Origin of the sequence: Variovorax sp. UC122_21 (genome assembly GCF_044056785.1) — a bacterium.
GTDB lineage: Bacteria > Pseudomonadota > Gammaproteobacteria > Burkholderiales > Burkholderiaceae_C > Variovorax.
Map to the genome: position 1 here is coordinate 2,144,469 of NZ_CP172003.1, position 54,958 is coordinate 2,199,426.

Annotated in this window: 48 protein-coding genes and 7 pseudogenes (2 of these 55 only partly in view); 28 read left to right on the top strand and 27 right to left on the bottom strand. The window is 69.8% G+C overall.

The genetic code is table 11. The features are described from left to right. From ACHMXE_RS10910 to ACHMXE_RS10955, 10 genes and pseudogenes are all read right to left on the bottom strand, one after another. Nucleotides 1-39, bottom strand: the 5' portion of a protein-coding gene (locus ACHMXE_RS10910; protein WP_395345981.1) for an amino acid ABC transporter permease. 708 nt of this gene lie to the left of the window's left edge; 39 of the gene's 747 nt are visible here — the first part of the coding sequence; its start codon is at nt 37-39; its stop codon lies off the left edge, out of view. A gap of 135 nt (nt 40-174) precedes the next feature. Then, nucleotides 175-1,029: a transporter substrate-binding domain-containing protein gene (locus tag ACHMXE_RS10915; protein WP_203207492.1), complete on the bottom strand. Its 855-nt coding sequence runs from the start codon at nt 1,027-1,029 to the stop codon at nt 175-177. Nucleotides 1,030-1,099: 70 nt separating this feature from the next. After that, a pseudogene (locus ACHMXE_RS10920) lies at nt 1,100-2,801 on the bottom strand (rhodanese-like domain-containing protein). An 84-nt stretch (nt 2,802-2,885) separates the two neighbouring features. Then, the gene (locus tag ACHMXE_RS10925) at nt 2,886-3,794 is read right to left on the bottom strand and encodes an SDR family NAD(P)-dependent oxidoreductase (RefSeq protein ID WP_395345982.1); all 909 of its coding nucleotides are present in this window, start codon (nt 3,792-3,794) and stop codon (nt 2,886-2,888) included. Beyond that, a complete protein-coding gene (locus ACHMXE_RS10930) occupies nt 3,791-4,876 on the bottom strand; it encodes an ABC transporter substrate-binding protein (protein ID WP_395345983.1) in 1,086 nt (361 codons plus the stop codon). Before ACHMXE_RS10930 ends, ACHMXE_RS10925 begins: the two co-directional genes overlap by 4 nt. Nucleotides 4,877-4,900: 24 nt before the next feature. Continuing rightward, nucleotides 4,901-6,531: pseudogene (locus tag ACHMXE_RS10935) on the bottom strand (ABC transporter substrate-binding protein). A gap of 2 nt (nt 6,532-6,533) precedes the next feature. After that, nucleotides 6,534-8,168 (bottom strand): ABC transporter substrate-binding protein, encoded by a 1,635-nt coding sequence (locus tag ACHMXE_RS10940; RefSeq protein ID WP_395347348.1) that lies wholly within the window; start codon nt 8,166-8,168, stop codon nt 6,534-6,536. Continuing rightward, entirely contained in the window at nt 8,165-9,724 is a 1,560-nt protein-coding gene (locus tag ACHMXE_RS10945) for an amidase (protein WP_395347349.1), read from the bottom strand. The genes ACHMXE_RS10940 and ACHMXE_RS10945 overlap by 4 nt, the downstream gene beginning before the upstream one ends. 400 nt (nt 9,725-10,124) lie before the next feature. Then, nucleotides 10,125-10,907 (bottom strand): annotated as a pseudogene (locus ACHMXE_RS10950) (ABC transporter substrate-binding protein); the annotation flags it as partial. Nucleotides 10,908-10,912: 5 nt separating this feature from the next. Next, nucleotides 10,913-11,359, bottom strand: a complete 447-nt coding sequence (locus ACHMXE_RS10955) for an ABC transporter substrate-binding protein (protein WP_395345984.1) — start codon at nt 11,357-11,359, stop codon at nt 10,913-10,915. Nucleotides 11,360-11,578: 219 nt separating this feature from the next. Between ACHMXE_RS10955 and ACHMXE_RS10960 the strand changes: the two genes are divergently transcribed. Beyond that, complete coding sequence (locus tag ACHMXE_RS10960) at nt 11,579-12,814, top strand: acyl-CoA dehydrogenase family protein (protein WP_395345985.1); 1,236 nt, start codon at nt 11,579-11,581, stop codon at nt 12,812-12,814. Nucleotides 12,815-12,828: 14 nt separating this feature from the next. On the opposite strand, the gene arr is transcribed toward ACHMXE_RS10960, so the two are convergent. Beyond that, a complete protein-coding gene (gene arr, locus ACHMXE_RS10965) occupies nt 12,829-13,245 on the bottom strand; it encodes an NAD(+)--rifampin ADP-ribosyltransferase (protein WP_395345986.1) in 417 nt (138 codons plus the stop codon). A 210-nt stretch (nt 13,246-13,455) separates the two neighbouring features. Here arr and ACHMXE_RS10970 point away from each other — a divergent pair, with 210 nt between their 5' ends. The 10 genes and pseudogenes from ACHMXE_RS10970 to ACHMXE_RS11015 all read left to right on the top strand — a co-directional run bounded on the left by ACHMXE_RS10970 (nt 13,456) and on the right by ACHMXE_RS11015 (nt 25,053). Further along, nucleotides 13,456-13,938 carry a hypothetical protein gene (locus ACHMXE_RS10970; protein WP_395345987.1) on the top strand — a complete coding sequence of 161 codons (483 nt, stop codon included), beginning with the start codon at nt 13,456-13,458 and terminating at the stop codon, nt 13,936-13,938. Between the two features lie 91 nt (nt 13,939-14,029). Next, a pseudogene (locus tag ACHMXE_RS10975) lies at nt 14,030-14,688 on the top strand (SIMPL domain-containing protein). An 11-nt stretch (nt 14,689-14,699) separates the two neighbouring features. Further along, nucleotides 14,700-15,116 carry a hypothetical protein gene (locus ACHMXE_RS10980; protein WP_395345988.1) on the top strand — a complete coding sequence of 139 codons (417 nt, stop codon included), beginning with the start codon at nt 14,700-14,702 and terminating at the stop codon, nt 15,114-15,116. Between the two features lie 143 nt (nt 15,117-15,259). Continuing rightward, complete coding sequence (locus ACHMXE_RS10985) at nt 15,260-16,444, top strand: LLM class flavin-dependent oxidoreductase (RefSeq protein ID WP_395345989.1); 1,185 nt, start codon at nt 15,260-15,262, stop codon at nt 16,442-16,444. Between the two features lie 61 nt (nt 16,445-16,505). Beyond that, nucleotides 16,506-17,531, top strand: coding sequence for an aldo/keto reductase (locus tag ACHMXE_RS10990; protein WP_395347350.1), 1,026 nt, complete (start codon nt 16,506-16,508; stop codon nt 17,529-17,531). Beyond that, nucleotides 17,528-18,766: an SfnB family sulfur acquisition oxidoreductase gene (locus ACHMXE_RS10995; RefSeq protein ID WP_395345990.1), complete on the top strand. Its 1,239-nt coding sequence runs from the start codon at nt 17,528-17,530 to the stop codon at nt 18,764-18,766. Before ACHMXE_RS10990 ends, ACHMXE_RS10995 begins: the two co-directional genes overlap by 4 nt. A gap of 33 nt (nt 18,767-18,799) precedes the next feature. Continuing rightward, on the top strand, nt 18,800-19,765 hold the full coding sequence (locus tag ACHMXE_RS11000; protein ID WP_395345991.1) for an aliphatic sulfonate ABC transporter substrate-binding protein: 966 nt from the start codon (nt 18,800-18,802) through the stop codon (nt 19,763-19,765). Nucleotides 19,766-20,184: 419 nt separating this feature from the next. Continuing rightward, on the top strand, nt 20,185-22,434 hold the full coding sequence (locus ACHMXE_RS11005; RefSeq protein WP_395345992.1) for a hypothetical protein: 2,250 nt from the start codon (nt 20,185-20,187) through the stop codon (nt 22,432-22,434). A gap of 158 nt (nt 22,435-22,592) precedes the next feature. Beyond that, complete coding sequence (locus ACHMXE_RS11010) at nt 22,593-23,399, top strand: MetQ/NlpA family ABC transporter substrate-binding protein (RefSeq protein WP_395345993.1); 807 nt, start codon at nt 22,593-22,595, stop codon at nt 23,397-23,399. A gap of 34 nt (nt 23,400-23,433) precedes the next feature. Beyond that, the gene (locus ACHMXE_RS11015) at nt 23,434-25,053 is read left to right on the top strand and encodes an ABC transporter substrate-binding protein (RefSeq protein WP_395345994.1); all 1,620 of its coding nucleotides are present in this window, start codon (nt 23,434-23,436) and stop codon (nt 25,051-25,053) included. Between the two features lie 15 nt (nt 25,054-25,068). On the opposite strand, the gene ACHMXE_RS11020 is transcribed toward ACHMXE_RS11015, so the two are convergent. The 10 genes and pseudogenes from ACHMXE_RS11020 to ACHMXE_RS11065 form a co-directional block, all read right to left on the bottom strand. Next, complete coding sequence (locus tag ACHMXE_RS11020; protein WP_395345995.1) at nt 25,069-25,917, bottom strand: ABC transporter ATP-binding protein; 849 nt, start codon at nt 25,915-25,917, stop codon at nt 25,069-25,071. Nucleotides 25,918-25,921: 4 nt separating this feature from the next. Continuing rightward, complete coding sequence (locus ACHMXE_RS11025) at nt 25,922-26,761, bottom strand: NADPH-dependent oxidoreductase (RefSeq protein WP_395345996.1); 840 nt, start codon at nt 26,759-26,761, stop codon at nt 25,922-25,924. After that, nucleotides 26,758-27,801, bottom strand: coding sequence for an ABC transporter ATP-binding protein (locus tag ACHMXE_RS11030; protein WP_395345998.1), 1,044 nt, complete (start codon nt 27,799-27,801; stop codon nt 26,758-26,760). Before ACHMXE_RS11030 ends, ACHMXE_RS11025 begins: the two co-directional genes overlap by 4 nt. Then, a complete protein-coding gene (locus tag ACHMXE_RS11035; protein ID WP_395345999.1) occupies nt 27,798-28,670 on the bottom strand; it encodes an ABC transporter permease in 873 nt (290 codons plus the stop codon). The genes ACHMXE_RS11030 and ACHMXE_RS11035 overlap by 4 nt, the downstream gene beginning before the upstream one ends. After that, complete coding sequence (locus tag ACHMXE_RS11040) at nt 28,667-29,098, bottom strand: ABC transporter permease subunit (protein WP_395346000.1); 432 nt, start codon at nt 29,096-29,098, stop codon at nt 28,667-28,669. Before ACHMXE_RS11040 ends, ACHMXE_RS11035 begins: the two co-directional genes overlap by 4 nt. A 63-nt stretch (nt 29,099-29,161) precedes the next feature. Beyond that, entirely contained in the window at nt 29,162-29,686 is a 525-nt protein-coding gene (locus ACHMXE_RS11045) for an ABC transporter permease (protein WP_395346001.1), read from the bottom strand. A 61-nt stretch (nt 29,687-29,747) separates the two neighbouring features. Then, a complete protein-coding gene (locus ACHMXE_RS11050; RefSeq protein ID WP_395346002.1) occupies nt 29,748-31,358 on the bottom strand; it encodes an ABC transporter substrate-binding protein in 1,611 nt (536 codons plus the stop codon). Between the two features lie 30 nt (nt 31,359-31,388). Further along, nucleotides 31,389-32,598 (bottom strand): annotated as a pseudogene (locus ACHMXE_RS11055) (SfnB family sulfur acquisition oxidoreductase). Beyond that, complete coding sequence (locus ACHMXE_RS11060; RefSeq protein WP_395346003.1) at nt 32,595-33,977, bottom strand: LLM class flavin-dependent oxidoreductase; 1,383 nt, start codon at nt 33,975-33,977, stop codon at nt 32,595-32,597. The pseudogene ACHMXE_RS11055 and the gene ACHMXE_RS11060 overlap by 4 nt, the downstream one beginning before the upstream one ends. A gap of 77 nt (nt 33,978-34,054) precedes the next feature. After that, nucleotides 34,055-34,966, bottom strand: a complete 912-nt coding sequence (locus tag ACHMXE_RS11065; protein ID WP_395346005.1) for a TauD/TfdA dioxygenase family protein — start codon at nt 34,964-34,966, stop codon at nt 34,055-34,057. Between the two features lie 215 nt (nt 34,967-35,181). Between ACHMXE_RS11065 and ACHMXE_RS11070 the strand changes: the two genes are divergently transcribed. Both ACHMXE_RS11070 and ACHMXE_RS11075 read left to right on the top strand, forming a co-directional pair. After that, a complete protein-coding gene (locus tag ACHMXE_RS11070) occupies nt 35,182-35,514 on the top strand; it encodes a helix-turn-helix transcriptional regulator (RefSeq protein WP_261210538.1) in 333 nt (110 codons plus the stop codon). Then, complete coding sequence (locus ACHMXE_RS11075; RefSeq protein WP_395346006.1) at nt 35,504-36,766, top strand: type II toxin-antitoxin system HipA family toxin; 1,263 nt, start codon at nt 35,504-35,506, stop codon at nt 36,764-36,766. Before ACHMXE_RS11070 ends, ACHMXE_RS11075 begins: the two co-directional genes overlap by 11 nt. A gap of 4 nt (nt 36,767-36,770) precedes the next feature. On the opposite strand, the gene ACHMXE_RS11080 is transcribed toward ACHMXE_RS11075, so the two are convergent. Continuing rightward, nucleotides 36,771-37,790: an ABC transporter substrate-binding protein gene (locus ACHMXE_RS11080; protein WP_208509415.1), complete on the bottom strand. Its 1,020-nt coding sequence runs from the start codon at nt 37,788-37,790 to the stop codon at nt 36,771-36,773. Between the two features lie 225 nt (nt 37,791-38,015). On the opposite strand from ACHMXE_RS11080, the pseudogene ACHMXE_RS11085 reads away from it, so the two are divergent. The 6 genes and pseudogenes from ACHMXE_RS11085 to ACHMXE_RS11110 all read left to right on the top strand — a co-directional run bounded on the left by ACHMXE_RS11085 (nt 38,016) and on the right by ACHMXE_RS11110 (nt 44,277). Then, nucleotides 38,016-39,207 (top strand): annotated as a pseudogene (locus ACHMXE_RS11085) (ABC transporter substrate-binding protein). A gap of 49 nt (nt 39,208-39,256) precedes the next feature. Further along, nucleotides 39,257-41,085, top strand: a pseudogene (locus tag ACHMXE_RS11090) (ABC transporter permease). Between the two features lie 17 nt (nt 41,086-41,102). Next, nucleotides 41,103-41,681, top strand: a complete 579-nt coding sequence (locus ACHMXE_RS11095; protein ID WP_093345881.1) for an OsmC family protein — start codon at nt 41,103-41,105, stop codon at nt 41,679-41,681. Then, nucleotides 41,665-42,513 carry an ABC transporter ATP-binding protein gene (locus ACHMXE_RS11100; RefSeq protein WP_395346007.1) on the top strand — a complete coding sequence of 283 codons (849 nt, stop codon included), beginning with the start codon at nt 41,665-41,667 and terminating at the stop codon, nt 42,511-42,513. Before ACHMXE_RS11095 ends, ACHMXE_RS11100 begins: the two co-directional genes overlap by 17 nt. Next, nucleotides 42,510-43,355: an ABC transporter ATP-binding protein gene (locus ACHMXE_RS11105; RefSeq protein WP_395346008.1), complete on the top strand. Its 846-nt coding sequence runs from the start codon at nt 42,510-42,512 to the stop codon at nt 43,353-43,355. Before ACHMXE_RS11100 ends, ACHMXE_RS11105 begins: the two co-directional genes overlap by 4 nt. A 34-nt stretch (nt 43,356-43,389) precedes the next feature. Continuing rightward, complete coding sequence (locus ACHMXE_RS11110) at nt 43,390-44,277, top strand: VOC family protein (RefSeq protein ID WP_203207459.1); 888 nt, start codon at nt 43,390-43,392, stop codon at nt 44,275-44,277. Nucleotides 44,278-44,297: 20 nt separating this feature from the next. Here the strand turns inward: ACHMXE_RS11110 and ACHMXE_RS11115 are convergent, their stop codons facing one another. Beyond that, on the bottom strand, nt 44,298-44,582 hold the full coding sequence (locus tag ACHMXE_RS11115; RefSeq protein ID WP_395346009.1) for a hypothetical protein: 285 nt from the start codon (nt 44,580-44,582) through the stop codon (nt 44,298-44,300). A gap of 164 nt (nt 44,583-44,746) precedes the next feature. Between ACHMXE_RS11115 and ACHMXE_RS11120 the strand changes: the two genes are divergently transcribed. Continuing rightward, complete coding sequence (locus tag ACHMXE_RS11120) at nt 44,747-45,244, top strand: arsenate reductase ArsC (protein WP_395346010.1); 498 nt, start codon at nt 44,747-44,749, stop codon at nt 45,242-45,244. Nucleotides 45,245-45,259: 15 nt separating this feature from the next. On the opposite strand, the gene ACHMXE_RS11125 is transcribed toward ACHMXE_RS11120, so the two are convergent. After that, nucleotides 45,260-45,508, bottom strand: coding sequence for a hypothetical protein (locus ACHMXE_RS11125; RefSeq protein WP_395346011.1), 249 nt, complete (start codon nt 45,506-45,508; stop codon nt 45,260-45,262). Between the two features lie 338 nt (nt 45,509-45,846). Between ACHMXE_RS11125 and ACHMXE_RS11130 the strand changes: the two genes are divergently transcribed. The 6 genes from ACHMXE_RS11130 (at nt 45,847) to ACHMXE_RS11155 (ending at nt 50,259) form a co-directional block, all read left to right on the top strand. Continuing rightward, on the top strand, nt 45,847-45,999 hold the full coding sequence (locus ACHMXE_RS11130) for a hypothetical protein (protein WP_395346012.1): 153 nt from the start codon (nt 45,847-45,849) through the stop codon (nt 45,997-45,999). 150 nt (nt 46,000-46,149) lie between these two features. After that, on the top strand, nt 46,150-46,365 hold the full coding sequence (locus tag ACHMXE_RS11135) for a hypothetical protein (protein ID WP_395346013.1): 216 nt from the start codon (nt 46,150-46,152) through the stop codon (nt 46,363-46,365). A 20-nt stretch (nt 46,366-46,385) separates the two neighbouring features. After that, on the top strand, nt 46,386-46,796 hold the full coding sequence (locus ACHMXE_RS11140; RefSeq protein ID WP_395346014.1) for a hypothetical protein: 411 nt from the start codon (nt 46,386-46,388) through the stop codon (nt 46,794-46,796). Between the two features lie 90 nt (nt 46,797-46,886). Next, nucleotides 46,887-47,315 (top strand): SMI1/KNR4 family protein, encoded by a 429-nt coding sequence (locus ACHMXE_RS11145; protein ID WP_395347352.1) that lies wholly within the window; start codon nt 46,887-46,889, stop codon nt 47,313-47,315. Between the two features lie 347 nt (nt 47,316-47,662). Next, the gene (locus tag ACHMXE_RS11150) at nt 47,663-48,346 is read left to right on the top strand and encodes a DNA-binding response regulator (RefSeq protein WP_395346015.1); all 684 of its coding nucleotides are present in this window, start codon (nt 47,663-47,665) and stop codon (nt 48,344-48,346) included. A gap of 47 nt (nt 48,347-48,393) precedes the next feature. Next, a complete protein-coding gene (locus ACHMXE_RS11155; RefSeq protein ID WP_395346016.1) occupies nt 48,394-50,259 on the top strand; it encodes an ATP-binding protein in 1,866 nt (621 codons plus the stop codon). A gap of 290 nt (nt 50,260-50,549) precedes the next feature. On the opposite strand, the gene ACHMXE_RS11160 is transcribed toward ACHMXE_RS11155, so the two are convergent. Next, the gene (locus ACHMXE_RS11160; protein WP_395346017.1) at nt 50,550-50,741 is read right to left on the bottom strand and encodes a hypothetical protein; all 192 of its coding nucleotides are present in this window, start codon (nt 50,739-50,741) and stop codon (nt 50,550-50,552) included. Between the two features lie 311 nt (nt 50,742-51,052). Between ACHMXE_RS11160 and ACHMXE_RS11165 the strand changes: the two genes are divergently transcribed. After that, a complete protein-coding gene (locus ACHMXE_RS11165; protein ID WP_395346018.1) occupies nt 51,053-51,640 on the top strand; it encodes a hypothetical protein in 588 nt (195 codons plus the stop codon). Between the two features lie 53 nt (nt 51,641-51,693). Here ACHMXE_RS11165 and ACHMXE_RS11170 read toward each other — a convergent pair whose 3' ends face one another. Continuing rightward, entirely contained in the window at nt 51,694-52,683 is a 990-nt protein-coding gene (locus ACHMXE_RS11170) for a tripartite tricarboxylate transporter substrate-binding protein (RefSeq protein WP_395346019.1), read from the bottom strand. Nucleotides 52,684-52,758: 75 nt separating this feature from the next. Further along, entirely contained in the window at nt 52,759-54,252 is a 1,494-nt protein-coding gene (locus tag ACHMXE_RS11175) for an alpha/beta hydrolase (RefSeq protein WP_395346020.1), read from the bottom strand. 198 nt (nt 54,253-54,450) lie between these two features. On the opposite strand from ACHMXE_RS11175, the gene ACHMXE_RS11180 reads away from it, so the two are divergent. Further along, nucleotides 54,451-54,958, top strand: the 5' portion of a protein-coding gene (locus ACHMXE_RS11180; protein ID WP_395346021.1) for an IclR family transcriptional regulator. It continues 296 nt past the right edge of the window; the window shows 508 of its 804 coding nt (coding positions 1-508); it begins with the start codon at nt 54,451-54,453; the stop codon falls past the right edge of the window.

Below are 54,958 nucleotides of genomic sequence, written 5' to 3' on the forward strand. Positions count from 1 at the left end.
CGCGGCCACGGCCTGCGCGAGCAGTCCGGCGTCGTTCATGGCTGGCGCGCCGACGATGGCGTGTCGGTGGAGGAGCGTGGCTTCATGGCGCGAACGGAAAGGGCCGGGCGCGGCGCCGGTTCAAGGGCGCCGCTCACGGCGAACGGAAGGATGCGATGCGGCCGGGCCGTGGGTTCAGGGTGCGGCGCGCAGCTTGGCCTGCAGTTCGGGCAGCAGCGGCTGCGGCGGCTCGATGCCGTTGCGCTTCTCGGTCTCGATCAGCCAGCCGCTGCGGTGCCACTGCTTGACCACCTTGTCGACGGCGGCGATGGTGTCGGCCTCGCCCTTGCGGGCCCAGACCACCGAGGGCGCGGGCAGGATCTCGTCGCGGATCGGCGCGGCGTAGGCGGCCCATTCGGGATTGCTGCGCAGCAGCGGCTGGATCAGCGTGGCGTCGTGCACGGCGGCCACGCAGTTGCCGCCGCGCAGCGCCAGCAGCGATTCCTGCGCGGTCTTGAAGCCGCGCACCTGGGCGCCGTACTGTTCCTGCAGCGGCTTCACGAAGCTGCTGCCCTGCGAGGCGCACACGGTCTTGCCGCGCAGGTCCTCCCACTTGGCGATGCCGCTGGTCTTGAGCACGGCGGCCGTGCCGCCCACGCGGTAGAAGGGCGTCGGCGCATAGCCGAGGATCTCGCCGCGGTCGGCGTTGTATTCCATCGAGGCGATCAGCAGGTCGACCTTGCCCGACTGCAGGAACTGCACCCGGTTGGCCGGCTGCACCTGCACCAGCTCGACCTCGGCGCCGAGCTGCTTGGCGAGGTCGCGCGCGAGGTCGGGGTTCCAGCCCACGAGCTGCTGGGTGGCTGGGTCGATCGAGCCGAAGGGCCCGCCGTTGACCACCACGCCGATCGCGACCTTGCCGCGCTGCTTGATGCGGTCGAGCGTGGCGTCGGCATGGGCCGCGCCGGCGAGGCCGAGCAGGGTGGCGAGCGCCGCGGCGGCGAATCGGGAGGAAGAGGGGGAGAAACGCGAACGCGGACGGGAAGTCATCGAATGAAAGGGGCGAAGCAGGGCAGGCGGCGATCTTCCGAGGCCGCGCCTGCCGTCGCAACGAAGGCCTTCAACTATCGATATGCGCTTTTCCGTGCAAGCCTCGGGTCGCTTCGCCGTGCGGCCGGAACACGGCCAGCTCGTCGCTCGCGCATTGCGCGATCAGGCCCAGCTCCCAGTCGAGGTAGCGGCGCGCCGCCTCGAGGTTGCCGTCGTGCCGGTCGTGCACGAAGAACAGGTAGTCGATGGCCTCGGCATCGCCGGGCGACGCGGGCGTGGCCTCGACGCCGTGGCCCGCGGCCGCGAGCGCCTCGTGCGTGGTCCAGGTGGGCGCGGGCCAGCCGGCATCGCGCAGGTCGGCGGCGGCGAGCCGTGCCACCAGCGCGTCGGGCGCGATCAGCAGCAGCGGACGGCGCGTGTCGCCGCCGGCGGCGGTGCGCGCATCGGCCAGCAGGCGCGGGCGGATCGACCAGCGCGCGCCGCGCACATGGGCCTGGCGGTAGGCCGGCGACGGGCGCAGGTCGAGCAGCACCGTGCCCTCGGGCAGCGCGGCCAGTCGTTCGGCCGAGGCCGAAGCGGGCACCGGACCCAGCGCCGGCGCCGCGCCCTCGGGCACGCGCAGCCCGCTCGCGAGGCCGCCTTCGACCAGCGCGGCCTCGAGGCCCAGCCGGCGCAGCCATAGCGCGATGACCGGCGCGCGCACGCCATCGTCGTCGAGCACCAGCACGCGCGCATGCCGCACGCCGATCTGCAGGTCGGTGGCCTGCAGCAACTGGCCGCCCGGCGCATGGCGCGCGCCGGGCAGGCTGCCGGCCGCGAATTCCTCGGCCGTGCGCACGTCGAACACGAAGGCGGTGCGGCTGGCGTCGTCGAGCCAGGCCTGCGCCGCGGCACGCGACAGCACCGGCACGCCGAAGCGCCGCGCGGCGGCCTCGGCACTGGCGCGCGCGGCTTCGCGCTGCGCCGCATCGGGCGCGGCCGGCAGCGCGCGGCGGCTGCCGCGTTCGAGCTCGAGGCCGGCCAGCGCCCAGCCCTGGGTGCCGTTCTCGAGCGCGAACACCGGGTTGGGGCACGCCGAGGTCGCGCAGGATCTGCGCGCCGACGATGCTGCGGGTGCGGCCCGCGCAGTGCACCACGATCGGCGTGCGCTCGTCGCTCACCTGGGTGCGCCAGCGCAGCGCCAGTTCGCCGTTGGGCACGGGAATGGCGCCTGGCAGCGTCATCTTGCGATGTTCCTCGAGCGTGCGGCCGTCGAGCAGCACGAAGGGCTCGGCCTCGCGCTGCCAGCGCGCCAGCGTGGGCGCGTCGATGTGCGGCACCTTGAAGGCATGCTCCGCGACCTCGCCGAAGGTCTTCGAAGGCAGGTTCACGCCCTTGAACAGCGTGCGGCCCGCGCCTTCCCAGGCCGGCGCGCCGCCGGCCAGCACCGAGACGCCGGACCAGCCGAGCGCGGCCAGCCGCACGGCCGCGCGCCGGGCCAGCGCATCGCCGTCGATGCCGTCGTCGAACAGCACGGTGCGGGTCGCGCGGCGCGGCACCAGCCGCGCCACCTCGGGCTCGAGCCGGCTGTAGGCCGCATGCACCGCGAAGAAGGGATGGCCCTCGCCGTACTGGCCGTGCTCGCGGATGTCGAGCAGCGCGAGCTCGTCGCCGTCCTGCAGCCAGCGCTGCAGGGTGGCTGCATCGATGGCGGGCACGCGTTCGGGGGAGGAAGAGGAGAAGGAGGGCGCCGCGCCGGTGGCGGGCGCCGCGGAATCGGCGAGTGAGGACATGGGATGGGGACGGTGAAAACCGGCGGCACCTTAGCGGCCGCCGTCGCGCGCGACTACGAAGCCTTCCGCATAAGCAAATGCGGTTCAGGCCGCGAGCGATTCGGCCACGAAATCCTCGATGCGTCGTGGTGGCCGGCCCAGCACGCGTTCCACCGTGTCGGTGACGGTGGCCGCCTCGCCGGCGCCGATCAGCGCGGCGAACTGCGCATGCACCTGCGCGATGTAGGGCGAGGGCGCCTGGGCCTGGCGCGCCGCGAGTTCCTGCGGCGACAGCGGTTCGGCCACCACCGGCCGGCCGCTGAGGCCGGCGGCGATGCGCGCGAGCTCGCCATGGTCGACGGCGCGCGCGCCGGTCAGCACCCAGGGGCCGGGCGGCGCGTCGTCCGCGTCGTTCAGCAGCGCCTCGACCGCCACGTCGGCGATGTCGCGCGCGTCGATGTAGGCCACGCGCGGCAGGCCCGGCGGCGCGTGCAGCACATCGCCCGCGGCCAGCTCGGCCGCCAGCCGCGCGAGCACCACCTGCGTCCAGGCATTGGGGCGCAGCACGCGGTGTGCGATGCCGGATGCGGCGAGCGCGGCCTCGATGCGCGCATGCGCGTCGCCCGACAGCGACCGGCCCGGCGGCTCGATGGTCCAGTGCGAGCCCGAGAGCTTGACGATGCGGCGCACGCCGGCCTCGGCCGCGGCCTCGATGGCCGCAATCTGCTGCGCGGCCAGCGCGGGCACGATCGGCGACAGCAGGAACAGGTGCGAGACGCCCTCGAAGGCGCGCCGGAGCGAGGCCCGGTCCTCGAGGTCGCCCACCGCCACCTCGAAGGGTGCGCGCTCGTGCCGGCTCTGGTCGGCCAGCGCCGCGGCATTCGCCACCTGCCGCGTGAAGGCGCGCACCACCGCGCCGCGCTCGCGCAGCCGCGGCACCAGCAGGCGGCCGAGTCGGCCGGTGGCACCGGTCACGAGGATGCGCGGCGCCGGGTTGGAGTTCGCGGCGCTCATGCGGCGGCGAGCACCGCGGCTTCGGGCGCGGCCGCCTTGCCGGCACGCAACGCGCGCAAGGGCTCGGCATCGACCCACTCGCCGAGGTCGAAGTCGCCCGGCAGGAAGCCCCACTGCAGCAGGAAGTCCTTGAAATGCCCGATCGCCTCGACCAGCGGCGCGTCGAGACCGATGCCCAGGTGCCGGTGCACCTCGGGCCCGTTCGAGGCCAGCACCGCCTCCTCGCTGGTGGCGATCTCGCGCGCCACGAAGCGCACCGTCTCGTCGGGATGCTGCTCGGCCCAGCGGCCCGCGCGCTCCACCACCTCGAGCAGGCGCAGCACCAGGTCGGGCCGCCGCTCGGACAGCGCCGCGTCGACCGTCAGCACGCGCGGCGTGCCGTTGTTGATGCGGATCTTCGGATCGGGATGGCTGCCGAACTCGGACACCACCTGGGCGCCGATCAGGTTCGCGACCACCAGGCCCTCGGCGCCCTTGACGAAGATCGCGTCGACCTCGCCGCGCACCAGCGCCTCGACCTCGCGGAAATAGGGATGGCGCCGGCGCAGCCCGAACAGGCTGGGCTCGCCCTGCGCGAGGATCACCGACTCCTCGATCGGCAGCTGCACCAGCGTGAGGTCCTCGGTCGTGAGGCCGGCCAGCGACAGCGCCGACACCACGCCCTTGAGCGCGGTGGCGCGGTGGAAGTCGATCAGGTCGTTGACGCGGTGCGGCACCGCGAAGCGCCGGCCCGCGAGCTGTTCGATCGACGCGATGCCGCGCCCCGGCAGGGTCACGATGGCCTGGAACTCGTCGGTCCAGGTGATCGCCACCAGCCGCGTGGCGCGGCCGTTGGCGCGGGCCCAGATCGGCGGGATGTTGCCGCCCTGGCGGAAGGACCAGGCCAGGTGGTGGTCGAAGTGGCTCTCGCGGATGCTGCGGTCCTTCGAGTCGATGATCGATTCGATCGCGATGCCTTCCTCGGCGAAGGTCTGGGCGAGCCAGCCCTGGCGCGCGGCGATGCCCAGCGGCGAGGGCACGGGGCAGCGCGTGTACCAGAGCACGTCGGGGCGGTCGGTGGTGTCGGTGGTGGCGGTGGTCATGGAGAGGTTTCCTTTCACTGTCGATCAGGTGCCGATCCACGCACCGGCCAGGTTGCCGGCGATGCCGTCGGCGCTGACCGTGTGGCCGCGCACGCGGCGGTCGGCGATGGTGTAGTTGTCGAGCGCGAGCAGCGTGATGTCGGGCAGGTCGCGCACGATGTGGCGCTGGAACTCGGCGAAGGCCTGGCGCCGGCGCGCCTCGTCGGTCTCGATGGCGGCCGCCTCGAGCAGCCGGTCGACCTCGGGGTTGTTGTAGCCCGAGCCGTTGGAGAACGGCAGGCCCTTCTTGAAGTTCTTCGACCAGTACAGGCGCTGGATGCCCACGGTGGGGTCGAAGGTGTTGCTCATCACGCTCACGTGCAGGTCGAAGGCGCGGTCGGCATAGATGCGGCGCACGTAGGTCGCGAAGTCGGTCGCGTTGATCGTGACCTCGATGCCGATGCGCCCGAGGCTCTGCTTCAGGTACTCGGCGGTGCGCTGGCCGCCCTCGTTGGGAATGGGCGTCAGCGCGAGCTTGAGCCGCAGGTTGGGGCCGGCCTTGCCGCGCGCGAGGCCCGCCGCGTCGAGCAAGGCCTCGGCCTGCTTCGGATCGTGCGGCAGCACCGGCAGGTCGGGCACGTAGAACTTCGCGAGCGCCGGATGCACCGGCCCCGGGATCAGCCGGCCCTGGCCGTACCACACGGTCTTCTGCACCACCTGCCGGTTGATCGCGTGCGCGATCGCCTGGCGCACGCGCAGGTCCTGCAGCGCGGGGTTCTCGAGGTTGAACTCCACGCGCGAGACGTTGTTGATGTACTGGTAGCCGTTCGGCTCGAACACCAGGTTCGGCCTGGCGCGCAGCCGCTCCACGTCGCCCAGCGGCACCGGCGTGCCCGGGCTCAGGTGCACCTCGCCCTTCTCGATCGCGGCCGCGCGCGCGGCGGCGTCGGGGATGAAGCGCACGATCAGCCGGTCGACGTAGGCCTGGGGTTGTCCCAGTAGTCGGGGTTGCGCTCGTAGCTCACGTGGCTGCCGCGCACCCATTCCTTGAAGACGAAGGGGCCGGTGCCCACGGGCGCGTTGTTGGCCGGGTTGGCATCGGCCTTGCCGTTCTCGTAGAGGTGCTTCGGCACGATCGGCGACTCGGCCGCCGACAGCGCGGTGATCAGGTAGGGCACCGGCTTCGACAGCACCAGGATCGCGGTGTGCGCATCGGGCGTGCGCACCTCCGACACGCTCGAGAAGGTGGCGCGCCCGCGCGGGTGGTATTGCTTGAGCAGGCCGATCGAATGCGCGACGTCGGCCGAGGTGAAGGGCCGGCCGTCGTGCCACTTCACGCCGCGGCGCAGGGTGAAGCTGTACTGCAGCCCGTCGGCGCTCACGCTCCAGGCGGTCGCGAGCTGCGGCTGCGGCGAGAGGTCGAAGCCGTAGCTCAGCAGGCCCTCGGTGGTCTTGGCCGAGATCAGCACCGAAGCGCCGGCCGAATGCGCGATGGTGGTGAGCGTGGGCGGCTCGGGATCGATCAGCACGGTCAGCGTGCCGCCGCGCACCGGCGTGCCCGCGTCGCGGCCCTGCGCGAGCGCGGACACCGCCGCGAACGGCGAGGCCAGGCCCGCGAGCCCGAGTCCCGCGCCGGCCTGAAGCCAGGCGCGGCGCTCCATGTTCCAGTCCTGCATGCTCATCCCTTGAGGTGAAGATCGGCGAAGTTGCCCGACAGGCCCTCGGCGCCGACCGTGTGGCCGCCGATGCGGCGATTCGCCACCGTGACCTGGGCCACCGCCACCAGGCCGATGGTCGGCAGCTCGCGTGCGATCACGCGCTGGAACTCGGCGTAGAGCGCGCGCCGCTTCGCGGCATCGTTCTCCACCGCCGCCGCCTCGAGCAGCCGGTCGACCTCGGGGTTGTCGTAGTGCGCGCCGTTCGAAAAGGGCACGCCCGGGCGGAAGTTCTTCGACCAGTAGAAGCGCTGGATGCCGACCGCGGGGTCGAACATCTGGCTCATGCCCTGGTTGTTGAAGTCGAAGTCGCGGTCGGTGTAGACGCGCTTGATGTAGGCGCCGAACTCCTGCGTGCGCACCGTCACGTCGATGCCCACGCGCGCGAGCGCCTGGCGGATGTACTGGCCCACGCGGTTGCCCCCGCCGTCGAACACGTCGTGGCTCACGCGAAAGCGCACGCCGTCGGCGCCGCGCGCAAAGCCGGCCTCGTCGAGCAGCGCCTCGGCGCGCTTGCGGTCGAAACCCGGCACGCCTGCCGCGGGCTCGTAGAAGGCGCGCAGCACCGGCGAGATCGGGCCCGGCGCGGCCAGGCCGTAGCCGTACCACACGGTCTTGAGGATCACCTCGCGGTCCATCGCATGCGCCACCGCCTGGCGCACCTTGGCGTGGCGGAAGTAGGGGTTGTCGAGGTTGAACTCGATGCGCGTGGTCGAGTTGTTGAAGTACTCGTTGCCGCGCGTGTCCAGGCTCAGGTGCGGCAGCGCCTTGAGCCGATCGAGGTCGGGGATCGGCACCGGTGTCGCGCCGGCCAGGTCGACCGTGCCGCTCTCGAGCGCGGCCGCGGCCGCCGCGGGGTCGGGCACGAAGCGCACCACCAGCCGGTCGACGTAGGGCTTGCCGGCATCCCAGTAGTCGGGATTGCGCTCGTAGATGATGTGGCTGCCGCGCTGCCACTCCTTGAACACGAACGGTCCGGTGCCGATCGGTGCGTTGTTGGCCGGATGGCTCGCGAGGTCGCGGCCTTCGTAGACATGGCGCGGCACGATCGGCGACTCGGCGGCCGCCAGCGCGGTCAGCAGGAAGGGCGCGGGCTTGCTGAGCACCAGCACCGCGGTGTGGGCATCGGGCGTGCGCACCTCGCTGACGCTCGCGAAGGTGACGCGCCCGCGCGGATGCGACTGCTTGAGCGCGAGGATCGAGAAGGCCACGTCGGCCGAGGTGAAGGGACGGCCGTCGTGCCACTTCACGCCGCGGCGCAGCCTGAAGGTGTATTGCAGGCCATCGGGCTGCACTTCCCAGGCCACGGCGAGTTGCGGACGCGGGCGCAGGTCGAAGTCGTAGCTCAGCAGGCCCTCGACCGCCTTCGGCGACACCAGGAAGGTGCCGGCCGCGGAGTTGACCAGTCCCACCAGCGTGGGCGGCTCGAGCGCGGTGAGCAGGGTGACGACGCTGCCGGGCTTATGGCGCGGCGCGGTGTCCGGCTCGGTATGGGGCGCGGCATTGGCCGCGGCGGCCGGCACCGCGGCCAGCGCGAGCGGCAGCCCCGCGAGCCGCCGGTGGAAATGCCGGCGGCTGATCGGCGGCGTCGGTGTCATGCGGCGGGCGCGGTCGGGGCGGCAGGCGTCGCGGGCGTCGCCACGGCCACGTTGTCCTCGTAGCCCGGCGGCGCGATGAAGCCGCCATAGGCCTCCTCGAGCAACCGCGCGAAGGCGATGGTGGTGCGGTCCTCGAGGTAGGCGCCGACCGCCTGCGCGCTCACCGGCAGGCCCTCGTCGTCGAGCCCGATCGGGAAGCTGGTGGCCGGCAGGCCCGGCAGCACCGGCAGCCCGGCCCAGGCGAACAGGTCGAGGAAGCGCACCTCGCGCGTGCCGTCCTCGAAGGCCACGGGATAGGTGCGCGCATCCTTGGGCTCGTCGTGGTTGTGGCGGAAGGCCGGCAGCGGCGCCACCGGCGTCACCACCACGTCGAACTGCGCGAAGAAGCGTTCCCACTGGTGGCGCAGCGCCACGCGCGCCTCGTGGTCCTGCAGCCACTGGCTGTGGCGCAGCGTGGAGGCGCGCAGCCAGGCCGCGTCGGCGCTGTCGTCCTCGGGCGAGAGTGCTTCCAGCCGCTGCTGCGCGGCCTCGCTGAGCGCCGGCGGCGCGGCCAGCGAGGAGCCCAGCAGGCTGCGGTAGACGCGGTGCGAGCGCACCAGGTCGGGCAGCAGACCCGGCGGCAGGTCGGCCGGCCGGCTCACCTGCACGCCCTGCGTGCGAAGCCGGTCGACCACGCGCTCGCTCACCTGGCGCTCGTGCACGCTGCGCTCGCTGCCGGGCCACTGGTCGATCACCAGCACGCGGAAATCGGACAGCCGCGCATGGCGTGCCGGCGGCAGGCTCGCCTTCCAGCCCTTGGCCAGCAGCGGGTCGCGGTTGATCAGCAGGCCGAGGGCGAGCTCCAGATCGGACGCCGTGCGCGCGAGCGGCCCGGCCACCACCAGGTCGCGCTCGGCATGGCGGCCCGAGGGCACGCCGGTGCCGCGCAGCGCCACCAGGCCCGCGGTCGGCTTGTGGCCGTACACGCCGTTGAAGTGCGCGGGAATGCGGATCGAGCCGCCGATGTCGGTGCCGATCTCCAGCGCCACGTAGCCCGCGGCCAGCGCCGCGGCCGAGCCGCCCGAGGATCCGCCCGGCGTGCGCGCCGGGTCCCAGGGGTTGTTGCTGATGCCGTAGACCGCGTTGTAGCTCTGCAGGTCGGCCAGGCCCAGCGGCACGTTGCTCTTGCCGACGATCACCGCGCCGGCCTCGCGCAGCGCGGCCACCGCGAGCGAGTCCTCGCGCGCCACGTTGTCGGCGAAGGCCGGGTTGCCGCTGCTCGTGACCAGGCCCGCCACGTCGAAGGATTCCTTCACCGTGACCGGCACGCCCAGCAGCGGCCGGCGCTCGCCGCGCGCGAGCGCCGCATCGGCCTCGCGTGCCGCGGCGCGGGCGCGCTCGTCGTCGCGCACGGGCACCGCGTTGATCGCGCCGTCGAAGCGGTCGATGCGCGCGAGCAGGTGCTCGAGCAGCGCCACCGCGCTGACGCGGCCCTCGGCCAGCGCGCGGGCCTGTTCGCCGGCGCTCGCGAAACTCAGCGCGTGCAGTTGGTCGTTCGTGATGTCCTGGAGGCTCATGGCGTTCCGTCCGTCTCTGTCTTTTCTGTCTTACTTGCGGGGTTCGATCCAGGCATCGGCGAAGTCGCCGGCCGTCAGGTCGATGCTGTTGTTGAGTGCGTGCACGCGGGTGCTGTAGACCTGCAGCGCCGGAATGCACCGTGACCAGCGGCACCACCGGCAGTTCGCGGCCCACGATCTGCTGGATCTGGCGGAACTGGGTCGCGCGCTTCGCGCCGTCGAGCTCGACCGCGGCCTGGCGGAACAGCTCGTCGACCTGCGGGTTGTCGTAGTGCGAGGCATTGATCCAGATCAGCGGATTGCGCACCCCGTCGCCCCAGTAGATGCGCTGCACGCCCACCGTCGGATCGAACAGCCGGCCCAGGCCGTTGAGGTTGATGTCGAAGTCGCGCGTGCTGTAGACGCGCTTGAGGAAGGTCGGCAGGTCGCCGTCGACGATCTCGACCTTGACGCCGATGCGCGAGAAGGCCGCGCGCAGGTAGTCGCTGGTGCGCTTGAATTCCGCGCCCGGGATGTAGCTCAGCCGCAGCGAGAAGCGCGTGCCGCCCGCGCCGCGCGGCTGGCCGGCCTCGTCGAGCAGGCGGTTGGCCGCGGTCACGTCGAAGGGATAGCGGAAGGTGCTGTCGTCGTAGTAGTCGGCCAGCACGCGCGGGATCGGCGAGTTCACCACTTCCACGCGCTTGTAGTAGATGGTGTCGCGGATGAAGTTGCGGTCGATCGCCTGCGCGATCGCATGCCGCACCTTCGGGTTCGCGAGCACCGGGTTCTCCAGGTTGAACTCGAGGAACGAGGCGTTGTTGAGGAAGGCGTCGTAGGTGGCGTCGACCTTGAGCTTCGGGTTCTTCTCGAGCCGTTCGAGGTCGGCCAGGCCCACGCCGAGCGCCGCGTCGACCTCGCCGGTCTCGACCGCGGTGGAGATCGCGGCCGGATCGCGCACGAACTTCACGATCACGCGGTCGAGGTGCGGATAGCCCTTGCGCCAGTAGTTCGGATTCTTCTTGAGCACCAGGTGGCTGCCGCGCACCCACTGGTCGAACACGAAGGGACCGGTGCCCACCGGTGCCGTGACGTTGGGATTGCCCAGCGGCTCGCCGTCGGCGTAGCGGTGCGAGGGCACGATGGGCAGTTCGGCCGAAGACAGCGACTTCAGCAGGAAGGGCGCGGGCTTCGACAGCACGATCACCGCGGTCAGCGGATCGGCGCGTCGACGCGTTCCACGTTCGCGAGCGTGATGCGCCCGCGCGGTCCCTGCTTCTTCTGCGTGAGGATCGAATAGCGCACGTCCTCCGCGCTGAAGTCGCGGCCGTCGTGCCACTTCACGCCGGGGCGCAGCTTGAAGGTGTACTTCAGGCCATCGGCGCTGACCTGCCACGACGTGGCGAGCAGCGGCTGCGCGCGGAACTGCGCGTCGTAGCGCAGCAGGCCCTCGGTGATCTTCGCACTGATGTTGCGGTTGTCGGTCTTGGTGTCGAGGAAGGACACCAGCGAGGTCGGCTCCTGCGATACCGCGATGGTCAGCGTGCCGCCGTCGATGGGTTGGGGGGAGGGTGCGGTACCCTGCGCGAAGGCGCCCGGGAGCGCGGCGGCCACTGCCGCGGCGAGGGCGACGCGCAGTGCCCATCGATCGAATTTCATTCTCTGACTGGTTAGCGGTTGGGCCGCCGATGGTCTGGATATCCCCGCGAAATCCAAGCGCGCGCTTAGCATCTTTTCGCGTTTGGAAATGCGCCGTGCTCCACGCGATCCGGGCCCGTTCCCCATTGCAGGAATGCGAGTTTTCTTATGCGGGAAACGGCCATGCCGCGCGCCCATACTGCGTTCATCCTCGACCGCTCGCTGCCCGCACACTCACCGATGAACGCACCCGACCGCGCCGCGCTGGCGCCCGACCTCCAGACCCTGCTCGATCGCCTGCCCGCGCTGGCAGCCGCCATTGCACAAGGCGCCTCGCAGCGCGAACGCGACCGCGTGCTGCCCTTCGAGGCCTTCGCGCTGTTCCGCGCCTCGGGCCTCGGCGCGCTGCGCGTGCCGCCCGAGCGCGGCGGTCCCGGCGGCTCGGTCGAGGACCTGATCGAGGTGGTCGCGACGCTCGCCGCCGCCGACTCCAACGTCGCGCATGCGCTGCGCATCCACTACAACGCGATCGAGCTCTGGACCACCGCGCCACCCGATGCGAACAGCGAGCTGCAGCTGGCGCGCGTGCGCGAGGGCGCACTGTTCGGCGGCGCCTTCACCGAGCTCGGCACGCCCAAGTCGGGTACCGTGACCACCGCGCTCGAGCGCGACGGCGATCGCCTGGTGCTCAATGGCCGCAAGTACTACGCCACCGGCACCGCCTTCTCGGACTACGCGAGCATCGCGGTGCGCGACCCCGAGGGCCGCGACGTTGCCATCGTCGTGCCCACCCGGCGCGAAGGCCTGCACGTGATAGACGACTGGGACGGCATGGGCCAGCGCCTGACCGCGAGCGGCAGCCTGGAGTTCGAGGGCCTCGAGGTGCATGCCGACGAGTTGGTGTACGGCAGCCCCAAGACCCTGCAGCGCCGCCATGCATCGTCACTGCGCCAGCTCTACCTGGTGGCCGTGGCCGCCGGCATCGTGCGCAACATCTTTGCCGACGCACTCGACTACGTGCGCCACCATGCGCGGCCGGCCGCGCACAGCCCGGCCGACAGCGCGGCGCAGGACCACTTCACGCAATGGGTGGTCGGCGACCTCGCGACCGCCACGCATGCGGTCGATGCGCTGGTCGCGGACAACGCGCGGCGCCTCGATCGCTCGGCGCAGGCGCTGCGGCACGATGCCGCAACGGACCAGGAGAGCGAACGCACGCGCCAGCTCGTGCTCGAAGGCGCGCTCGCCACCGCGAAGACCCAGCTCGCGGTGAGCCGCATCGCGCTGCAGGCGGCCGAGCGGATCTTCGAGGCCGGTGGCGCCTCCGCCACCTCGCGCCGCCACAACTTCGACCGCCACTGGCGCAACCTGCGCACCATCTTCAATCACAACCCGCTGCAGCAGAAGGCACGCGTGATCGGCGACCACCATCTGAACGGCACGACCACGCATCTCGAAGAGGGAAAAGTATTCTGACAAGGTGGGGGCGTTCAGTCCTCGATTGCCTCGATGCCCGCGCGCCTGAGTTCCTCCAGGCGCTCGCGCATCGCCTGCAGCTGCTCGGGCGCATGGCCCTGCCAATCCTTCACCTCGCCCGTGATCCGCAGCGGCTGCCGCGTGCGGTAGGACTTCGTCGGGTTACCGGGGAATTTCTTGTCGGTCAGGTTGGGGTCGTCCTCGATGGCGCCGGTCGGCTCCACCACGTAGATCCGGCCACGGCCCTCGCCGACGGCCAACTCGGCGCCCCAGGTCGCGGCCTCGAGCGTGGCGCTCAGGTACACATACGCCGCCTTCCTGCGCTGGCCGTAGTTGGAGCTGTAGCCGGCCTCGATCAGGTCGCCCAGGTTCAGGTCGGCCTTGGTGCCGTGGTAGTAGGGCGGTGGGGTGGGGGTGTGGGTGGGTGGCATGCGGTGTCTTCCTGAGCGTGGGTTGCAGTGAGGCGCTTCTGCGAGCGCCTGCGCGGGAAGATAGCGAAGTTTCGCGGACTCGCGACTACGGATTTCCGGGAACGGGGCGGTAGCCTCGATTGGCAAGGTAGCTTCGCGATGCCGGGACGTCCGCATCCCGACCTAAGATGCAAACGACTGTCCGTCGAGAACAACCGGAGATCGGAATCCATGAGCATCACCGTCCTCACGATCCCCGTCACGGAATGGGCCCGGATGCATCCCGAGATGTTCTTCCGCGATGGGAAGGCCACCGCGCGCAACATCGTCGAGCAGCTGGTCGACGGCGCGCGAGTCCTCGGCGCCCCGAGCGTGGAGGATGTCTCCTTCAAGGAGTGGTGGATCGTTGCGGCTCAGGAGGACTGGTTTCCCAATGCACGGTTTCCACTTCCTCCGGACTTCAGGTTCGGCGAGATCATCGTCTTCCCCGAGCAAGGGCAGAACTGCACGCGTCCGGAGTTCGTTGTGGCGGCCTTCGCGCGGGATGTCATCGTCATGGGGGCGAAGGGCGATCCGGTTATTCTGGGAACGGTCTCCTCCACGGATGAGATCCACTGCTTTCTGGCTCGGACAAAGAGCTGGCGACGCGTCATTGCCTTTCGAGGCATTCGGCTGGAGCCCCCTCACGAACAGCCGACCAGCAGCAGCGACTGACCGATCCGGCCCGATGAGATCTTGCGGATGCAAGCGCGGGCCACAGGCTTCTTCATTCCAGGCAAAGCCATTGAATTTCTAGGAGGACCCCATGTTTGAAAACCGAAGCTCCAGAGCACCGAATACCGAACATCTCACCGTCATTGGCGAGGCCAAGCTGGAGTTCGTTCCCAGCATCGTGGAAATCGGGGTCGCCATCTCCAGAATCGACGAAACGGCGGCACAGGCAAAGGCGAATGTCGATGCGAGAGCGTCGCGAGTGATCAGTCTCGCCAGGGACGCAGGCATCGTGACATCGGAAATTCGAGCCTCCGATCTTCGATCTCGCCGCATCGAGAGTACCGAAACGGCGAGTATCACCACAAGGGCTTCGCGGTCGAATTGCGGGTCGATCTCAAGCTGAGGGATCTCGGTCGTTTCAACACACTGATCGGAAAGCTCGTGGAGATTCCCGTCGACAGGATCGTGAAAATCGATCGAAAGCTGCAAGACGAGTCGGCTGCGCACCAGGCTGCACTTTCCGCAGCCATCGAAGATGCCAAGGGCAAGGCGGAAACCATTGCCCGGCAGTTCGGTGTCCGATTGGGTGGCGTCTTTTCCGTGCTTGCCTTGCCGAAAGTGGAGCAATTTCACATCGGAGGTGCCGCGGCTCGCGCCCGCGAGGAGGACGCCACCTTCGAACCCGGAACGCTCGAAGTGGAAGGCCAGATCGAAGTGACCTTCTATCTCGCCAAGAGCGGCCCGAACTGAACTGCCTCGGCATGCAAGTGAAGGGCAGGTTGCGCCGCGTGATCCGCAACGGATACGAACGCGTGCTCGAAGTCGTTGCCGACGGTTCGAAGATCTATTGGATCGGTGCCCTGGCCCAAGAGGATGGCAACCCCGCAGCCGAGCGCTTCGTGGAGGGGAGCGCCTGCGACCTCCATATCCAGGTGCTGTATGTCCATAGCGTCCTTCCGCAAGGGCCGTCGGCCGGACCCACTCTCGAGCAGTCGATCGACCAGTCGCCCCATTGCACCATCACCGGTACGGTGTGCAGCCTCGCCGGGCCTTTCGGCTTCTTCTGTTCGATCCACGAGAACGAGCCGGCCGTGCGCGTGGAGCTCGAGAGGATTCATGCGTTGAGCGTGGGGCAGCGCGTCGCCTTCGCCGGCGAGCTGGCCGTCATCGACGATTGAACCGGCTCCGCCAGCGCTGATCATCGCGCCGGTCAACGCGGCGGCGCGCCATTGCGCCTCCCTGCATGTCGATATGCGAATTACGGGCGTGCCATTCCCGCCCCTGCTGGCCAGAATCCGCGCCAGCAGAAAGCAATCCTCCAATGTCCCTGTCACACCGACCCGGTGCCATCGCCGGATGGGAGCGCTTCGTCGCACCGACCGAATTCGCCGCCAGCCCGATCTCCCGCGCCTTCGAGCAGCCGGTGCTGCTGGGCCTGTTCCTGCCGATCCAGGCCGGGGGCTGGAGCGCGTCGACCTTGCCGCGCACCACCGACTGGCGCTTCGACTACAACCGCGACCTGGTGCTGCAGGCCGAGCGACTGGGCTTCGACCTGGTGTTCGCGCTCTCGCAATGGCTGCCCAAGGGCGGCTACGGCGGGGTGTTCAACGGCAACGCGCTGGACTCCTTCATGACGACGGCCGCGCTTACCGCGGTGACGCAGCGCATCATGCTGATCTCGACCATCCACGTGCTCTACGGGCCGTTGCATCCGCTGCACCTGGCCAAGTACGCTGCCACGCTCGACCACATCTCGGGCGGGCGCTGGGGCATCAACGTGGTGACCGGGCATCGCGCGGTCGAGCACGAGATGTTCGGCTCGCAGCGCATCGAGCACGACCGGCGCTACGAACTCGCGGCCGAGTTCCTCGAGGCGGTGCAGCGGCTGTGGGCCGACACCGAGAACTGGTCGTTCAAGGGCGAGTCGCTGTGGAAGCTGGACGGTGCCTTCGTGTCGCCCAAGCCGCGCTTCGGGCGGCCCGTGCTGGTGAACGCGACCGGCTCCGACGCCGGCATCGAGTTCGCGGCGCGCTATTCCGACATCGTCTTCATCACCAGCCCGGCCGGCTCGAGCTTCCCGAGCGCGATCGAGGCGCTGCCGGCGCACACGGCGCGCGTGAAGCAGGCCGCGCGCGACGTGGGCCGCGAGGTGCGCACGCTGCTCAATCCCATGGTCATCAGCCGCGCGACCGAGAAGGAGACCTGGGCCTACCACGATGCGATCGTGGCGCATGCCGACGTCGATCCGCAGGCCAGCTTCAACCGCTTCGACAGTGACGCTCATGCCTGGCGCGGCCGGGTCGGCAACGACGCCGCCAAGCGGCGTGCCATCGGCGGCAACATCGAAGTGATCGGCACGCCCGAGCAGGTGGTCGAGCAGTTCGTGCAGCTCAAGCGCGCGGGTGTCGACGGCCTGCAGCTGAGCTTCTACGACTTCAAGCCCGATCTCGAATTCTTCGGCGACCGCATCCTGCCGCTGATGAAGCAGGCCGGGCTGCGCTTCTGATTCCGGCGCGTCACGCGCGCCGTCTCTTCCTACCTCTCTTCTTCCTTCTCCCATGAGCACCATCGACTACCGGCCGCTCGGCCGCAGCGGCATCCTCGTCTCGCCGCTGACCCTCGGCACCATGATGTTCGGCGGCCAGACCGACCGCGCGACCTCGCAACGCATTGCCGACCGCGCGCGCGAGCAGGGCGTGAACTTCATCGACACCGCCAATGCCTACAACCAGGGCCAATCGGAGACGGTGGTCGGCGAACTGATCGCGCCGAACCGGCAGCACTGGGTGCTGGCGACCAAGTTCGCCAATGCCGATCCCGACATCGAAGGACCGAACAACCGCAGCACCGGCCGCCACGGCATCGTGCGCTCGGTCGAGGCCAGCCTGAAGCGCCTGGGCACCGACCACATCGACCTGCTGTACCTGCACCGCGAGGACCGCCAGACACCGGTGGAAGAAACCGTGCGTGCACTCGGCGACCTGATCCGCGCGGGCAAGCTGCGCAGCTGGGGCCTGTCGAACCACAGCGCCTGGAAGATCGCAGAGTTCGCGCGCACCGCCGATGCGCTCAATGTCGACCGGCCAGTGGCGACGCAGCCGCTCTACAACCTCGCGAACCGGCAGATCGAGGCCGAGCACCTGCCCGCGGCCGAGTACTACGGGCTCGGCGTGGTGCCGTACAGCCCGCTCGCGCGCGGCGTGCTCACGGCCAAGTACCGGCCCGGCGAGGCGCCGCCGCCCGGCACGCGCGCGGGCCGCGACGACAAGCGCATCCTGCAGACCGAATGGCGCCCCGAATCGCTGGAGATCGCGCAGCGCGTGAAGGAGCACGTGGAAGGCCGCGGCATCACGCCGGGCCAGTTCGCGCTGGCCTGGGTGCTCAACAACCGGCTCGTGACCTCGGCCATTGCCGGGCCGCGCACGCTCGAGCAGTGGGAAGACTACGTGCCCGCGCTGCAGTACCGCTTCACCGACGCGGACGAAGCGCTTGTCGATGGCCTCGTGACCACCGGCCATTCGTCGCGCCCGGGCTTCAACGATCCCAGCCACCCGTTCTTCGGCCGCAAGCCGCGGCATCGCGCGGTGCCATGAGCGCGCTGGCCGCATCGATCGAGGTCCAGAGCGGTCTGCCGCGGACCGCGCGGCGCGTCGAGCCGGCGCAGCGGCTGCGCTCCGACGCCGAGGTGCTCGAAGCCGCGCAGCGCGTGGCCAAATCGCTGGCCGAAGGCGCGGCCGCGCGCGACAGCCAGCGCCTGCTGCCCGAGCGCGAACTCGACCAGGTCTCGGGCGCCGGCCTGTGGGCCATGAACCTGCCGCGCGCCCACGGTGGCGCGGCCGTGTCGTATGCCACCGTGGCGCGGGTGTTCGCGATCCTGTCGGCGGCCGATGCCTCGATCGGCCAGGTCCAGCAGAACCACAACAGCGCCGTGTTCTGGCTCTCGACCATCGGCAGCGAGGCGCAGAAGGCCTTCTTCCTCGGCGAGATCCTGCGCGGCTGCCGCTTCGGCAATGCCAACGTCGATGCGCCGCGCGACGGCGCCGTGCAGCCGTTGCAGATCGAGCGCACGCCCCGAGGCTGGCTGCTGCGCGGCGAGAAGATCTACGCCACCGGCGCGCTGTTCGCGCACTACGTGTCGGCCATCGGCCTGAACGCGGCCGGCGAGAAGACGGTGGCGATCATTCCGGCGGGCACGCCGGGCCTGACGATCGAGGACGACTGGCAGAGCTTCGGCCAGCGCACCACCGCGAGCGGCCGCGTGCGGCTCGACGACGTGCTGCTGCCCGATCTCTGCGTGCTGCCGATCCACCGCGCCTACAGCGAGCAGCCGATGGGCGCGGTCTCGCAGATCAGCCATGTGGGCATCGACCTCGGCATCGCGCAGGCCGCGCTCGACGACACGGTGCGCTTCCTGCGTGAGCATGCATCGATCGCGCAGCCGGCCGGCGCGCCGCGCGCGATCGTCGATGCGCTGGTGATCGCGCAGGTCGGCGAGATCCAGATCCGCCTGCATGCGGCCGAGGCGATGACGCAGCGCGCGGGCCTCGCGCTCGACGAGGCCATCGCCCGGCCCGACCGCGAACGCCGCGCCGCGGCCTCGCTCGCGGTGGCCGAGGCCAAGGTGCTGACCTCGGAGATCGCGCTGCATGCCTCGAGCAAGCTGTTCGAACTCTGCGGCACGCGCGCGGCGCAGGCGCCCCATGCCTTCGACCGCCACTGGCGTAACGCGCGCGTGCACACCCTGCACGACCCGGTGCGCCACAAGTTCACCGTGGTCGGCGATCACCTGCTCAACGGCATCCTGCCCGAGAGCGCGGGTGCGCTGTGACCCTGGCCCTCTTTCGCTGAATCGACCCACGCCATGCTGACCCGCCGCCAATTCACCTTCGCAGCGGGCGCCGCCTCGCTGGCCGCCGCTCCTTCCGCCTGGAGCGCCGCCACCGGCTTCAAGGGATCGACCCTGACGCTCGGCTACCAGAAGACCGGCATTCCGCTGGTGGCGCGGCAGCTCAAGGTGTTCGAGAAGCGCTTCGAGCCGCTGGGCATCCGCATCGAATGGGCCGAGTTCACCTCGGGCCTCAACCTGCTGCAGGCCATGGACACCGGCGACGTCGCCTTCGGCAATGCGGGCAACGTGGGCTGCATCTTCCTGCAGGCCTCGGGCGGGCGCGTGGCCTATGTCGCGGCGCAGCCTTCGACGCCGCGCTCCGAAGGCATCCTCGTGAAGGAGGATTCGCCGATCCGAAGCATCGCCGACCTGCGGGGCCGCCGCATCGGCTATGCCAAGGGATCGAGTTCGCACAACCTGGTGGCGGCCGCGCTCGAGCGCCAGGGGCTGGACATCAAGGCCGTGACCAGCATCGGCCTGGGCGCGGCCGATGCGGCCTTCGCCTTCGATGGCGGCGACATCGATGCCTGGGCCATCTGGGACCCGTACTTCACCATCGCGCGCCGCCGCAACAAGACGCGCGTGATCGCCTGGCAGGGCGACGTGCTCGAGGACAGCGCCTCGTTCCTGCTCGCCAACACCGGCTTCGCCAAGGCCTGGCCCGCCCATGTGAAGGCGCTGATCGATGGATCGGCCGAGGCCGGCCGCTGGGCCAGGACCAACCCCGCCGAGGTCGCGAAGTCGGTTGCGGCCGCCACCGGCATGCCGCTGGACGTGGTGACCGAGGTCAACGCCAATGCGGGCTTCGACGTGGTGCCGCTGTCGAACGCGATCCTCGCCTCGCAGCAGCGCACGGCCGACAGGCTGTTCAAGCTCGGTGTGCTGCCGAAGTCGGTCGCGGTGCGCGAGGCGGTCTGGGACAACGCGGATCGCGGCTGAGCTTCGCCGAACAGGCGCACAGGATCGCGCGTCGATGAAGCCGGTCAATTGCTCGAATATTAATTAAAAGAACGGCAATTCAGATCAATTGCGACTGATTCCATGGCCTTTCTAAAAGGCATGTGAATTGCTTCTCCGCGCGGTCCGCAATGGCGAGATGCGCACACCACCAGAGGCAGGCGTCGCTCGGCGACGCATCGACACAACCGCATGCGCGAATCGGACACCACTCGGAGCGAGTCGTGCCTCGATCGCGGATCGCTCCCATCGTCGAAACAATGTCTGGGAGAAGATCAATGAATGGACAGCGTTGCATGCGCTTGTTGAAGGCCTGCGCGATGCTTCTGGGATTCGCGCTCGCGAGCGGATGCGGAGGAGGAAGCGATGGCGGTGCGGGATCCCTGGCCCTGGTTCCACCCGTGCCCACGACCACCGTCACCGGCGGAACGGCCGACCCGGCGCCGACGATTCCGGTGACGACCCCGCCCGAGCCGGAAGATCCTTCCGTCGTCACGCGCTTCACCGCGACCGTGCCCTTCGGAGAGAAGGGTGGCTACCTGTCCTCCGAACAGGTCGTCTATGGCTTCGGCACCACGGCCGTCTCCGATGCGCGCTACAAGGACGTGATCTACACGGTGCCGCTGCAGGGCACGGTGCGCTATCCGACAGGGCCGGCCAGCGTGCAAGGCACATCGAAGGTCCAGCCCTCGGCCAGCGGCGGCCATCCGGTCGTGGTGTTCCTGCACGGCATGCATGACGCCTCTGATCTCAACAATGCCAAGGGCTACGACTACCTGCAGAAGAGCCTCGCCGAGAACGGCTACGTGGCCCTCTCCGTCGACGCGGGAAAGATCAACGGGCTCAACGGCAATGCCTCGGATGCCGGTGCGCTGGCGCGCGGGCAGTTGCTGATGACCACGCTCGACCTGCTGCGCGAAGGCAACGAGAGCGGCGTCTTCAACGGCGTTGCGCTGCCAGGGCTGAAGGGGAGGATGGACCTCGAGCGCGTGGGCCTGATCGGGCATTCGCGTGGCGCCGAAGCGGTGGCCTATGCGGTGGAACTCAATCGGCAGCGCGTGGGCATCGGTTACCAGAACATCGAGGCGACGCGCGCCCTGCGCCTGGCTGCTCTTCCGCTGCAAGCCGCGCAGGAGGCGGCGCAGAAACGGGTCGACGAGGCCCTGACCGCCTCCACCGACGCGGCCGTGCAGTTGCTGCTCGCGAAACTCCAGCTCAAGGCCGCGCAGGACCGGTCGCCGCCCGCGCCGTCGTCGGAAATCGATGCCCTGTCCCAGGAGGTCGAGCGGCTGCAGCGCGAGGCGCTCGATGCCAACGCCAGGCTCGATGCCGAGCAACTCGCCCTCGAGCAGGCCGACGCCGCGCTCAGGAACATGAACACGGTGCTGCGGCGCATCAATGCGAACAGCGAGCAGTGGCTGCAGCAGATCGCGACCGAAGAGGAGCTGCGCCGCTCCGGGGTCGTGCTGCCCTCGGCCACCGGGCTGCCGCATCGCATCCGCGCCGTGTTTTCGCTGGCGGCGATCAACAAGAAGCAGCTGTCGCGCGTCACGCACGTGCCGTTCATGACTTTGCTGCCCAGTTGCGACGGCGACGTCTACACGCTCGAAGGCGGGCAGATATTCGACGAGAGCCGCTACACCGCCGAGGACGACAGCGCGCCCAAGTACCAGGTCCTCGTGCGGGGCGCCAACCACAACTTCTACAACGACTACTGGTCGAAGACCGACGATTCGCAGATCCGGGCGCCGCTCTACTGCAAGGCCGCTGAGGCGGAAACCTTGCGCCTGAGCCGCGAGGACCAGCGGCGCAACGGCCAGTTCCTGATGGAATCGTTCATGCGCTACTTCGTCGGCGACGAGTTCCAGTTCGCGCCGTACTGGAAGGGACAGGCGCCGATCCCGGCCGCGGGCTGCCCGGTGGGCGAAAACAGCTGCGACGAGCGCGCCGTGCTGACGATCCACCAACCGGCCGCGCAGCGCAAGTTGCTGCAGAACTTCCGCAGCGCCGACGCCAGCGCGAAGAATCCGAGCGGGCTGTCGACCGCCTACGAGAAGTTCAGCCAGGCCGTGCAATGCCGCTTCCTCGCGCTCAAATCCGATCGCGACGCGGCATGCAACGACCCCGTGAGCCAGCTCGCCGTCGATCGTCTGTTCAAGGAAGGCGCGCTGTACGACTTCAGCTATGACGCGAAGACGCTGCTGACCTGGTCGATCACGGACCAGGTCCAGTTGCAATGGGCCGCGGCCGGTGCCGCGATGACGATCCAAACGGGCGACCTCTCCACCAAGGGCTTCGACACGCTGAGCCTGCGCGTCGCCGTGGTGGCGCCGATCGGCCAGGAGGTCGAGATCGCGCTGACCGACACGCAGGATCGCCAGGCGGCGATCAAGGGCAGCGACTTCAGCGACGCGCTCTATGGCATCGCGCGCAAGCCCGATGGCGCGATCCCGCTGGTCGACGCGCCCGCGGACGCGATCTATGCCGATACCGGCACGACCCGACCGCTGCTGAGCATGGTGGCGGTTCCGCTGAAGGCCTTTGCGCTGCATGGCGTGGACCTCGCGCACATCAAGCAGGTCACGCTGAGGTTTCCGAAGGCCTCGGGCAGCGTGGCGGTGACCGACGTGCTGTTGCAGCGCATGAACTGAGGATCATGCCCGCCGCTTGCTCGCAAATCACATAAGCAAGCGCCGATTCATCGCTTGGGAGGGCGGCATCGCGCCGCTAACCTGCGCAGCGCCGGACGTTCCTGCGAGGACAGGGCGATCCGGCGTTTTTCATTTCTGACGATGAGGGAATTCCAACCATGACGTTTTCGTTTCAGCGCGCCTTCTCGGTGATGGTGCTGTCGGTGGCCGGTCTGGGCGCGATGTCCGCGCAGGCGCAGGAGACGCTGCGCGTGGCGGCCTCGCCGGTGCCGCATGCCGAGATCCTCGAATTCATCCGCCCGCAGCTCAAGGCACAGGGCGTGGACCTCGAGGTCAAGGTGTTCAACGACTACGTGCAGCCCAACCTCGCGGTCGGCGACAAGCAGCTCGACGCGAACTTCTTCCAGAACCGGCCCTACCTCGATTCCTTCAACAAGGACCGCAAGACCGACATCGTCGAGGTGCCGAACAGCGACGTGCACATCGAGCCCTTCGGCGCCTACTCGCAGAAGATCAAGAAGACGGCCGACCTGCGCGAGGGCGCGGTGGTGGCGATCCCCAACGATCCGTCGAACTCGGGCCGCGCGCTGGCGTTGCTGGCCAAGCAGGGCCTGCTCAAGCTCAAGGACCCCAGCAACATCAAGTCGACGGCGCGCGACATCGTCTCGAATCCGAAGAAGCTGGTGATCCGCGAGATCGAATCGGCGCAGCTGCCGCGCGCGCTGCCCGACGTGGACCTGGCGCTGATCAACACCAACTACGCGCTCGAGGCCAAGCTCGATCCGGGCCGCGACGCGCTGTTCATCGAGGACGGCCGCAATTCGCCCTATGCGAACTTCATCGCGGCGCGCAAGGACAACCTGCAGTCGCCGGCGATCGCCAAGCTGGTGAAGACACTGCACACGCCCGAGGTGCGCAAGTTCATCCAGGACAAGTACAAGGGCGCGGTCATTCCGGCGTTCTGAACGACCTTCACCGGCGACGCACCCGCACCCGAACATGACATCTCCCTCCCGCAACAAGAACATCGGCGCGCCGCGCCGCCGCGCGCTGGCCGCCGGCGCCGCCGCGCTCTCGGCCCTCGCGCTGCTGGCCGCGCCCGCGGCCTGGGCCCAGCCCCGGCAGGGCGGCACGCTGAACTGGCTGGTCAATCCCGTGCCGGCCTCCATCGTGCCGCTGACGACCACGGCCGGCGGCAACGCCGAGATCGGCCCGAAGATCGTCGAAGGCCTCTTGACCTACGACTACGACCTCAAGCCCAAGCCGCTGCTGGCCACGGCCTGGTCGCTGAGCGCGGACGGCCTGCAATACACCTTCACCTTGCGCAAGGGCGTGAAGTGGCACGACGGCAAGGACTTCACGTCGGCCGACGTGGCCTTCTCGATCCTCACGCTCAAGCAGGTGCATCCGCGCGGCCGCGGTACCTTCGCCAACGTGGTGGAAGTGCGCACGCCCGATCCCCACACGGCCGTGGTGGTGCTGAGCAAGCCCGCGCCCTTCCTGCTGACGGCGCTGGCCGCGACCGAATCGCCGATCGTGCCCAAGCACCTGTACGAAGGCACGGACATCGCGGCGAGCAAGTACAACAGCCAGCCGATCGGCACCGGTCCCTTCGTGTTCAAGGAGTGGGTGCAGGGCAGCCACATCATCCTCGAGCGCAACCCGAATTACTGGGACAAGCCCAAGCCCTACCTCGACCGCGTGGTGGTGCGCTTCGTGCTCGATGCCGCTGCGCGCGCCGCGGCGCTCGAGTCGGGCGCGGCCGACCTGGCCAACGGCACCGGCGGCATCCCGCTGTCGGACGTGGAACGCTTCCGCAAGCTGCCTGGCGTGGAGATCGACACGCGCATCTCGCCCTACCTCGGCAGCCACCAGCAGATCTATTTCAACCTCGACACGCCGGCGCTGCAGAAGGTGGAAGTGCGGCGCGCGATCGCGCAGGCGATCGACGTGAATGCCTTCGCCAAGACCGTCTGGTACGGCCTGGGCACGCCCTCGGCCTCGCCGATCGGCAAGGGGATCTCGCGCTACCACGATGCGAGCATCCAGCCCTATCCCTACGACCCGAAGGCGGCTGAGGCGGCGCTCGACGCGGCCGGCTTCAAGCGCGGCGCGGGCGGCACGCGGCTCAAGCTGCGCGTGCTCTACAACCCGTTCCAGGAACGGCGCGCGGCCGACTTCGTGCGCCAGTCGCTGGGCCGCATCGGCATCGACGCCGCGGTCGAGAGCTACGACTTCGCGACCTACGTGACCAAGGCCTACACCGAGCGCGCCTTCGACATCACGCTCGAGAGCCTGACCAACCTGTTCGATCCCACGGTGGGCGTGCAGCGCGTGTTCTGGTCGAAGAACTTCAAGGTCGGGCTGCCGTTCTCGAACGCGGCGCACTACGTCAATCCCGAGGTCGACCGGCTGCTGGAAGCGGCTGCCGTGGAGGTGGACGAGACCAAGAGGCGTCAGCTGTTCGTCGACTTCCAGCAGATCGTGCACCGCGATGTGCCCTCGATCGAGCTGGGTGCGAATCCGGCGATCACGGTGCTGGCGAAGAAGGTGCGCGACTACGGGCCGACGGGCGAGCACATCCGCGGGAGCTTCGCGGATCTGTACTTCCAGCCCTGAGGGGACAGGCCAAGCTCAGCCCGAGCGGCTTTTGAGGCTCAGGCGGCCGCCGGAAAGCGCGGCACCGCCGCGGCAAGTTCGGCGGTGTAGGGATGCCCGCGGGCGCTCGAACAGCGCTTGCGGCGCCCCTTCGTCGACGATGCGCCCCGCGCGCATCACCAGCACGCGTTCGGACAGCAGCCGCACCACGCCGAGGTCGTGCGAGATGAACAGGATCGCGAGGCCGAGCTCGCGGCGCAGCCCCGCCAGCAGCGCGAGCAGGCCGGCCTGCACCGAGACGTCGAGTGCAGCGGTGGGCTCGTCGAGGATCAGCAGCTCGGGCGCGGGTGCCAGCGCGCGCGCGATGCCCACGCGCGCGGCCTGGCCGCCCGAGAGCTGGTGCGGCCGGCGCGCCAGCAGCTCGTCGCCGAGCTGCACGCGCCGCGCGGTCTGCAGCACGCGTTCGCGCAACGCTGCGCCGTCGAGCGCCGCGAGCCGGCGCAGCGGATCGGCGATCGCCTCGAAGGCGCTGCGGCGCGGGTCCAGGCTTTCGTAAGGGTCCTGGAACACCATCTGGATGCGATGGCGCCAGGGCGCCTCGGCCGCCTGGCCGGCGCGCACGGTGGCGAGATCGATGCCATCGAACAGCAGCCGGCCCGACAGCGGATCGGCCAGCCGCGCGAGCACGGATGCCAGGGTCGACTTGCCGCAGCCCGATTCGCCGATGAGGCCCAGCGCCTCGCCGCGCGCGAGCGCGAAGCTCACGCCGTCCACCGCCGGCAGCCAGCGGCGGCGATGCACCAGGCCACCCCAGGCCGGCACCGCCGGCAGGGCATGGCGTGCGTGCAGGTCTTCGACGCGCAGCAGCGCTTGCGACTCGCTCATGGGTTCAGCGCAGGCCGATGCGCTGCGCGGCGAGCGCTTCCACCAGTCGGTGGCGGCCGCGCAGCTGCGCGGGGTCGCGCAGGCGCGCCAGCGAATGGTCGCTCCAACGCACCGCCGGCATGCCCTGTGAGGCATAGAAGGACTGCATGGTCGCGTCGTAGTGCTTCACATGGCCGACGGTGTCGCTGGCCGCATGGCGTTCGTGCGAGAGCACCGCGCGCTGCGGCAGCCGCGGCTTGACGGCCGCCGGCCGCGTCGGATCGGGCCAGCCGATGCACAGGCCGACGACAGCGAACACGCCGGGCGGCAGGCCCAGTTCGGCCGCCACCTCCTCGGGCCGGTTGCGGATCGCGCCGAGGTAGACGGTGCCCAGCCCCAGCGATTCGGCCGCGGTCACGGCGTTCTGCGCGGCCATTGCGGCATCGATCACGGCCATCAGCGAGGTGTCGAGGAAGTCGGCGCCTTCGATGGGCACGGCCGCGTCGTCGGCCAGGGTGCGCAGGCGCGCGACGTCGGCCAGCCACACCAGCAGCAGCGGCGCCTCGCGCACCTGGGCCTGCCGGCCCGCGTACTCGGCGATGCGCGCCTTGCGTTCGGGGTCTTCCACGGCCACCACGCTCCAGGTCTGCAGGTTCGACGAACTGGGCGCCGACTGCGCCGCGGCGATCAGCCATTCGAGCGTGCCCGGCGGCAGCGCTCGCTCGGCATCGAAGGCGCGCACCGAGCGGTGGGCCAGCAGGGTTTCGAGCACGGGGTTGGCCGATGGCGTCGCGGACCGCGGCGATTCGCCGCCGTAGCGGCTGCGAAAGAGCGAGGCCAGGGTGTCGGACGTGGGCTGTGTCATGCGGGGACTGCTTCGGGTGTCGGATGGACGGGATGTTCGGCGCCGGGCCGCGCGGCCGGCGCCAGCGGCAGCCAGCAATGCACGCGGTGCGCGGTGCCTTGCCGCTGCGCGACCGGCGGTTGCATCCGGCAGCGCGCCTCGGCCTGCGGGCAGCGCTCGGCGAAACGGCAGGCCGGCAGGTCGGTGCGTGCGAGATCGGGCAGGCGCCCATCGACGCCGCGCAACGCGTCGAGCGTGTGCGCCGATTGCGGCGTGGCGCGCAGCAGCTGGCGCGTGTAGGGATGGGCCGCGCCCTCGCGCAGGCGACGCGAGGGCAGGGTCTCGACCACCTGGCCCGCATGCATCACGGCGATGCGGTCGCAGCGCTGCGCGGCCAGCGCGAGGTCGTGGGTGATCAGCAGGGTCGCCAAGCCACGCTCGCGCGCGAGGCCGGCCAGCAGGTCGAGCACCCGCGCCTGCGTGATCACGTCGAGGCCGGTGGTCGGTTCGTCGGCGATCAGCAGCTCGGGCTCGCCGGCCAGTGCCAGCGCGATCATCGCGCGCTGGCACTGGCCGCCCGAGAGCTGGTGCGCATAGGTGCGCAGCCGGCGCTCGGGCTCGGGCAGGCCCACGCGCTCGATCCATTCGAGCGCGGCCTGGCGCGCGGCGCGCGCCGACAGCCCGCGGTGCAGCCGCAGCACCTGCTGCAGCTGGTCGCCGATGGTGCGCAGCGGATGCAGCGCGCGGCGCGGACTCTGGAATACGAAGCCGATGCGCCGGCCGCGCAGCGCATCCCAGGCCGCGCGCGCCGGACGGCCGCTGCCGTCGAGCAGGTCGAGTCCCTGGAAGCGCAGCCGCCGCGCGGCCGCGTCGGCCTGCGCATCGAGCAGGCCCGCGAGCGCCAGCGCGGTCACCGACTTGCCCGATCCGCTCTCGCCGACCAGGCCCAGGGTTTCGCCGGCCGCGAGCTCGAGGCTCACGCGGTCGAGCACATGGACCGCGCCCTGCGCGCCATGGAAGCGCAGGCTCAGCGCATCGACCTCGAGCAGCGGCGCGCTCATGGGCCGCTCCGGTCGGCGGCGCCGCGCGGATCGAGCCGGTCGCGCAGCGCGTCGCCCAGCAGCGTGAAGCAGCCCACGGCCATGAACAGCGCCAGGCCCGGGAAGCCCGCGAGCCACCACTGGCCGGTGATGATGTAGGGCGCGCCTTCGCTCACCAGCACGCCCCATTCGGGCGTCGGCGGCTTCACACCGAGGCCGATGAAGGACAGGCCCGCGCCGTTGAGCAGCGCCCAGCCCAGGTTGATCGAGCCCTGCACCGCGAGCATGGGCAGCACGTGCGGCAGCAGCACGCCGAACAGCAGCCGCGCCGGGCCATGGCCGCCGAGCCGCGCGGCCAGCACGTAGCCGGCGCCGCGCCGCACGCCGACCTCGCTGCGCGCGAGCCGGATGTAGAAGGGCAGGTTGATCAGCGCCGTCGCATAGACGATGTTGATGACCGTGTTGCCCCAGGCCGCGACCAGCGCCATCGCCACCACGAACAGCGGGAAGGCCATCAGCACGTCGACCAGCCGGCCGACCCAGCGGTCGAGCCGGCCGCCGACGAAGCCGCACAGCGCGCCGATGGCGCTGCCCGCCGCCAGCGACAGCAGCACCGCGCCCGCGGCCATCGAGAGATCGAGCCGCGTGGCCACCAGCACGCGCGAGAACAGGTCGCGGCCCAGCGCGTCGGTGCCGAACCAGTGCAGCGCGCTCGGCGGCTGCAGCCGCGCGGGCACGTCGGTGGCCAGCGGATCGAAGGGCGCGAGCGCGGGGCCGGCGATGGCGGCGAGCAACAGCAGCGCGAGCAGCAGCAGGCCCAGCGCCTCGTTGCCGCGCGGGCGCCAGCGCGGCCGCGCATCTGCCTCGAACTTGCCTGGCACCGCGCTCATGCCGCGCTCCCCACGCGCGGATCGATGCGCTCGTGCAGCAGGTCGATCGCGAAATTCACCAGCACGAACATCAGCGCGACCAGCAGCACGAAGCCCTGCAGCGGCGCATGGTCGGCCGCCATCAGCGCATCGAGCGCATAGCTGCCGATGCCGGGCCAGGCGAACACCTTCTCGATCACCACGTTGGCGCTCAGCATGTACGAGAACACCATGCCGGCACTGGTGACCACCGGCAGCAGCGCCAGGTGCAGCGCGCCGGCCAGCACGGCGCGCGGTGGCAGGCCGAGCGCGCGCGCGGTGCGCACGGGGTCGCTGCGCAGCACGCCCAGCAGCGACGCGCGCGTGAGCCGCGCCACCGGCGCCAGCGAGAAGGCCGCCATCGCCACGCTCGGCAGCAGCAGCCGCCCGGCCGCGGAAGCGGAAGGCATCCCAGCGCAGCGCGAGCGCGGCATCGAGCAGCATGAAGCCGCTGCGCACCGGCGGCGGCTCGATCATCGCGTCGATGCGGCCCGTTGGTTCGGGCGCCCAGCCCAGCAGGAATAGAAGACGTAGACCAGCAGCAGCGCGATCACGAAGCTCGGCACGCAGCTGCCGCCCACGGTGAGCACGGTGCAGGCGCGGTCCCAGAGCGAGCGCGGGCGCAGCGCGGCCGCCGTGCCCAGCGGCAGCGCCACCAGCAGCGTGAGCACGAAGGCCGCGACGGTGAGCTCGAGCGAGGCCGGCAGGCGCTGCCACAGGTCGGTCAGCACCGGCTGCCCCGTCGTGTGCGACTGGCCCCAGTCGCCGTGCGCCAGCGCCTGCAGGTAGTGCCACAGCTGCGTGGGCAGCGGCAGGTCGAGGCCCATGCGTGCGCGGATCTGCGCGATCTCCTCCGGGCCGGCATTCGGCCCCGAGGCGAGGAAGGCCGCGGGGTCGCCCGGCAGCACGTGCGTGAGCACGAAGGTGAAGACGGCCGTGCCCGCGAGCACCGGCACGGTGGCCGCGAGCCTGGAGACGACGCGCCGGGCGAAGCTCATTGGAACACCTTCGTGCTTCGCACTGCGGTGCGAGCTTGCTTGGGGCGGCCCGGCGCTGCGCTCATGAGCGCGTCAGCGGCCGGAAGTCCACCTGGCCATGGATGTAGTAGGTGAAGCCCTGCAGGTCGGGCTGCAGCGCCGCCTCGAAGGTGGGCAGCCACAGCGGCACCAGCGGCACCTGCTCGAAGGCGATCTCGATCGCGCGCTGGATCGCGCGGTCGTATTTCGCGCGGTCGGTCTCCCAGCGCGCCTGCTCGAGCAGCTTCGCGAGCTCGTCGTTCTTGAACGAACCGAAGTTCCAGCGCCAGTCGCCCTGGAAGAAGATGCGGAAGAAGTAGTCGGAGTCGTTGAACCAGGCCGAGGAGCTGTCGATGAAGAAGGGCAGCTTCTTCTCGGTCTGCAGCGTGCCCCACTGGGCGCTCGGCACCTTTTCGATGCTCAGCGCGATGCCGATCTTCGCCAGCGCCTCCTGGATCAGCAGCGCCGCGGGCTCGGCCAGCGTGGCGTCGCCGACGTTGTAGCTGAAGCTGGTCTTGAAGCCCTGTGGATAGCCGGCCTGCGCCAGCAGCTCCTTCGCCTTGAGCAACTGGGTGTCGTAGGGATAGGGCTGCGGAAAGCGGCTGCTCGCGGGCTTGCCAGGCCTGGCGCCGTACAGCGCCTCGCCGCGGCCCAGATTGGCGCCGCGCAGCAGGGTGGTGTAGGGCAGGGCGTAGGCGATGGCCTGGCGCACGCGCACGTCGTCGAAGGGCTTGGCCTGGGTGTTGAAGGCGACGAAGCGGAAGCTGGTCGTGACCGGCACCGACACCACCTTCGCGCGCGTGGTGTCGGTCAGCGCATCGAGGTCCTTGGGCGGCAGCTGCAGCGCCACGTCGGCATCGCCCTTGAGCAAGGCGGCCACGCGATTGGAGGCCGAGGGCACGACCTGGAACACGGCGCGCCGCAGCTGCGGCGCGCTGCCGCCCTTCCAGCCGTCGAAGCGGGTGTAGACCACCTGCTGACCCGGCGTGAAGCTCTCGATGCGGAAGGCGCCGCCGCCGGCCTCGTGCGCCTTGACCCATTCGGTGGCCCAGGGATCGGCCGCGGTGGCATGCGACTTCGCGAGCTCGCTGTTGAGGACCGAGGCGAAGCTCAGCGCGAGGTTCGGCAGCGTGTAGCGGTCGGCGCGCGGCAGCGCGATGCGGAAGGTGTGCGCATCCACCACCGTGAACTGCGAGGGATTCTCGAGCGAGCCGGTCGCGAGCTGGCGCTTGCTGGCCGGCAGCGAGACCGCGCGGTCGAGCGACCACTTCACGTCGGCGGCCGTCACGGGCTTGCCGTCGTGGAAGGTGGCGTCGCGGCGCAGGAAGAAGGTCAGCGTGCGGCCGTCGGCGCTGGTCTCGAAGCGCTCGGCCAGCTCGCCGCGGAAGCGTCCGTAGTCGTACTTGAACACGCCCGGCGAGAGTTGCGCCCGGTCGAAGTTGACGAGCCGGTCGTAGACGTTGAAGAACAGGCCCAGCGATTCGCGGCTCACGCCCTCGCCGTGCGGGTCCTGCGAGTTGGGCGCGCCCTCGGAGAGCACGCGCAGCGTGTCCTTGCGCGCCTGGGCCCAGGCCGACAGCGGCAGGCTGGTGCCGGCGACGGTGCCGAGCGAGAAGGCGGCGCTGCCTTGTTGGATGAAACGGCGACGGTCCATGGTGATGGCTTTCGGAGAGACGATGAGGAATCAGATCGAGGCGTGGCGCTGTGGGCTGGCGCCGTTGAGCCAGTGGTTGCCCACGGCATGCGGCTTCCAGCGCACCGGGTCGTGCACGGTGTGGGTGCGCGCATTGCGCCAGTGACGGTCGAGGTTGTGCTCGGCCAGCGTGGACTGCGTGCCCGCGAGCTCGATCAGCGCGGTGGCGGCCTCGAGCGCGAATTCGGTGCTCAGCACCTTGGCCTCGGCGACCGCGATCGAGGCCTCGGTCACGTGTTCGGCGCCGGGCTCGTCGCGCGCACGGTCGAGCGCGCGGCCCGAGCGTTCGAGCAGCGCCTCGGCCGCATGCTGCTGGATCACCAGCCGGCCGACGCGCGCGCGAGCGTGAGCGGATCGTCGGCCGCGCGTGCCATGCCGCTGTCGGGCCAGGGCCGCGCGCGATCGCGCACCCAGTGGTGCAGGTCGGCCATGGCGGCACGGCCGATGCCGAGATCGATGGCCGCGTGCAGCACTTGCGCGAACGGGCCGTGGATGGTCGGCGGCTCGAACAGTTGCGCGCGCGGCAGCACTTGCAGCGCGCCGACCGCCACGTTGTCGGCCGTGACCGTGCCGCTCGCGGTGGTGCGCTGGCCGAAGCCGCTCCAGTCGTCGACGACCTCGAGGCCCGGCGCCTCGCGCGCGACATAGACCAGCACCTGCTTGTCCTGCTCGTCCTTGGCCGCGACCGGCACCCAGTGCGCGAACAGCGCGCCGGTGCAGTAGAACTTGCGGCCGTCGAGCCGCAGGCCCTCGGGCGTGGCGCGCAGCCGCGCGGTCACGACCTTGGCGTTGGCGGTGCCGCTCTCGGAGACCGCGTTGCCGAAGCGCCGGCCCTCGATCGCCTCGCGGAAGAAGAACTTCTGCTGCTGCGCATCGCCGATCAGCCGCACCGCATCGACCAGGCAGTAGTGGTTCTGCGGAATCTGGCCGAGCGCGGGATCGGCTTCGGAGATCAGCGCCGTGACCTCGGCCAGCGTGGCATGCGAGACCGCGGCGCCGCCGAAGGCGCGTGGCACCGTGATGCCCACAGGCCGCTGGCCGAGAAGCGCTCGACCTCCTCGAAGGGCAGGCGGCGCTGCCGGTCGCGTTCGGAGGCGCCGGCGGCGAAATCGGCCGCGAGGCGGCGCGCGATGGCGAGGGCCTCGGCATCGTCGCGCACGACGTGGACCGGGCCGGTGGAGACGGAGGAGGGAGCTGTCATGGCGATGCGGAGGTGCGCCGCCGCACCCCGGTGTGGGAGGACGGCAGTCGGGCGCGGCCCGGGCCGAAGATCTTTTCGCGCCAGCTGCCTTCGGGATAGGCGCGCTTGTGCAGGCCGCGGCGCTGCAGCTCGGGCACCACGAGGTCGACGAAATGCTCGAGGCCCTCGGGGCTCACGGTGCGCACGAGGTTGAAGCCGTCGATGCCGGCCTCGGTGACCCAGGCCTCGATGGTGTCGGCGATCTGCGCGGGCGTGCCGACCACGGGCGCATGGCGCGCGCCCAGCGGCATCTGCGCGAGCAGCGCGCGCGGGGTCAGCGGCGTGCCCCCGGGTCCCTTGAGCGAAGCGACCGAGCTCTGGATCGCATCGGCGCTGCCGCCGCCGATGGCGTCGTCGAGGCCATGGCGCGAGAGGTCGTGGCCGATCGCGCTGCTGAACTGCACCAGGCCGGCCTCGGGCTGCGCGTAGCGGCGGTACTCCTCGTAGCGCGCGCGGGCCTCGGCCTCGGTCGGAGCGGTCACGACCAGCAGCGTGGTCACGAAGCGCACCGCGTCGGCATCGCGCCCGGCCTCGGCGAGCGCCGCGCGCAGCTTGCGCACCACGGCCGCGGTGGCGGCCAGGCCCTGGTTGGGCACGAACACTACCTCCGCATGGCGCGCCGCGAAGGCCGTGCCGCGCGCCGAGGCGCCGGCCTGGAACAGCAGCGGCGTGCGCTGCGGCGAAGGCTCGCAGGGATGCACAGCATCGAGACGCCGGCCGTCGCCCGCATGGCGGATGGCGCGAACGCGCGCGGGGTCGGCATAGATGCCGCGCTCGCGGTCGGCGATCACCGCGTCGTCGTCCCAGCTCTCTTCCCAGAGCCGGTAGACCAGCGTCATGAACTCGTCGGCCAGGTCGTAGCGCCGGTCGTGGCCGATGGCGGCGGCCGCGCCCTGCGCGCGCGCCGAGCTGTCGAGGAAGCCGGTCACGATGTTCCAGCCGATGCGGCCCTCGCTCAGGTGGTCGAGCGTGGACATGCGGCGCGCGAAGGCATGCGGCGCCTCGGCCGCGATGGTGGCCGTGATGCCGAAGCCCAGGTGGCGCGTGACGCTGGCCATCGCGCTCACGAGCACGGCCGGGTCGTTGATCGGCACCTGGATGCCGTGGCGCAGCGCGGCCTCGGGGCTGCCGCCCCAGACGTCGTAGACGCCGGTCACGTCGGCGAGGAACAGGCCGTCGAACAGCCCGCGCTCGAGCGTGCGCGCGAGGTCGAGCCAGTAGGGCAGCCGCTTGTAGTCGGTGGCGCGGTCGCGCGGATGCCGCCACAGGCCGTGGGTCAGGTGGCTGGGCGTGTTCATGTCGAACGCGTTCAGCAGGATGGGACGGCGGGGGAGGGGCATGGCTGGCTCGCGCGCGCGCCGCCGCGCGGGGCGGTGGCGCGCATGGCGCTGCGCTTGGGGGAGTGCCGGCGGCGGTGTCAGTAAGGACGGCTGCCCGAGAGGCTGATGCGCTTGAGCACGCGGCGCTCGCCGTTGTCGAAGGCGCTGCGCGCATGCAGCGTGGCCTGGTTGTCCCAGTAGACGATGTCGCCCACGCTCCAGCGGTGCGTGTAGGCGAAGCGTGGTTGCAGCAGGTGCTGGCGCAGGCGCGCGATCAGCGCGGCGCCGTACTGCGGATCGACGCCGACGATCTCGACCTCGGTGCGCGCGCCCAGGTAGAGCACGCGGCGGCCGCTGTCCGGATGGGTGCGCACCAGCGGATGCACCTCGAAGGGTTCGAGCGGCGTGATGTCGGGCGTGCGGTAGAGCGGGAAGCCGGTGGTGAGCGGCTTGAGCTTGCGCAGGAAGGGGTTGTAGGTGATGAGCCGCAGGTGCTCGATCTCGCGCTGCGTGCCGGCATCGAGCTCGTCCCAGGCGGCCGCGAGGTTGTACCAGGTGGTGTCGCCGCCCTCCGAGGGCACCTCGATGCCGTAGAGCAGCGAGCCCGACGACGGCACCGGCGTCCAGTGGTGGTCGGCATGGGCCGCGAGCTCGTCATGGCCGAGCACGCCGCCATCGACGTTCGACACCCGCACGATGTCGGGCGTGTTGCCGCCATAGGGATCGGAGCCCAGCACCGGCACGTTCGACGGCGGACGGAACACGGCGCCGAAGTAGCTGGCCAGGCGCTCGAACTGCGCGTCGTCGAGCCGCTGCTCCTTCAGCACCAGCACATGCCGGTCGAGCAGCGCCTCCTTGAGCGCACGCACCTGCGCGGCCGGCACCGGCCGCGTGGCATCGAGGCCGGTGACCTCGGCGCCGAGCGACGCGTCGATCGCGGCGATCCTGAACGGGACAACGGAAGAAGGTTCGGCAACGGTCGGCCGTTCGGCGGCAAGCACGGAGGACATGGCGTGGGAGCGCGAGTGCGCTGGATGGAATGGATGCTGCGCCCGATGCTAGGAAAGTTCGCATGGGTTGCATGCGCTCTTTGCGCATGTGGATATGCGGAAAGCGGGGGGCGAGCGACCGAGCCGAACTGTTCCGCCGAGCTTGCATTCCTGCTTGTGCCATCAAGCCAAAATGCCTAACATAATGGGCATTAAATGACTCTATGCCTAGCTGAATGAGCAATTTCTCGATGCCCCCTCAAGCCGCCGAGCATGTTGCGCGGCTGGGGCAGCGCATCCGTGTCGCACGGATACGTCGTGGTTGGTCGGTGGCCGATCTGGCAGGCAAGGCCGGCATCAACCGCAACACCCTCACCGCGCTGGAACTGGGGAAGCCGGGTACGGCGATCGGCGTGTGCTTCACCGTGCTGTGGGCGCTGGGCCTCGACAACTCCCTGGACGCGGTGGCGGATCCCGACGGCGATCTGCACGGCAAGGCGCTCGAAGCATCCCACCGACCCACGCGCGCGGGCAAGGTCCGCAAGACGAGCGACGACTATGACTTCTGAGCGCGAGGCCTATGTCTACATCCAGCTTCCCGGCACCCTGGAGACGGTGCCGGCGGCGTTGCTCCGGGTGCAGACACTGGCCGATGGCACGCGGATCGGTCGCTTTCGCTACGGTGACCGTTACCTTCAGCGCAAGGAAGCGGTTGCGCTCGATCCGTTTCGCCTGCCGCTCGCCAAGGAGGTCTTCGAGTTCACGCAGCTCAAGGGAATTCCGGGCGCGGTGCGAGACGCCGGCCCCGACGCCTGGGGACGGCGCGTGATCGAGCACAAGCTCGAGCGCGGCGCGGGCGATCTCGAGGAGATCGACTATCTGCTGCATGGGCCGCAGGACGGGGCCGGCTACCTGAGCTTCGGCCTGAAGGTCGAGCCGCCCGCGCCCAGGCGCCACTACAACCGCACGCACCAACTGGCCGAGCTGATCGCGGCCACGCAGGCGATCGAAGAGGGCCGACCGGTGGCCGCGCATCTGCTCGAACAGCTCGATCCCGGCACCAGCATGGGTGGCGCGCGGCCCAAGGCCACGATCGAAGACGCGCAAAGCCTCTGGCTCGGCAAGTTTCCCGCCAGAGGCGACCGCTTCAATCTGCAGCGCGTCGAGTTCGCGACGCTGGACCTGGCGCGCCGTTGCGGCCTGAACGTCACCCAGGCCAGGCTGGAAGCGGTCGGCCAGAGCGACGTGCTGATGCTGCAGCGCTTCGATCGCGAACACACCGACGGCGGTTATCTGCGCTTCGGTCTCGTCAGCGGGCTGACCGTGCTCGACTGCGGCGACAGCCACCTCGACCGGGAACGCTGGTCCTACCCGTTGCTGGCCGACAACCTGCGCCGCTGGTCCGACAAGCCGGAAGCCGACTGCACCGAGCTGTTCAGGCGGATGGTCTTCAATGCCGCCGTGACCAACAACGACGATCATCCGCGCAACCACGCCCTGCTGCGCAGGCAGAAGGGATGGCGCCTGTCTCCGGCCTACGACCTCGTGCCCGCGCCCATGGTCAGCCTGGAGCGGCGCGACCTGGCCTTGACCGTCGGCGATCACGGCCGCACGGCCAGCATCTACAACCTGCTGTCGCAGGCCGGGCGCTTCGGTCTGTCGTCCGAAGAGGCGCGTGGGCACATCGATCGGATGGTCGATGGAATCCGGCACTGGCGCGACGGCTTCTTCGCTCGCGGCGTGTCGGCCAAGGACATCGACCACATCGCGCCGGCCATCCTGCCGGACTGCTTCTTCTACGAGAAGCCACCCGGCCTGTAGCCCCTCAAGCCAGCACGTCCAGCGACACGTGGTTCGCGAACCGAACCACGTCCGTGCTCTTCTTCAGGATCCCCGCATTCCGGAAGTCCGTCGCAAATGCCTCCACCTCGTTGCGCAGCGCCTTGCCCGCCGGATGGTGCTTGTAGGTCAGCTCGGTGAACAGCTTCTGCAGGTCTTCCACCGCCACCTTGGGTGCGTACTTGGCGTAGATGCGGGCCGACTCGTTCGGGTTCTCGGCCACGTAGTCGGAGGCCTGCGCCAGCGCACGCACGGTGGCGGCGGCGCGCGGCTTGTCGTTGCGCGCGAACTCGCCGCGCGCGCCGACGATGCAGCACAGGCGCTCGGCGTACTCGCCCTTGGCGCTGTTGGCGATCTCGGTGAAGACGCCGGGGTTGCGCTTCTCGATCAGGTAGACGTTCGGGTCGCCGTCGGCAATGGCCTGGATCTCGCCCTTCTTCACGGCGATGTCGAGCAGGTCGGCCGGATAGACGCGCCAGTCGACGTCCTTCTCGATGTCGATGCCCTTCTTGGCGAGATGGATCGCATAGAACTGCCGCGCCGGGCTGTTCTGGTCCGACACGCCGATGGTCTTGCCCTTGAGGCTCGCGAGCTCGGTGGTCACGCCGGCGGCCTTGGCGCCCACCAGCCGCAGGCAACCGCCGTGCACGCTGCCGACCACCTTCACGTCGAAGCCGGCTTCCAGCGGCTTGACCCAGCGATGGATCAGGCCCACGCCGACGTCGGCCTTGCCGGTGGCCAGTGCCTCGAGCATCTGGTCGGACGAGCCAGCCCAGTTCAGCAGCTCGACGTCGAGCCCGTTCTTCTCGAAGAAGCCGCGCTCGAGCGCGACCGGCACCGGCGCGAGGCAGAAGCCGGCCTGGCTCCAGGCAAAGGTCAGCTTGCGCGGTTGCGACCAGGCCGAGGCGCCGAGCAGGGCCGCGGAGCCCACGACGGCGGCGGCGGCGCCGGCTTGAAGAACGCTGCGGCGCGAAGGCGGCAGGCGCGAGGAAAGAGAGTCGGTCATCAGGGCTTCTCCACCGGAATATTCGAAGCGACGAGTGTCCGAGCGCGGCCGATGCCTATCCAACGAATGTTTTCAGTCATGCATATGTCCGGCCTGCAAGAGCGCGAAGAGCGCGACATGGCTTGCTCGGAAAACGCATATCGCGCAGCGCTTTTTTTCGTTCCAGCGGCCACGGGCAACGCGAAGAATGGCCGGCCTGATCTTCATGCCCCGGGACCCAACACCATGCCAACACCGATCTCCCGCCAACGCTTCCTGCACCGGATCGCCGCGCTGTCGCTGGCCGGCGCCGCCTTCGCGCTGTCCGCACCCGCCCTGGCCGCGCCGGCCAGCGGCGAGCCCGTCTGGTTCGGCGTCAGCGGTCCGCTGACCGGCCAGAACGCACAGTACGGCGCGCAGTGGAAGGCGGGCTTCGACCTCGCGCTCGAGCACATCAACGCGCAGGGCGGCATCCATGGCCGGCCGCTGGCCTACAACTTCGAGGACAGCCAGAGCGATCCCGCGCCAGTCGGTTGCGATCGCGCAGAAGCTGGTGAACGACAAGCGCGTGCTGATCGAGCTCGGCGACTTCTCGAGCCCGGCCTCGATGGCGGCCTCGCCGATCTACCAGCGCGCGGGCCTGGTGCAACTGGGTTTCACCAACTCGCACCCCGACTTCACCAAGGGCGGCGACTACATCTGGAGCCCGTCGATCAGCCAGGCCGACGCGCAGCCGCTGCTGGCCGATCTCGCGGTCAAGACACTGGGCTTCAAGCGCATCGCGGTGCTCTATCTCAACACCGACTGGGGCCGCACCAGCAAGGACGTGCTGGTGAAGGCCGCGCAGGAACGCGGCGCGCAGCTCGCCATCGCCGAGGGCTACCAGCCCGACGAGAAGGACTTCCGCTCCACGCTCGTGCGCGTGCGCGACGCCAACCCCGACGGCCTGGTGCTGATCTCCTACTACCCCGACGGCGCGCTCATCGCGGGCCAGGTGCGCAGCGTGGGCCTGAAGCAGCCGATCGCGGCCGTGGGCTCGGTCTATTCGCCCAAGTTCATCGAGCTCGGCGGCGCCGCGGTCAACGGCATCCACACCAACACCGCCTTCTTCCCCGAGGAGCCGCGCGCCGAGGTGCGCGACTTCGTGAAGAGCTTCCGCGCCAAGTACGACAAGGAACCCGACGCCTTCAACGCCTATGCCTACGACGCCGTGGTGTACGCGGCCGCCGCGCTGCGCCAGGCCGGCCCCAATGCCGACCGCAAGGCGGTGCGCGACGCCTTCTACAAGATCAAGGACGTGCCCAGCGTGATCTTCGGCAAGGCCAGCTTCGATCCGCAGACGCGCCGCGTGATCGGCGTGAAGAGCGTGAACCTGGTGGTGAAGGACGGCAAGTGGGCGCAGCTCGACGAGAAGGCGGCGCTGGCGTCGACCAAATGAGCGTGCTCGCGCACGGCGCGCCTTTCCGTGAGGAGAGGGCGGTCCTTCGATGAACTTCGGCTCCTTCTTCGACTACACGGTCAACGGCCTGATCATCGGCAACATCTATGCGTTGCTGGCGGTCGGGCTGGCGCTGATCTTCGGCGTCTCGCACCTGATCAACTTCGCGCACGGCTCGGTCTACACCGTCGGCGCCTACATCGGCTGGGCCTCCATCACCTACCTGCACACGCCGCTGCCCGTGACGATCGCGCTGGTGGTGCTGGGCTCGGGCGCGCTCGGCATGCTGATCGAGCGCGTGGGCCTGCGCCCGCTGCAGGGCGCGGCGCGCATCGCGCCGCTCTTGGCCACCATCGGCATCAGCTTCGTGCTCGACATTCTGGTGCAACTGGTCTTCAGCCCCGACCCGCGCGCGCTGCCCACGGCGCTGCCCGACTGGCGGCTGGAGGTCGGCAGCGGCACCATCGGCGCGCTCGACCTGCTGATCGCGGGCATCGGCCTCGCGAGCGCGGCCGTGCTGTTCGGCTTCCTGCGCTTCACCAGGCTGGGCTGGGCGGTGCGCGCCACCGCGCAGGACCGCGATGCGGCGCAGCAGATGGGCGTGGACGTGGACCGCGTGAACCAGACCGTGTTCGCGATCGCGGCCGCGCTCGGCGGGCTGTCGGGCCTGCTGGTGGGCATGTACTACAACAACATCAGCCCCGCGATGAGCTTCCAGGCCACGCTCAAGGGCGTGGTCGCCACCGTGGTCGGTGGCGTGGGCAACGTGCCGGGCGCCATCGTCGGCAGCCTGCTGCTGGGGCTGATCGAGAGCTATGGCGTGGCGCTGCTGGGCACGCCCTACCGCAACCTGTTCGCCTTCGCGCTGCTGCTGGCGATCCTGGTGTGGAAGCCCAACGGCCTGTTCGGCCGCAAGCGCGCGCTGCCGCCGAGCCGCTGACCGGCACCTTCATCGCACCGAGCAAACCCTGGCACGTGCCGCGCCGATTGCTCGTGGCGCTGTTCGCTGCCGCGGTGCTGCTGCCGCTTTTCGATCCCTCGCCCTATCTGCTGCAGACGCTCACCAACGCCTGGCTCTATGCGGCGCTGGCGCTGAGCCTCACGCTGGTGGCGGGCACCGTCGGCCAGATATCGCTCGGCCATGCGGGGCTGCTGGCCATCGGCGCCTATGCCTCCTCGCTGCTGGTGCTCGACCTGCACCTGCCGGTGGGCACGGGCATCGTGCTGGCGGGCATCCTCACCTCGCTGATCGGCACCGCGCTGATCTTCCCGGCCTTCCGTCTGCGCGGCCACTACGTGTCGATCGCCACGCTGGGCATCGGCGAGATCGTGGCGCTCACCATCCTCAACTGGGAGAGCCTCACGCGCGGGCCGATCGGCGTCTCGGGCATTCCACCGCTGTCGCTGTTCGGGCGCGATGCCTCGTCGAACGGCGCGATCTACTGGGCCTCGTTCGGTGCCATGGTGCTGCTCGCGCTGCTGCAGTGGCGGCTGCTGAACTCGCACCTGGGCCGCACCTTCCGCGCGGTGCGCGAGGACGAGGTGGCCGCGCGCGCCTACGGCGTGAGCCCCGACCGCTACAAGGCGCTGGCCTTCGGCTTCGGCGGCTTCGCGGCCGGCGTGAGCGGCGCCTTCACGGCCCACATGTACTCGTACATCAACCACGAGACCTTCGGCTCGCAGATATCGATCCTGGCGCTCACCATGGTGATCCTCGGTGGGCTCGGGAACATCAGCGGCGCGTTGCTCGGCGCGGTCGCGCTCGTGAGCCTGCCCGAACTGTTCCGCGTCACCGCCGAGTACCGCATGCTGATCTACGGCGTCGCGCTGCTGCTGCTGATCCGTTTCCGCCCGCAAGGCCTGCTGGGCACCGTCTGAAGAAAGAACCACACACCATGAGCCACCTCAACGACTACCTCGCCGAGAAGCGCGCCGCCGTGCTGGCGCGCAATGCCGCCGTCGACGCGGGCAGCGCGCAGCCGCTGCAACTGAAGGCCAGCGTGAAGGCCGAGGGCCGCAGCGGCGTGCGCCGGCTGCGCATCCGCGACCACCAGGTCATCAGCGACAGCCCGCCGAACTTCGCCGGCTACGACCTCGGCCCGAGCTCGCCCGAGCTGCAGCTCGGCGTGCTGGGCACCTGCGTCACGCACATCTTCCTGATCCAGGCGGCCGAGCGGCAGGTGCCGCTGGAGAGCCTCGAGGTCGAGGTCACCGGCATCATCGATCCGCGCGGCGGCAAGCCGGGCCACGAGAGCACGCCGATCTGGCCGCACCAGATCGGCTACACGGTGCACATCGATTCGCCCGCGAGCCAAGCCGAGATCGATGCGCTGTTCGAGGCAGTGGAGCGCAACTGCCCGATCCTCAACCTGCTGCGCAACCCGCAGAGCATCCGCGCCGAGGTGAAGCTCGTGAACTCGAAGGCGCAGGCCGCCACCGCGCCGCAGGAAGCGGGCGATGCCATCGCTGCTTGAGATCCGCGGCCTGGTGCGCCGCTTCGGCGGCCTCACGGCCGTGAACGCGGTCGACCTGCACGTGGCCGAGGGCGAACTGTTCAGCGTGATCGGGCCCAACGGGGCCGGCAAGACCACGCTCTTCAACCTCGTGACCGGCCTGGACCGGCCCGATGAAGGGCAGGTGCTGTTCGAGGGCCAGGACATCACGGGCCTGCCCGCGCAGCAGCTCGCCGCGCGCGGGCTGGCGCGCACCTTCCAGCATGGGCGCGTGTTCGCCAACCTTTCGGTGCTCGACAACGTGCTGGTCGGCGCGCACACGCGGCTGCGCGCCGTGAAGCCGCGCGTGGGCGGCGTGCCGGGCCTGGGCGCGCTGGCCGAGCTGGCGCTCGCGCTGGTGCAGCCCGCCGCCGTGCGGCGCGAGGAGGAGACGCTGCGCCAGGAAGCGCTCGAGATCGTCGCGCTGTTCGGCGAACGGCTGGCGCCGCGCATCGACCACCCGGCCTACAGCCTCTCGTACGCCAACCGCCGCCGCGTGGAGATCGCGCGCGCGCTCGCGCTCAAGCCCCGGCTGCTGCTGCTCGACGAACCCACGGCCGGCATGAACGAGAGCGAGACCGCCGAGATGCTCGAGATCATCCGCGGCCTGAAGGCGCGCGGCCAGACCATCCTCCTGATCGAGCACAAGCTCGATCTCGTGATGCAGCTGTCGGACCGCGTGGCCGTGCTCGACGACGGCCGCAAGATCGCCGAGGGCCGGCCCGACGACGTGCGCAACGACCCCGCGGTGATCGAGGCCTACCTCGGCCACCGGCAGGTGGGACAGACAAAGCCCGAGGCGGTGCCCGCATGATCGCCACCGTCGCCCGCACGGGACTGCCGCCGTCGCCCTTGTGGGGAGACGGCCGCGACGAGGACCATGCCGCGCCGGCCGCTGGTCCCGCGGCCCGCGCCGCCGTTCATCCGCTGCTGCAGCTGCGCAAGGTCAACAGCTTCTACGGCCCGGTGCAGGCCCATTTCGACCTCGACATCGAGGTGCGCAAGGGCCAGATCGTGAGCCTGCTCGGCGGCAATGCCAGCGGCAAGTCGACCACCATGAAGATCGTGCTGGGCCTGCTCAAGCCGCGTTCGGGCGAGGTGCTGTTCGACGGCGTCTCGACGCTGGGCCTGAGCACGCCGCAGATCATCCGCAAGGGCATCGGCTCGGTGCCCGAGGCGCGCCGGCTGTTCCCCGCGATGACCGTGCGCGAGAACCTGCTGATGGGCGCCTATGCGCGCAACGACCGCCGCGCGGTGGCCGAGGACCTCGAGCGCATGCTCGAGCTGTTCCCTCGCGTGGCCGAGCGCATCGACTTCCAGGCCGGCACGCTCTCGGGTGGCGAGCAGCAGATGGTGGCGATGGCGCGCGCGCTCATGGGCCGCCCGCAGCTCATCTGCATGGACGAGCCGACCATGGGCCTGTCGCCGCTGTATGTCGACAAGGTGCTCGAGCTGATCGCGCGCATCAATGCCCAGGGCGTCTCGGTCTTCATGGTCGAGCAGAACGCCAGCCTCGCGCTGAAGATCGCGCACCACGGCTACGTGCTGCAGACCGGGCGCATCGTGCTCTCGGGCCCGGCCGCCGCGCTGCTCGACGACCCGCGCATCCGCGATGCCTACCTGGGCGGCGACGGCGCAGCGCGCACCGCCTCCTGAACTTCACACGCCCCCCACGGGAGAACACACGACCATGTCATTGAAACTCGACCACATCGTCATCGCGGTGCATGACCTCGAGAGCGCCATCGCCGACTACACGGCGCTCGGCTTCCAGGTGCTGCGCGGCGGCGACCATCCGGGCCGCACCACGCACAACGCGCTGGTGGTGTTCCAGGACGGCAGCTACTTCGAACTGATCGCCTGGCGCGCGCCCTCGCCCGAGGAGCGCTGGTGGCAGCTGCTGCAGCGCCACGGCGAAGGCATCGTCGACTTCGCGCTGCTGCCGCGCAGCACCGCGATCACCGTCGAGGAGGCCAAGGCGCGCGGGCTCGCGCTCGACGGACCGCTCGACGGTGGCCGCCTGCGTCCCGACGGCGAACGCCTGCGCTGGCAGACCGCGCGGCCCGCGACGGCCGACCTGCCTTTTCTGTGCGGCGACCTCACGCCGCGCGCGCTGCGCGTGCCCGAAGGCGATGCGCGCACGCATCCCAATGGCGCGCTCGGCGTCGCGAGCCTCGCGCTCGCGGTGCACGACCTCGATGCCACGCTCGAGCGCTACCGCGCGCTGCTCGGCGACGGGCATGGCGAGGTGGCGGTGCATATCGGCGAAGCCGTGGCGCTGCCGGGCAGCGGCGTTCGACTGGCCGTGATCGCGCTCGGCGGCAGCGCGCTGGTGTTCTCGTCGCCGCGCGCGAGCGCCAGGACCGATGCCGCCACGCCGATCGGCCGCGCGGTGGAGCAGCGGCTCAGCGCGCGCGGCGAGGGGCCGTATGCGCTGGTGCTGCACACCGCGGCCACGCCGTCGCCCGAGGCGCCGGACCTCGCGAAGACGCATGGCGCGCTGATCGAATTCGCGCCGGCCGCGCGCGAAGGCGTCGCACGGCGCGCATCGGCGCTCGACAGCCTCGTGGGCGGCTGAGCGGCGCGGGAGCGGGCCGCTTACTTGTCGGCGTGCTCGTCCTTGGCTTCTTCGCCGTCCTCGGCCGACTCTTCTTCTTCCTCTTCCTCTTCCGATTCCTCGAAGTACTCGGGGATCGGCTGCTCGGCCAGCGCCTTCGCCAGCTGCAGGCGGAACTCGGCCAGTGCCTTGGCCGACTTGGCGATGTCCTTCGCGCCCTGGTCGGCGATCTTCTCGACCAGCAGGGCCGGTTCTTCCGACAGGATGATCTCGATGTAGTGGTCGGCGAGTTCGGCGGCGGCGATGAGCTTGGCGTCGGTGGACATGCGGTGCTTTCAGTGAGGTGGAGAAAGACGCCATCGTGCGCAGCGAAGGTGACGCCGGCACTACACACGCCGGCGCGGGGGTGTCATGCGTGCGTCATCGGCAGCGGCGTCAATGCCCGGGTCCGCAACAAACCGGGCCGCGACGCGCGGCTTCGCGTCACGCCATGAATCCTGGCCATCCCGTCCACGTCCTGTTCCTCTGCAACAGCAATGCCGCGCGCAGCCTGATCGCCGAATCGCTGCTCAACCAACTGGGCCACGGTCGCTTCGTCGCGCATTCCGCGGGCCATGCGCCCACGCCCGACGGCCATGCCGATCCGCGCACGCTCGAGGCGCTGCGTGGCGCGGGTCTGCCGACCGAAGGACTGCGCAGCAAGAGCTGGGAGGAATTCGGGGCGGCCTCGGCCCCGCACATGGACCTCGTGGTCACGCTCTGCGACGAATCCGCGGGCGAGACCTGCCCGGTCTGGCCCGGCCAGCCCGCCTCGGCGCACTGGTCGCATCCCGACCCGCGCGCACCGGGCGCGGAACTCGGCGACGACGCCTTCGTGCAGACCATGCATGCGATCCGCCGGCACGTGGAGCTGCTGGTCAACCTGCCCGACGAACGCATCGACCGCCTCGTGATCGAGGCGGAGGCGCGTGAGATCGGGACGTCTTGAGCCGCTCGCGTGGGCTCAGCCTTCGCGGCGGTAGAGCGCCCACTTGACGGTCAGAACGTCGGCGGCGATCTTGGCGGCGTTGGCGCCCGCGTAGTCCTGCGTGGGGTCGAACTCGAAGCCCTGGCGGTAGCGCACCACCTGCCCGTAGTCCCGGTCGAACACCATCGGTCCGGTCAGTTCGGCGGGATCGGTGCCGGACGGAACGGCCATGAATTTCTCGGGATCGGTGACGCTTTGGTAGAGATCGACGCTGAGTTGGGACATGGTTTTTTTCCTCGAGGTCTTGATCGGAAGAATGATCGGCCCCCGGCACGGATGGCGGGCAGTCCTCCACCGGCAGGCCGAGTCGGCAATGACCTACAGAAGACGCGCGGTCCGATCGATACGGTGTATCAAGGCGTAGATGATTGCGACTGCGCCCAACTTCTTCGCTGGGGAACAAGCATGCAAGACAACCGGGACGCCGCCTTTGCGGCATGGGTGGGCGCCGAGGACGCGGCCCAGGCGGCCATTCACGTGCTCCACCAGCGAAAGCGCGGCGGCCGCATCAAGGTCGCACCCAGGAGATCGAACAGATCGCGCGCCTGCGCAAAGAAGCCGACGTGCGCTTCGCCGCCGTGTGGGGCGCGCTCGGCACGACCGCCGCCGCACCCGAGGCCTTGCCCGAGCCGCTGCCGCGCGTGGAGCGGCCGCAGCGCATCGTGGTGGGACCACGCGCCGCGCAGGGGCAGGCGCTGCCTTCGATCGCGATCTGAGCGCGGGCCGCTTTGCGCGGCATTCGTGATCGGCGCTGTCGGATGAACCCGACTGGGCGCGCCTCGGCCGCCTGACTGCCGAGACTTCCAACCAGCCACCGGCGCCATTGCACAATGGCACCAAGAACAACCCTTTGGCTGGGCCCCTCCATGAAGATCCTGATCTTGAGCTTCGGCGCGCTTCTGATCGCATGGCCGTGGATCCATTTCGAAGCGGCATCGGGGACCGGGAGGTCGTCGAAGGAAATGGGTTGGGGCGAAGGCGACGCCTACCCTGTCCAACGCGCGCTGGCGATGCTCGTCGCATGGCGATGGCTCGTGGCCTACGTTGGCCTGGTCACGGTCGTGCTCGGCCTGCTGTTCTGAGCCCGCGGCTGAGTCGACCCATGCTTCTCAAGATCATCAAACTGGTGCTGGTGAGCCTGATGACGCTCGGCCTGGGCGGCGCCGCCTTCCTGCACGGCTTCAGGGGATGGCGCGCGGGTCAGGTCGAGGTGTGGCGAAAAGGCCAGGCGCCATTCGTCGCGACCGTCGATGGCGCGCTTCCCATCACTTTCACCGTCGAGGTCTGGAGCTGGATGATCATCGGTGCCGGTGTTTTTCTGCTGGGCGTGGGCATCGTCATCAAGTTTCTGTTCGCTGCGCGTGCCGAGCGACAAGCGATGCTGGCTCGCATGGATGATGCGTTCCTTCGCTCCTCGAGGGAAGAGCCGATTCCGCGAGGCGTGGCGCTTGCCATCATCGGCGCGGTCGTGGCCTTCTTTGTCTATCTCGGGTTCAGAATTCACGCGCAGTAGGAAGCACTCGAAACCGGCCGCTCGAAAATGCCTGGGCCAGTTCCCACAGGCCTGAGAAAACCAGGCGCTTCATCCAAGGTTGAATTGAAGATGCTCAAGGAACAATTTCCAGACTGGGATTACGGTGAACCGGCATCGGCGGAGGCAATCGCGGACGCGGAAGAATCGCTCGGCGTTCGGTTTCCCGATGAGCTTCGCGCGCTGTATCTCGAAGCGGACGGTGCCAGGGAGAACGCGGGCAATGCAGCGTACCTGCTCCCACTTTCGGCGCTGGTCAGTACCACCCGGTCGGAGTGGGCCGAGTGGGAGGGATTTCGCGCGGAGTACGACCTAAAGCCATTCATCTTTTTCGGTTTGTCGACGAGCGACCACGCATGGGGTATCAATTGGATGCAGCCGGGCCAGGTCATCGTCTTCCACCCTCACATGGAGGGTGCCTACGAGGTGGCCGGGACCCATATCATCGACGTGTATAGAGCGGATTTCGCAGAGTTCAAGCGCCGATTCCCGTTGCCTTGATTTCGATCTCCCTGACCGACAGCCCTTTCCAAGATCCCATTTGAAGTGAGAGCGGGACACGGGCCGAGTTCTTCGCGCGTATGAAACTGCATGTCCAGAAGGCGTATGTCTTTGTGCGTATGGCCTCTTGTTTCTGCGGTCGTTGAGCGCCAGGAAGGCAGATACGCTCGGTCCACGCGCGCCATTCCGGGGTGCGGGAACGTTGGTGGTGGAACCGGGAAACGCCGCGCAATATTTCAAAGGGCGAGTCCCTTGCCGACAGCGCCGACCGCTCGCCGCACAGCAGCTGCTTTCATGACTTTGGTCATTTCGGTTTTCGCTCGAGGCAGCACTAAGAATGCCCGCCCATGGCCTACGCCACACCCCTGTCACCGCATGCCGCGCCGCTGCGCAGCGAAGCCGGCGTGCCCCTGCCGACGCGCGGCATCCTGGTGGTCGACGACCATGAGCTGGTACGCCTAGGTCTGCGCGCGCTGCTGCTGGCTGAGACCGGCAGCGTGCCGGTGTACGAGGCGCGCTGCCTCGCCGATGCCCTGCACCTCTATGCGCTCCATGCGGCCTCGCACCACCTGGTGCTGCTCGATCTCGACCTGCCCGATTCGCAGGGGCTGGACACGCTGGTGCGCTTCCGGCGTGCCTTTCCTTCCTCGCCCGTGATCGTGCTCTCGGGCAAGGACAGCCATGCGCTGATGCACGGCGCGATGGCGCTCGGGGCGCAGGCCTTCCTGCCCAAGACCGGCCACCTGGGCGAGGTGCTGCGCTACGTGAGGGACAACGACCTGATCGGCCTGCCGGCCCGGCCTCCGACGACTTCGAGCAGCGCACCGACGACGCCGGCAAGGACCGAGTCGCAGCCGCAGCTCAATGCGCGCCAGGTCGAGATCCTCGACTGGCTGCTGGCCGGCAAGTCGAACAAGGAGATCGCGCAGCTGTCGCACCTGACCGAGGGCACGGTCAAGAACCATGTGTCCACCTTGCTGCTGCTGTTCGGCATGCGCTCGCGGGCCCAGCTCATCAGCAGCCTTCGATAAGCTCTCCGCGCCATGCGGCCTTCGATGGAGATGCCCGCATGCTCGCGATGACCGAGCCACCCCCGCCCGAACTGGCCCGACGGGTGCTGCGCGAACAGGTGGCGGCGGTCCATGCGAACGCGCCGGCCGCCTATCTCGCGGACATGCTCACGGCGCAGGCGCTCGGCATCGGCCTGTTCGTGGCCACGTGGCGCTGGCAGGTACTGCTGTGGATGGCGCTGCACCTGGCGTTGACGCTGCGACGCGCCTACAGGCGCTACCGGCGCAGTCCCGACGCGGCCGAGCATCCAGAGTACTGGGCGCGCTTCAATGCGCGCAACGTGCTGCTGCGCTCCTGCGTCTGGGGCCTCGCGCCCTGGCTGTGCGTGCCGCCGGGGCGCAACCTCGGGCTCTGGGTGATGGTCATCGTCATGATGATGGGCGGCTGCGCGGGCGGTGCGCTGTCGCTGGCGGTTCTCAAGCGCAACATCCCGCGCTTCATCGTGCCGAGCATGGCGAGCCTGACCCTCGCGCTGGCCTGGCGCGGCGACACCGTGCACCTGTTCCTGGCCACCGGCTGCCTGCTCTACATGTGCGTGATGATCACCTTCGCGCTGCAGCACCACCGGCTGCTGACGGCCTCGCTGACCATGCGCTTCGAGAAGGAGGCGCTGGCCGAGCAGCTGAGCCACCAGATCGCCGCGACCCAGCGCGCCAGCGAGGAGAAGACGCGCTTTCTCGCCGCGGCGAGCCACGACCTGCGCCAGCCGCTGCATGCCATCGCACTGTTCGGCGCCGTGATCGAGAAGAAGCTGCAGGGCAGCGAGGAATGGGACCACGCGGTGCGGCTGATGGATGCGGTCGGAACGCTCGGCGATTCGCTCGACACGCTGCTCGACATCTCGCGGCTCGATGCCGGCGAGGTGGCGCCGCGGATACGGCCGGTGGAACTCAATCCGCTGTTCCTCGCGCTCAACAACGTGTTCGCGGCGCGGGCGGCCGGCAAGGACCTGCAGCTGCGATTGCGCGCCACGCCGTGCTGGGTGCTGAGCGACCCGCAGCTGTTGCAGCGGCTGCTCTCCAATCTGGTGGACAACGCGCTCAAGTACACGCCGCGCGGCGGCGTGGTGGTGGCCGCCCGCGCGCGCGGGCCGCTGGTGTGGATCGACGTGCGCGACACCGGCATCGGCATCGCGCCCGAGCACCTGGGCCGCATCTTCGACGAGTTCTACCAGGTCGGTAATCCGGGGCGCGATCGCGCGCAGGGGCTGGGCATCGGCCTGTCGATCGTGCAGCGGCTCTCGCGCTTGCTGGCGCATCCGTTGCAGGTGCATTCGCGACCGGGGCGCGGCAGCCGCTTCCGCATGGTGTTGCCGGCGGTGTCGGCCTCGGGTGTCGCGCCCGCCATCGCACGCGCGGATGCCGTGTTGCTGCTGCCGCGGCGCGTGCTGTTGATCGACGACGAAGCGCCGATCCGCCAGGCCGTGACCGGGCTGCTGCAGGCCCATCGCGTGGCCATCGACGCGGTGGCCAGCGAGGCCGAAGCCGAGGCCGTGCTGGCGCAGGCCGCGCAGGGCGGCTCGCCGGTCGACGTGCTGCTGTGCGACGTGCGGCTGGCCGATGGCGCCGACGGACTGGCCGTGGCGCAGCGGCTGCGCGCGCGCTTCGGCCCCGGCCTGCGCGTGCTGTTGATCACCGGCGAGACCGCGCCGCGGCGGCAACGGCAGATGCACGACGCCGGCCTGCAGGTGCTGCTCAAGCCGGTGGCCGCCGACAGGCTGCTGCAGGCCCTCGCGGCACCCGCGCGGCACGAAACGACCACCGATCCGCGCACGGCTGAACGTCTTTTCTCGTGCCGAAGGTCGATGACCTTCGACACTAGATCGCAGGGGTCGCGATCCCTACCGTGGAGGCCTTCTCATCCACTCGCTTGAAAGAAGGAAGGCCTCTCGATGAACACCCGTCTTGCCGTTTGCCGTGCCGTGCGCACCCCTGTCGCGCTGCTGACCATGAACCTCGTGCTGGCGGCCTGCGGGGGCGGCGGCGGTGGCGGCGGCTTCGCCGGCTTCCCGGTCGCTCCCGCACCCGCACCCGCGCCTGCCGCGCAGACACCCCCGCCGGCGCCCGCTCCAGCCGCGGCCTCGATCACGACGCAGCCATCGAACACCACCGTGGGCCAGGGCGTGCCCGCCACGCTGAAGGTGCAGGCCGCGCACGCCACGGCCTACCAGTGGCAGCGCAGCACCGACGGCGGCGCGCACTGGAGCGATGTGGCCGGTGCCACCGGCGACAGCTTCAGCACGGCCGCCAGCCAGTTGGCCGACAGCGGCCAGCAACTGCGCGTGCGGGTGACGGGCGCCGGCGGCAGCGTGACGAGCCGGGCCGCCACGTTGACGGTCAAGCCCTGGGTCGCCACCGTGCTGGCGACGACGGGCGTGAGCTACAGCAGCCCCTACCAGCTCGTGCTCGATGCGAGCGGCGCGAAGCTCTACGTGGCCATGGGCGGCAATGGCTCGGTCTACCGGATCGACACCGCCAGCGGCAGCGGTGCCGAGGTGACGCCGGGCGCGACGATGAATGCGCCGGCGGGCCTGGCACTGGCGGCCGACGGCACGCTCTACGTGAGCGACCAGCATCGCATCAGCAAGATCGCGCCCGGCGCCACCACCGCCAGCACCTGGGTCGGCGGCGGCAGCAGCGGATACGCCGACAGTCCGGCCCCCCGTGATGTTCAGCAATCCCGTCGGCATCGCGCTCGACGGCGCGGGCAACCTCTTCGTGGCGGACACGGAGAACAAGCGCGTGCGCAAGGTCGCCGCCGACGGCACCACGAGCACGCTCGCGGGCGACGGCACGCAGGCCTATCTCGACGGCGTCGGCACGGCCGCGCAACTGGCGAGGCCGCAGGGCCTCGCGCTCAGTCGCGACGGCAAGACGCTCTACGACACCGACACCGACAGCCCCTGCCTGCGCAAGATCGACGTGGCCAGCGCCACCGTGAGCACGCTGCTGGGCGATTGCGCCAATGGCAACGCGGGCGCGGGCGTGGTCGACGGAACGGCGGCCACGCCGGCCAAGCTCGGCTATTCGTACGGCGTGGCGGTGGATGCGCACGACAACGTGTTCCTCACCCATGCCTGGGACGGCGTGGCGCGCGTGGTCACGCCCGCGGGCGAGATCAGCACCCTGCAGGACGGCAGCGGCGTGCCGATCGCCTTCAACTTCCCGATCGGCGTGGCGGTGGCCGCCGACGGCACCGTCTACGTGGGCGCGAACCACGGCAACCAGATCCTCAAGCTCACGCTGGCGCCCTGAGGGCGCAGGAGGCGTTCTCCCGCGCCATCGCCGGTGCGCGGCGTGGCGGCCGCCTACTTGGCGGCGCCCGCCGTGCCCAGCCCCAGCTTGTCGATCACGGCCTTCTCGGTCTTCATGGTGCGCACCGCGTACTGCTTGTAGGTGGCGCTGTCCATGTAGAAGGTCTCCATGTCGAACTTGGCGAGCGACTCCTGGTAGTTGGGCATCTCCATCGCCTTCTTGAAGGCGTCGTGCAGGATCGCGACCACCTTCGGGTTCGCGCCCTTGGGCAGCACCAGGCCGAAGGGCGAGGCCTGCACCATGTCGATGCCCGACTCCTTGAGCGTGGGCGCGTTCGGGTATTTCTTCGAACGAGTCTCGCCCCAGGTCGACAGCAGCCGCAGCTTGCCCTGGTCGACATAGGGGCCCCAGCCCGGCGTGTCGGCCACCGACATCACGTGGCCGCCGAGCACCGCCTGCAGCGATTCGGAGTTGCCCTTGTAGGGCACGTGATTGAACTCCACGCCGGCCTGGATCGCGATCGCTTCCATCGTCAGGTGCAAGGTGGTGAGCGCGCCCGGCGTGCCGTAGCTCAGGCGGCCCGGGTTGGCCTTGGCGTAGGCGAGGTACTCGCGCATCGACTTGATCGGCGAATCGGCGGGCACCACCAGGCCGAAGGAGTAGCCGGCGAGGCCGATCACGTAGCTCAGGTCGTTGGCCGGGTCCCAGTTGAGCTTGGTGGTGTAGGGCAGGCGGAACACCGGCAGCGGCACCTGCGCGAGCGTGTAGCCGTCGGGCGCGGTGGCCTGCATGGTCTGCGCGGGCAGCACGCCGCCGGCGCCGGGCTTGTTCTCGATGATGACCGGCTGGCCGAGGATCTTCGAGGCGTTCTCGGCCAGCACGCGGAAGGGCACGTCGGTCGAGCCGCCGGCGGTGAAGCCGATCAGCACGCGGATCGGGCGGACCGGAAAGGCATCGGACTGCGCGAAGGCGGGAGCGGCGGCGAGGCCGGCGGCCAGCAGCAGGGCGTGCAGCGCACGGCGGGTGAGGGTGGGTTGTTTCATGGAAGGACGTGCGAACGAAAAAACGGAAAAGGCGGTGCGGCCGCCCCGCGAACGGGACGCGCCGCACCGGCGCCGTCAGGGCGCGGGACAGCCGCCGCGGCTGGCCGAGGAGAACTTGCAGCCGTAGTCGGCGCGCGCCACGGTCGCGGCGTCGAGCACCTCGTCGCCGGCCGGCTTCACGCCGTTCTGCTCCCAGTTCGTCATCGCGTCGAAGGCCTGGGTCTGTTCCTCGGTCGTGAAGTCGCAGTGGCTGATGCCGCGGATCGCGCGCTGCACGAGCCACTTCGAGGTGCCCAGCGCATCGGCGCGGCGCTTGTAGATCTGCTCCATGCTGAACGGCACGTAGACGTCGCCCAGCGTGTGGATGGTCACCACCGGCACGTCGATGCGCGCATTGGACTTGGGGAACCAGCGCAGGCCGTCGCGCCGCAGCCGGTTGGCCTCGGGGTCGGCATGCAGCCGGTAGGCGCCCTGGTTGAAGGTGATCTCCTCGGCGTTCTGCGCCGGGTCGTTGTCGAGCTGGTAGACGATGCCGGTGGTGTCGTAGCCATCGCGGTTGAGGATGCCGTTGATGGTGCCGTCGCGGCCGAAGGTGCCCCACACGGTGGCGTTCATGCTGCCCGCGAAGCCGGCGTCGAACATCGGGCGTTCGCCGCCCGTGAGGTTCTTGACGATGGCCTTGTACTTCTCGCCCTGCGCGGTCGTCGCGCTCGGGAATCTGGTGAACAGCGCGGCGCGCACCGTGGGCAGCAGGTCGGCCCAGTTGCCCACGGGCCAGCCGGTGACGGGCAGGCCGGCCAGCTGCTGCGCCGCGATCTGCGAGGCGCCGAAGTAGTTGTAGAGCTCGGTGTCGCCGAGCACGCCGCACATCGGCACCGCGCCCGCATAGCGCACCTTGTGGTTGGCCGTTTCCGTCGCCTCGGCATCCACCGCGGCCGCGGCCACGTGGCCGCCGAGCGACTGGCCGACGATGTAGGTCTTGCGCGGCGCATCGAGCGTGCGGCCGTTCTGCGAGGCAATGCGCTGGAAGGCCAGCGCGAGCGCGTTGGTGTCCTCGACGCCGGCGCGCACGTCGTAGTAGTTCTTGGTGTAGCTCGACGCGGCCCAGGCATAGCCCTGGCCGATCAGGTGCGCGCGGATGGTGGGATCGCTGACGCTCACCACCGGGCCCGTGCCGCCGTAGCCGTGCGCGTACATCACGAGCATGCCGTTCCAGTTCTTCGGCACTTCGACGCGGTAGCCCGCGCCCTCGAGCACGCCCCACCAGCGGTCGGTGTCGGGCGCGCCCGAGAGGGCCGCGAACGGCAGCTTGGTCTCGTCGACCGTGAACTGCCGGCTGTCCTGGGCGCGCGGTTCCTCGGGCTCGGGGGCGGCCGGGGGCGGCGGTGCCGGGGGATTGCCGGCGCCCGCGCCACCCGCGCCAGCCTGTTGCGCGGCGATGGCTGCAGCCAGCGCCGCGGCGCCGGCACCCGACGAATCGCCGCCACCGCCGCCGCAGGCCGCCAGCGTCGCGGCGGCGATGAGGGAGAGAAGGGTGGCGCGGCGGCCCGGATGGCGATGGAAGTTCACGAGATGTCTCCTGCGTGTGGGGATGGGTTCCGCGTGAATCGATTAATTTCGTTCAGCGGAATTAGATTTATGGAACGTTCTTTCGAACGATGGCGAGTATCTTTCCGCTCGCGTTTCTCTCGTATAGGGAATTCCATGAACCGTTTCCAAGCGCCGAAAATATAATTCCGTACAACGAAATTAAATTGAGAGAAACGCATGGGACGCACCAAGCAGATCGACTTCGAGGTGGGTGCCGACAGCCCGCGCTTCGTGACCGCGCTGGCGCGCGGGCTGGACATCCTGGCCGCCTGGGGCCCCGACGAGAAATGGCTCACCAGCACCGAGCTCGCGCGCCGCACCGGCCTGCCCAAGCCGACCATCGCGCGGCTCGCCTACACCCTGGTCGTGGCGGGCTACCTGCGCCATTCGCGCGAGACCGGCAAGTACGCGCATGGCGACAGCCTGGTCGCGCTCGGCATCACGATGGTGTCGAACCTCAAGCTGCGGCGCATCGCGCGGCCCTACATGCAGGACCTGGCCGACCGCTACGACGCCTCGGTGTCGCTCGGCATCCGCAACGGGCTGTCGATGCTCTACGTGGAGAACTGCCGCTCCAGCGCGCCGCTGTCGCTGGGCCTGGACATCGGTTCGCGGCTGCCCGTGGCGCTGTCCGCGATGGGCCATGCCTACCTCTGCGCGCTCGATGCGAAGGAGCGCGAGCGGC

Excerpts from the sequence above, each read along its gene's own strand:
- ACHMXE_RS10915 (WP_203207492.1), bottom strand. The coding sequence starts at position 1,029 with ATGACTTCCCGTCCGCGTTCGCGTTTCTCCCCCTCTTCCTCCCGATTC.
- ACHMXE_RS10925 (WP_395345982.1), bottom strand. The coding sequence starts at position 3,794 with ATGAGCGCCGCGAACTCCAACCCGGCGCCGCGCATCCTCGTGACCGGT.
- ACHMXE_RS10930 (WP_395345983.1), bottom strand. The coding sequence starts at position 4,876 with ATGACCACCGCCACCACCGACACCACCGACCGCCCCGACGTGCTCTGG.
- ACHMXE_RS10940 (WP_395347348.1), bottom strand. The coding sequence starts at position 8,168 with ATGACACCGACGCCGCCGATCAGCCGCCGGCATTTCCACCGGCGGCTC.
- ACHMXE_RS10945 (WP_395347349.1), bottom strand. The coding sequence starts at position 9,724 with ATGAGCCTCCAGGACATCACGAACGACCAACTGCACGCGCTGAGTTTC.
- ACHMXE_RS10955 (WP_395345984.1), bottom strand. The coding sequence starts at position 11,359 with ATGAAATTCGATCGATGGGCACTGCGCGTCGCCCTCGCCGCGGCAGTG.
- ACHMXE_RS10960 (WP_395345985.1), top strand. The coding sequence starts at position 11,579 with ATGAACGCACCCGACCGCGCCGCGCTGGCGCCCGACCTCCAGACCCTG.
- arr (WP_395345986.1), bottom strand. The coding sequence starts at position 13,245 with ATGCCACCCACCCACACCCCCACCCCACCGCCCTACTACCACGGCACC.
- ACHMXE_RS10970 (WP_395345987.1), top strand. The coding sequence starts at position 13,456 with ATGAGCATCACCGTCCTCACGATCCCCGTCACGGAATGGGCCCGGATG.
- ACHMXE_RS10980 (WP_395345988.1), top strand. The coding sequence starts at position 14,700 with ATGCAAGTGAAGGGCAGGTTGCGCCGCGTGATCCGCAACGGATACGAA.
- ACHMXE_RS10985 (WP_395345989.1), top strand. The coding sequence starts at position 15,260 with ATGTCCCTGTCACACCGACCCGGTGCCATCGCCGGATGGGAGCGCTTC.
- ACHMXE_RS10995 (WP_395345990.1), top strand. The coding sequence starts at position 17,528 with ATGAGCGCGCTGGCCGCATCGATCGAGGTCCAGAGCGGTCTGCCGCGG.
- ACHMXE_RS11000 (WP_395345991.1), top strand. The coding sequence starts at position 18,800 with ATGCTGACCCGCCGCCAATTCACCTTCGCAGCGGGCGCCGCCTCGCTG.
- ACHMXE_RS11010 (WP_395345993.1), top strand. The coding sequence starts at position 22,593 with ATGACGTTTTCGTTTCAGCGCGCCTTCTCGGTGATGGTGCTGTCGGTG.
- ACHMXE_RS11015 (WP_395345994.1), top strand. The coding sequence starts at position 23,434 with ATGACATCTCCCTCCCGCAACAAGAACATCGGCGCGCCGCGCCGCCGC.
- ACHMXE_RS11020 (WP_395345995.1), bottom strand. The coding sequence starts at position 25,917 with ATGAGCGAGTCGCAAGCGCTGCTGCGCGTCGAAGACCTGCACGCACGC.
- ACHMXE_RS11025 (WP_395345996.1), bottom strand. The coding sequence starts at position 26,761 with ATGACACAGCCCACGTCCGACACCCTGGCCTCGCTCTTTCGCAGCCGC.
- ACHMXE_RS11030 (WP_395345998.1), bottom strand. The coding sequence starts at position 27,801 with ATGAGCGCGCCGCTGCTCGAGGTCGATGCGCTGAGCCTGCGCTTCCAT.
- ACHMXE_RS11035 (WP_395345999.1), bottom strand. The coding sequence starts at position 28,670 with ATGAGCGCGGTGCCAGGCAAGTTCGAGGCAGATGCGCGGCCGCGCTGG.
- ACHMXE_RS11040 (WP_395346000.1), bottom strand. The coding sequence starts at position 29,098 with ATGCCTTCCGCTTCCGCGGCCGGGCGGCTGCTGCTGCCGAGCGTGGCG.
- ACHMXE_RS11045 (WP_395346001.1), bottom strand. The coding sequence starts at position 29,686 with ATGAGCTTCGCCCGGCGCGTCGTCTCCAGGCTCGCGGCCACCGTGCCG.
- ACHMXE_RS11050 (WP_395346002.1), bottom strand. The coding sequence starts at position 31,358 with ATGGACCGTCGCCGTTTCATCCAACAAGGCAGCGCCGCCTTCTCGCTC.
- ACHMXE_RS11060 (WP_395346003.1), bottom strand. The coding sequence starts at position 33,977 with ATGCCCCTCCCCCGCCGTCCCATCCTGCTGAACGCGTTCGACATGAAC.
- ACHMXE_RS11065 (WP_395346005.1), bottom strand. The coding sequence starts at position 34,966 with ATGTCCTCCGTGCTTGCCGCCGAACGGCCGACCGTTGCCGAACCTTCT.
- ACHMXE_RS11070 (WP_261210538.1), top strand. The coding sequence starts at position 35,182 with ATGAGCAATTTCTCGATGCCCCCTCAAGCCGCCGAGCATGTTGCGCGG.
- ACHMXE_RS11075 (WP_395346006.1), top strand. The coding sequence starts at position 35,504 with ATGACTTCTGAGCGCGAGGCCTATGTCTACATCCAGCTTCCCGGCACC.
- ACHMXE_RS11080 (WP_208509415.1), bottom strand. The coding sequence starts at position 37,790 with ATGACCGACTCTCTTTCCTCGCGCCTGCCGCCTTCGCGCCGCAGCGTT.
- ACHMXE_RS11095 (WP_093345881.1), top strand. The coding sequence starts at position 41,103 with ATGAGCCACCTCAACGACTACCTCGCCGAGAAGCGCGCCGCCGTGCTG.
- ACHMXE_RS11100 (WP_395346007.1), top strand. The coding sequence starts at position 41,665 with ATGCCATCGCTGCTTGAGATCCGCGGCCTGGTGCGCCGCTTCGGCGGC.
- ACHMXE_RS11105 (WP_395346008.1), top strand. The coding sequence starts at position 42,510 with ATGATCGCCACCGTCGCCCGCACGGGACTGCCGCCGTCGCCCTTGTGG.
- ACHMXE_RS11110 (WP_203207459.1), top strand. The coding sequence starts at position 43,390 with ATGTCATTGAAACTCGACCACATCGTCATCGCGGTGCATGACCTCGAG.
- ACHMXE_RS11115 (WP_395346009.1), bottom strand. The coding sequence starts at position 44,582 with ATGTCCACCGACGCCAAGCTCATCGCCGCCGCCGAACTCGCCGACCAC.
- ACHMXE_RS11120 (WP_395346010.1), top strand. The coding sequence starts at position 44,747 with ATGAATCCTGGCCATCCCGTCCACGTCCTGTTCCTCTGCAACAGCAAT.
- ACHMXE_RS11125 (WP_395346011.1), bottom strand. The coding sequence starts at position 45,508 with ATGTCCCAACTCAGCGTCGATCTCTACCAAAGCGTCACCGATCCCGAG.
- ACHMXE_RS11135 (WP_395346013.1), top strand. The coding sequence starts at position 46,150 with ATGAAGATCCTGATCTTGAGCTTCGGCGCGCTTCTGATCGCATGGCCG.
- ACHMXE_RS11140 (WP_395346014.1), top strand. The coding sequence starts at position 46,386 with ATGCTTCTCAAGATCATCAAACTGGTGCTGGTGAGCCTGATGACGCTC.
- ACHMXE_RS11145 (WP_395347352.1), top strand. The coding sequence starts at position 46,887 with ATGCTCAAGGAACAATTTCCAGACTGGGATTACGGTGAACCGGCATCG.
- ACHMXE_RS11150 (WP_395346015.1), top strand. The coding sequence starts at position 47,663 with ATGGCCTACGCCACACCCCTGTCACCGCATGCCGCGCCGCTGCGCAGC.
- ACHMXE_RS11155 (WP_395346016.1), top strand. The coding sequence starts at position 48,394 with ATGACCGAGCCACCCCCGCCCGAACTGGCCCGACGGGTGCTGCGCGAA.
- ACHMXE_RS11165 (WP_395346018.1), top strand. The coding sequence starts at position 51,053 with ATGTTCAGCAATCCCGTCGGCATCGCGCTCGACGGCGCGGGCAACCTC.
- ACHMXE_RS11170 (WP_395346019.1), bottom strand. The coding sequence starts at position 52,683 with ATGAAACAACCCACCCTCACCCGCCGTGCGCTGCACGCCCTGCTGCTG.